A 57671-nucleotide genomic window follows, 5' to 3' on the forward strand; every position below is an offset into this window, starting at 1 on the left:
CGACATCGCCGACCGAATGGCCGTGGAGATCGTTGATCGCTCTGAAATCAGCGAGATCGACATGGAAGACGCCGACTGACCGCGCCATCTCATCGGCGCGCTGCAGGACGAGCGCAAGCCGCTTTCGGAGCGTTGCCCGATTGCCAAGGCCCGTCAGCGGATCGAAGAAGGCGAGCTCGTTGAGCTTGGTACGCGCATCCGTACTCTCGATGGCCATTGCGCAGATCTGGACACACTTGGCGACGATCAGGCGCTCGACGTCCGTCGCTCCGCGCGATTTGCGGAAATAGAATGCGAATGCACCAAGAACGTTTCCGTCTGCTGCCAAGATCGGGCTCGACCAGCAGGCGCGCAGCCCATATGGCAAAGCGAGGTTTCTATAATTCTCCCAAAGCGGATCGCTTTCGATGTCCTGAACTTCAACCGGCTGCTTTCGGAATATCGCCGTACCGCACGAACCGACATTGGGTCCGATGAGGATACCGTTCACCTGTCCGCAGTCTCCGGGAACGCTTGGCCCCGCGATGAAGCTCAGGCGCCCGTCATCATCGACGCCGATGATCGAACAAATGACTTCTGAGGCCAGCGCTTCGACTTCATGGCAAAGCAGCGTCATCATGCGGAAGAGCGACTCGCCGGAAGCGATCCCCACAAGCATCTCCCGCTGGAGAACTTGTAGCCGCTCCTTGACGTAGTCAGCATTTGCGATCGGGGGCCCGCTCAGCATCATCGCCCGACAATCGCTTCTTTGCGCCGCACGGCATTTACCTATAATGGAACCTGCCCATTGTAGAGCTTCGTATGTAAAGAAAAAGTTGCGGAGAGTTTAATCTCAAATGCACCAATGTTTGGATCGGCAATATTGGCAATCGAAGCCGCATATTGGCTAACGGGAGTTTTCTGAATGCTTGGATTGGGACAAGTCCGAGCCAGCTGAACTTGCCGGTCTTCTCCTGGCCACATTTCCAAACGTTACCGCCGGCCGGGCTCATCGTTCACTGCACGCCAAATGAACCGGGCTCAGCGGGCATGCCGGCCCTAGCGGTAGGACGCCGCAGTCCCAATACTGTCAAACTCAGGTCCCCGCGGCGGCCGATGATCGGCCCGCGCGAGAGGCCGTTCGCGAGACGTTGCCGGAGGCGCTCAAAGGCCGGGTTCGCGCCCAGTTGAATTATCCCGTTTCGTAGCAGATATAGGCTGCGCCACACTGTTACTTCCAGCCCACTATTGGTGACATCGAAACAACATGCCCTTCATGCTTGATCGTCGACACGTCTTGGCCGGTGCCCTGACCAGCACCATGGTGGGATGGAGCAGCAAACCTGCAATGAGTGCTGCACCGGTCGGGGCCGCCGAACTCGGACCGCCACAGCCGTTCTCCTTCGACGACCTGAAGCAAAAGGCGAAGGCGCTTTCTAAGGAAGCCTACGTCGCTCCCCCGCCGCCGGACGACGGCGATCACCTGAAGGGCATGACCTTCGATACGTTCGCTCAAGCCGTCTATAAGCCCGAGATGGAACTCTGGCGCGGCGTTCCGGGAGCACAAACCGTCCGGCTCTTCCCTCAGGGCCGCTTCTATGCCGAACCCGTCGGCATCTACGTGATCGAAAACAATGCCGCACGCGAAGTTGTATACAGCCCCGACTACTTCAACATGCCGGGCGACCACCCGCTGCGGAAATTGAAATCGGCAGGCTTCGCCGGTTTTCGGTTGATGTCCCGTGGCGGCACGAGCGACTGGCTCGCCTATCTCGGCGCCTCCTACTTCCGCGCCTCCGATCCCTACGACCAGTACGGCGGGTCCGCGCGCGGCCTCGCGATCAATACCGGTGAGCCGGAGGAATTTCCGCGCTTCACGAACTTCTGGCTCGAACCGAACAGCAGCGGCATGACGATCTATGCGCTGCTCGAAGGCAAGAGCGTGACCGGCGCCTATCGCATGGACAGCCGCCGCATTGAAGGTGGCCAAGGTGGCGCTTTGCAGGACATCGAGTGCGAGCTGTATTTCCGCGCGCCGGTTCATCTGCTCGGCATCGCGCCTTTGACCGGCATGTTCTGGTACGGCGAAAATTCCGGATCCTTCCGCGGCGACTGGCGCCCCGAGGTTCACGATTGCGATGGCCTCTCGATGTGGACCGGCCGTGGCGAACGCATCTGGCGTCCCCTGTCCAATCCGCCGCGCATCGTCACCAACAGCTTCCTCGATGAAAATCCGAAGGGCTACGGGCTGATCCAGCGCGACCGCAATTTCGAGAACTACCAGGACGACAGCCTGTTTTACGACCGGCGGCCGAGCATGTGGGTCGAGCCGCTGTCGGATTGGGGCAACGGGTCCATCAAGCTGGTCCAGCTCCCGACGCCGAACGAAACCGAAGACAACATCGTCGCCTTTTGGAACCCCGCGCAACCTGTCGAAGCCGGCTCCGTGGTCAACGCGCGCTACCGGCTGTATTGGGGTCTGGACTCGCCGCCCGCAGGCGATGTCGCGCGCATCGTCGCAACGCGCATCGGCCTTGGCGGTCTCGGCGGCCGCGACCTCGACCTTCGCCACACCAAACCCGGCGCGCGAAAATTCATGATCGACGTCGAAGGCAAGACCTTGGAGAACGAGGTTCGAGGAGGCCCGCAGGTGGTCGTGACATCATCGCACGGCACCATCAGCGGCGTCGAAGCATTCCCTGTCATCGGCACCAAGCGCTGGCGCATGATGTTCGACTTGGGAGACCTGAACGGGCAGGCCGCTGACATCCGCGCCTATCTCGCGAAGGACGGCCAAGCGCTCAGCGAAACCTGGATCTACCAGATTTTCCCCTGAACTCCGGCTTCTCGAGCAGCGGAATGGGGGCTGCCTTTTGGAGCGGACTACGGAACGATAGCCCCGTCGCGAGGTTCACCTTGAGTTTCGGCTTCAAGATGCGCTGAGCCTCGCGATCGGACGCCCGATCGAAGAGGGCGCAGGCTCTTGCAGCGCGTCTGCAAGGTTCTCCTCTTCTTCCAGATCGGAGGCATTGGCACATGGTCACCACGGACCAATTGCGAGCGCTCTTCCCCGATGATGCGGAGCTGGAAGTTTATGCCCCGCCATCTCCAATCGATCAGCGCGATATTCTTTTGGGCGGCGAGCTGAAACGCTGGACCGGCCCGACCGTTCCCGTGCGCTCCGCGATTTGCGTTCGCAAACCCGACGGCGCGCTCGAGCAAATCAGCCTCGGAAGTCATCCGACCACCGGAATTCCCGAAGCCATGGAGGCGCTCGCTGCCGCCGTTGAAGCCTATGACGACGGCCGCGGAGAATGGCCGACAATGGCCGTTGCCCAGCGCATCGCCTGCATGCAGGAATTCACCCGTCTGATGATCGAGAGTCGGAGCACGATCATCAATCTCATCATGTGGGAGATCGGCAAGAGCCTCGCCGACTCGGAAAAGGAATTCGACCGCACCGTCGAATACATGCGAGCAACCATCGCCGCGTTGAAGGAACTCGACAACTCCAACTCGCGATTCCTCGTCGTCGAAGGCACGATCGGCCAGATCCGCCGCACGCCGCTCGGCGTCGTGCTCTGCATGGGCCCGTATAATTATCCGCTGAACGAAACCTTCGCGACGCTGATCCCTGCGATGATCATGGGCAACACCGTCGTGTTCAAGCCGCCGACGTTCGGCGTTCTCCTGTTCAAGCCGCTTCTCGAAGCCTTCCAGAAGGCATTTCCGCCAGGTGTGATCAACACCGTTTACGGCAGCGGCGAGAAGATCGTGCCCGTATTGCTCGAGTCCGGAAAGATCAACGTCCTGACGTTGATCGGCTCGAGCAGGGTCGCGGACCATCTGAAGAAGATGCATCCGAAGGTGAACCGCCTTCGCGCCATTCTGGGCCTCGACGCCAAGAACGCCGCCATCGTCTTGCCGGACGCCGACATGAATCTCGCCGTCAAGGAATGCGTGGCAGGCGCACTTTCATTCAACGGGCAGCGTTGCACAGCGCTCAAGATGCTCATCGTCCATCGCGACATCATCGATGATTTCGTCTCGCGCCTTGTCGCCGAAGTGCAAAAGCTGAAGATCGGCATGCCTTGGGAAAAGGGCGTTACGATCACCCCGCTTCCCGATCTTGGAAAAGTCGAGCACATGACGCGTCTCGTCGAGGACGCGAAGTCGAAAGGCGCGCGCATCCTCAACAAGGGCGGCGGAACGGCATGCGGAACGCTCTTCGCGCCCGCAGTGATCTATCCCGTCAAAGAAAACATGAGGCTCTACCGCGAAGAGCAGTTCGGCCCCATCGTCCCCCTCATGTCCTTCAACGACGTGGAAACCGCGCTCGAATACGTCATCACCTCCGAGCACGGCCAGCAGGTATCGATCTTCAGCGAAAATCCCGAGACCATCGGCAAACTCGTCGATCCCTTGGTCAATCAAGTCTGCCGCGTAAACGTGAACTGCCAGTGCCAGCGCGGACCGGACGTCTTCCCGTTCACCGGACGCAAGGACTCCGCTGAAGGAACGTTGTCGGTGACAGACGCTCTGAGATCGTTCTCGATCCGGTCCATGATTGCGGCCAAGCAGACGGAAGATTCCAAACGCATCTTGGACCAGATCGTCCGCGATCACGACAGCAACTTCATCAACACCGGCTTCATCTTTTGAACGTCCGCGCCGGTTGGCGCAGAGACCCGGCCATACGGACGAATCGGGTCGGCGACCCTCCTGATTGTTTTCGAACTGTGCATTCCGGCAGCAGGCTGCGGAATATCGCGCGACCGGCCCTGATTAGCCCACAAATCTGCTTGACCAACGGCAGCAGAAATAGGACGGCGAGACGGGCATACCCTGCACCGGAGACGAAATGCACGTCCTTCTGCGAGGTGACTGGAGACAGAGACTTCGCCTTGTTTCGGGGCTGATCCTATTTACCTTCGCGACCACCCATTTTCTCAATCACGCGCTTGGACTTTTTGATCTTCAGGCGATGTACGAAGTCCAGCAATGGCGCTGGACCGTAACGCGCTCATGGCCCGGCACGATCATCCTCGCATCCGCGCTCGTCGCGCACATCGTGCTGGCGCTCGACAAGCTTTCCGACCGCGCGACGCTTCGTTTGCCGGCGTGGGAATCGATCCAGCTCGCGCTCGGTCTTTTGATTCCGTTTTTGCTTCTTCCGCACATCGTCAACACGCGCGGCGCGCGCGACATCTTCGGCGTGAACGACACTTACCTCTACGAACTCGCGCGGCTCTGGCCGGACAGCGCGATCCTGCAGAGCACGCTTTTGCTGATCGTCTGGATACACGGCTGCATGGGGATTCATTTCTGGCTACGCCTTTACGCGCCGTACCGAAAATTCCAGCCCCTGCTGCTGTTGATCGCGGTCGCGATTCCGATAGCAGCGCTCGGCGGCTTCATGGTGGGCGGCCGCTCCGTCGCACAGATGATCGCCGATCCGAAAACATTCGACGAAGTGAAGCAGCTCTCGCACTGGCCGAGCCCCGACAATGCCGACCGCTTGGCGGCGATGCGCCTGATCGTGCGGCTCGTCTTTGCCGCGATGCTTGCCGCGGCTTTGGCGCTCCTGGCGTGGCCCGCTATTCAGCGGCGCTACTGGCCGCATTTCAGCATCAATTACGTCGGCAGCGGTACGGTGAATTGCACCTTCGGCCCGACATTGCTGGAAATCAGCCGGATGAACGGCATTCCTCATGCGTCCGTCTGCGGCGGCCGTGCGCGCTGCTCGACATGCCGCGTCCGCGTCGACGAAGGCATCGACGCCTTGCCACCAGCGACATTTCCGGAAGCGGTCACGCTTGCAAGCATCGGCGCGCCGCCGAACGTCCGCCTCGCCTGCCAGATCAGGCCGCGCGGCCCGCTGACGGTCACACGATTACTGAGACCTTCGACGACGGGCCCCGAGGCGGCCGACGAGGCGGAGCTCGGCTCGGAAGGAGTCGAAAAGCCTCTCGCGGCCTTCGTCCTCGACCTGCGCGACTTCACGCGCCTGTCGCAGAAGAAATTGCCTCACGACGTCGTCTTCATGCTCAACGAGGTGTTTACGGCCGCGGGCAGCGCCATCGCAATCCACGATGGCTGGATCGACAAATTCATTGGCGACGGCCTGTTGGCCGTATTCGGCGAGAAGCACGGAATTGAAGTCGGCTGCCGCCAGGCCTTGAGAGCCGCCCGCGACATCGACCTCGCGCTCGACCACATCAACGCCAAGATGGAAGCCGAATTCGGACGGCCCCTCCGCGTCGGCATCGGCATTGAAGCGGGTCAGCTGTTGATGGGCCGCATCGGCTACGGCCCGAACGTCGACATGACCGTGATCGGCAGCGCCGTCAACGTCGCGAGCCGCTTCGAAGCCATTGCCAAGGACAAGGGCGCCCAGATCGTCATCTCCCGCGAGGTCGCCAGACTGGCCGGATGGACGCCCGCGCCCGAACTCATTTCGAAGGTCGATGTCCGCGGCGTCAGCGAACCTTTGGAGATCGTCGCGATTCTTCGTGGACGTGATCTTCCGGCAAGCCTTTTGGCCTCAATGCACGACGCCGACGAGCGCGTTGTCGGCAGAGCGTCCTTTTGAGGCACGCGTCCAGCGCATTCGTGAACCCATAAAACCCTGAAACATCACGCGATATTCCGTTTCCGCATAACGGTTATTCCTTGCTTGTGCGTTGCAGTCGCCATTCATTTCGCACATGCACAATGCGAGCCGGGAAATGGCAAACGTTGGTGAAGGCGCGATGGGCAAACCCGAATTTATTGGCAAAAAGTCGAAGGCGGCGGGCGGCTGGGGCGCCCTGAAGAGCTGTGGAAAGAAGCTGCTTGCGAGCGGCGCACCGCTCTCCGGCGCCGCGACAATGCTGAAGGCCAATCAGCCGGATGGCTTTGATTGCCCGGGCTGCGCCTGGGGCGACCCCGAGCACGGCTCGTCCTTCGAATTCTGCGAAAACGGCGTGAAAGCCGTCGCCTGGGAATCGACCGACAAGCGCGTCAAGCCCGACTTCTTCACCAAGCACACAGTCAGCGAACTTCGCACCTGGACGGACTACGACCTCGAGCGCGAAGGCCGCCTGACCCATCCCATGCGCTACGACGCCGCGAGCGACCGTTACGTCCAAACGACCTGGGACGAAGCCTTCGCCGAAATCGGCAGCGTCCTGAACAGTCTCGCCAGCCCCGACCGCGCCGAATTCTACACCTCCGGCCGCGCGTCGAACGAAGCCGCCTATATCTATCAGCTCTTCGTCCGCCTCTACGGCACCAACAATTTCCCCGACTGCTCGAACATGTGCCACGAGGCGAGCGGCGTCGCGCTCGAGCAAGCGGTCGGCATCGGCAAAGGCACGGTCCTGCTTGAGGACTTCGAGAAGGCCGACGCCATCTTCGTCATCGGGCAGAATCCCGGCACCAATCATCCGCGCATGCTCGGCGATCTCCGCCGCGCGGCGCTCCGCGGCGCCAACATCGCGGTCTTCAATCCGGTCCGTGAAAAAGGCCTCGAGCGTTTCGCCGATCCCCAGGACAAACTGGAGATGATCACCGGCGGCTCGACGCCGATCGCCAGCGAATATTTTCAAGTCCGCCTCGGCGGCGACATGGCCGCCGTGCGCGGCATGGCGAAGGCCGTGTTTGCGGCCGATGATGCGGCACTTGCCGCCGGACGCCCATCGGTTCTCGACCGGAATTTCCTGGCTCAGCACACGTCGGGCTTCGAATTCTACAGAGCAAGCGTCGACGCGACGAGCTGGCAACAGATCGAAGATCAGTCGGGCCTGACGCGAACGCAGCTGGAAGATCTGGCGCAAATCTACATCGGCGCCAACCGGACGATCTGCACCTGGGCTATGGGCGTCACGCAGCATCGTCATTCGGTGGCAACCATCCGCGAAATCGCGAACTTCATGTTCCTGCGCGGCAACATTGGCCGCCCCGGCACCGGCCTATGCCCCGTGCGCGGCCACTCGAACGTCCAGGGCGATCGCACCGTCGGCATTAACGAGAAGCCATCGCGGGCATTCCTTGAGTCGCTCGAAAAGGAATTCGGCGTTTCGATGCCGCGCCGGCATGGTCACAATGTCATCGCCGCCATCGGCGCGATGCTCGATGGATCGGCCGAGGCCTTTATCGCTCTTGGCGGCAACTTCGCCCGCGCGACCCCGGACAGCCCCTTGATTGCCAAGGCGCTGATGAACCAGAAGCTGACTGTCAATATCGCGACGAAGCTCAACCACTCGCATCTGCTTCCGGGCAAGGTCAGCTATGTCCTTCCCTGCCTCGGCCGTACCGAGATCGATCGCAATGCCGATGGCGCCGCTCAAATCGTAACTGTCGAAGATTCGATGAGCATGGTGCACGGATCGGGCGGCATCAATAAGCCGGCATCGCGCGAGCTTCGCTCCGAGATCGGCATCATTGCCGGAATCGCGGAAGCGACGGTCGGATCGGCGGTCGTCGACTGGAAGGGCCTCGCTCACCATTACGACCGCATCCGCGATTTGATCGCGCGCACAATCCCAGGCTTCCAAAATTATAACGAACGTGTTCGCCGCCCGCGCGGCTTCCGCCTGCCCAATGGCGCTGCCGAGCGCATCTGGCACACGCCAACGCAGAAGGCGACCTTCGGACGCGTGGAACTACCTGATCAGACCGAGCACCAGAAAGCGATAGCGGACAAAGGCACGTTCGTACTTCAGACCTTCCGCTCGCACGATCAATATAACACCACCGTTTATGGTCTCGACGATCGCTATCGCGGTGTTTACGGCGAGCGCCGCGTGGTGTTCGTCAACCCGGCGGACCTCGCTGAGATCGGCGCCGAAGCCGGCGAGCGCGTCGATATCATCGGCCGGTACGATGACAGCATCGAGCGCATCGCGGAAAGCTTCCGCGTCGTCCCTTACGAACTGCCGCGCGGCTCGGTCGCAGGCTACTATCCGGAACTCAACGTCCTCGTTCCGCTTTCGAGCGCGGGCGAACTGAGCGATACACCGACCTCGAAATCCGTGCTTGTCTCTTTCCGGCTGTCCGAGCAAGCAAAGGCGGCATGAGCGCGGACCCGGAAGACGAGATCTCGGAAGAAAAATTCCTTGAGGCTGTCGCGGCCTTGAGCACCAAAGAGCCCGCGCTTTCGCAGCTTGGGGCCGCCATACTTGCGGCCCTCCACTTCGGCATCGCCAAGGATAGCCGGACATTCTCCCGCAAGTTCGACATCGCGCACGCGCTCGCCCTTCGCGAGATCACGGCACTCTCGGACGATCTCGGTTTTTTGCAAGTCGTCGGGAGAAATTCTCGAACACAGCGCACCGAATATGTATTTTCCGAAAATGCGCTGGAGCTTTTGTCGCGCGATGGGATAGCGCACGACAAGTTGCAATGACGCTAAACGACGGCTTAACGCTCGAGTTTTCGACCGTAATTACGGGGCTTTTATGCACTTCGGCTGATCGGCATATGCTTCGAGCACTGCTTCTGTCCGATGTCTGACGTTCTTCGAACTGACATTGGTGTGTGGTATACAACGAGCGTGGGGGAGAAAGCTCGGAGGTGCACCGATGGACTCTTCTCACACTTTTCAGCCAGAAACGCTCGACCGCATGACGCTCGTTCTTGAGCGCGCCGCGAAAGAGCTTCGCCTCGATGGCTCGCGGCTCGCCGAAAAAGAACGCCTGGCAACCTGCATTCTCTCGGTCGGCAACGCCTATAGCGACGTCAACCGTCTTCTCGAACGGTCCGTACGCCTCTATATGCGCGGGCGGTCCATGGAAGCGGAACCGCGCCAACGTCAGCCTCTGGTTATCGTGGCGCAATGCTTGGGATGACGTCGTTATCGGCATCAATTTGCGACAGAACGCCATTGCGTTCCGACAGACTCCGGTCGCTGTCGAAACTGAGCGCAATGCCAATCACCCCGACAAGAACCACCAGCGCAAGAAGCCAAGGAAACGGAAAGCGCGGGCGGGAGGAATGATCCGGTCGTTCGTCGATCTTTTCGGGTGTCATGGCCATCGCAGCCTCCTTCGTTCGTTCGCCGGGAAAACCGATGCCCGGCCGAGGAGGTTCCAAGGCAGATCCACAACCGCAAGGCTTGCTGGCGGCAACGTGTCGGAGCGCGAGGCGGCGATTGCGAGCGCTAGTGCGTTCCCCACGGCATGATCGGCACCGTCGAGATGGCGTTATAGGGTGAGCCTTCGATTAACCTGTCGCTGATCGCAACATAGACGAGCGTATTGCGCTTCTTGTCGACGGTGCGGAAGACATGCGTGTGCTTGAAGAACAGCGACGTGCTCGCCGAATAGACCTCGTCCTGATCGGCAAGCTTGGAAACATCCGCGTTGATCGGCCCGACCTGACGGCACGCGATCGAAAACTTCGACGGATCTTCTGCGAGACCGAAGGTGCCTTTGAGCCCGCCGGTTCGCGCCTGACTGATGTGACAGGCAACGCCGGGCACCTTGGGATCATCGAAGGCGCTGATGCAGACCTTGTCGTTGGCGCCGATGATCCTGAATGTCGTGCTGATGCAGCCGATGTCATCGGCTCGCACATTCCCCGCCGAAAACATGAAGCAGATAAATACAGCCGCTGCAAAAAACTTCATAGCCTTCTCCCTCGCGCCCCATCACCGAAGCACAAAGCAGGTGGCGATCGCCAAACCGCAATGCAAGATGAGCGGAGACGAACGTCATACGGCGCGAACGGATCAGTATCGGGACTTATGCGACGTCCGCTTCGGTATCGCGCAGCTTCGAAATTCGGAACGGTGTGAGACTAGCGTTGCCGCAGATATCGCGCCGGCACGTCTCCGGCGTTTACCAGGGCTTCGATGCAATCTCTCGAAAGCACGCGGCGGTTGCTCTCGAAACATCTGCGGAGTTCAGAGCTTCCCTGCCGGTACTTTCCGCAGAGGCTCGAGTAGTCGGCCGAACACGCGTTCTTCACCTTCTGCGAGTAGGCATCGGCCGAGGTGCCCGCAAAGGTCAGCACCGCTGCCGAAACTGCGATCGTTTGTGCTATCTTTTTTGATTTCATCGCACTTGCCGGACCCAAGGGCCCACCCCTTACTGTGAAAAGCGCGTCTGCCAATGCCATGACAGCGAGCTCGACGCTACGGAATTCAAGCAAATTTGGTGTGTTGGGCCCGAATTAGCCGCCCGAGGCTCAACGCGGGCCCTAATGCAAACAATTCATCCGTTCTTGCAACTACTTTATTGATAACCACGTTCTAGTCGCTAATAGCGGCCGGGTTGCGGCCGTCGCGGCAGCCTTTATTGTCGGAATGTGCCGTGTTTGAGGTCAGACCTGGGTTTAGTCGCTTGCAAAACCTATTTGTCCCCGTCAGCAGCCATACAATTTCTAGATGTCTGCGTTCCGCTCGAAGCGGCATTTTCCTGGTAGCCGGCGTTGCCGCGTTCGTGCTGTCGAGCGCTTACGCCTATGCGGTCGACGATAACGTAAGGCAAGCGTGCAGAGGCGATTACTATCAGCACTGCAGCCAGTTTTCCGTTGGCACTGAAGAGCTCCGCAAGTGCATGCGCACTGTTGGCGAAGGTCTGTCGACGCCGTGTCTGGTCGCGCTCGTGCAAGCCGGAGAAATCACAAAGGCCGACGTCGAGCGTCACAACACTGCGAAGGCTGGCAAGAACGTCACCAAGACGGCGGTGGCTGGCGGCGACGACACCAAAGCAACCATAGATCCGAAGGATGTCAGCAGAAAAAGCATAAAGAGCAGGAAGGCCGCCAAAGCTTCCGCCGCCGCGGATGCGGGAAAGACTGGCAAATCTTCAAAAAAGAAAGCTGCAAGTTCCAAGTCGAAGCCGGGAAGCAAAACAAAAGCCAAGACAACCGCGGCTGCCACCGCGGCCCCTGACAATGCCGGCAAAAGTCTCTCCGCCGGCAAGGACAAAAAAATCAAGAAGGCCACCAAAAATAAGAAGACCGCGAAGAAGCTGAGTTCCTCCAAGCCAAGCGCGACGAAGCCGGCCACCGCCAAACCGGTCGCCAGCAAGAAAGTGAAAAAGATCCCTGTCAATCAGGCGCCGTAAAAACCTTCGATAAAGAGCCTTGCTCGGGATTGCGCGCAGCACGACATCGAATTGGCCCACGCTCGCTCATACGGAGATCGCATGTCGGACCAACATTTTCACGCGGTTATCTGGATAGACCACCACGAAGCCCGCATCTTCTTTTTCAATGTTTCGGATGCAAACGAGATCGTCGTCCGTCCCAAAGATCCCGTTCGCCATATCCACCACAAAGCCAACACCATCGGCAGCGGGCACGCGCCAGAAGATCCGGACTTCTTGCAGCACGTGACCGACGCGTTGGCCAACGCAGGCGCCATCCTCATCATCGGTCCGGCAAACGAAAAGCTTGCCTTGATAAACCATATCGACCGTCGCGCTCCCGCCTTGAAGCCGAAGATCAGAGGGGTGGAAACAGTTGGTCATCCGACCGATGGAGAGATCCTCGCCCTCGCCCGCCGGTTCTTCAAGGATGACCTGATGGAGCCGCCGAGGGCCAGGTAATAAAAAGCATCGGCCGCCGTAACCTTGCATCTGGCAGACGCGAGCCCTGCGAACGGCGACAGGCCGCAGCGATGCTCTGCAAACATCCAACCCGCGACAGATCGAATCCAGCGCGATAGATTTCCCCAACCAGACTTTCTCGACGGATCAATCCGCAAGCGAAAGAGTATTCATGTCAAAAAGAGATCCGATGACCTGGATGTTGGCTGAAGCCGTCGAAACGTTGACGCGCGCCGAGCGTATGCATAGGCAGTTTTTTTCCCTACAGCGCCCGGAGGCCAAGAACGAGCCTGCTTGGGAACCTCCGGTCGATGTGCTGGAGACGGAAAGTGAAATTCTCGTTTTTGTGGCGCTTCCGGGCGTCGATCCGGAAATGGTCGAAGCCGCGATCGAGAACGGCGTCCTCATCGTTTCGGGCCGCCGTGTTGTGCCGCCGCAGCTTCGCAATGCCGTCATCCATCACCTCGAGCTGCCGCAGGGGCGCTTCGAGCGCCGAATTCAATTGCCGGCAGGACGATACGCCGTTCGCCAATTCGTAGCGAACGGTTGCCTGGTGTTCTCGCTGACCAAAGCTGGGTGAGGTAAAAGCAATGGCACTTGGTGACGCGAACTCCACGGATACGGAAAAGACAGCGCCCGAGACAGGCAACGCCACACGGAACGCCGATATTCCGCCGGATGCGCTGATTATTCTTCCCGTCCGCAAAGTCGTGCTCTTCCCGGGGCTCATCCTGCCGCTGACGATAGGCCGCGATAAATCAATCGCCGCGGCTCAGCAGGCCGTGCGCGAGCAGCGCCAGATCGGCGTCTTTCTGCAGCGCGACCCAGACAACAACGATCCCGGCCCCGGCGATATCTATCGCATAGGCACGCTGGCCAACATCATTCGCTACCTCGCGGCGCCCGACGGTACGCATCACGTCGTCGTGCAAGGCGTGCAGCGCATCCGCATCGATGATTTCCTCCCTGGCACGCCATTCCTGACGGCACGTGTCATCCACCTGCCTGAACCCGACACGCGCACCACCGAGATCGAAGCGCGTTTCCGAAATCTTCGAAATCAGGCGCTTGAGGCGGTGCAGCTGCTTCCGCAAGCTCCTCAGGAACTGATAGCAACGATCGAGAACGCGGCGTCTCCCGCAGCGCTCGCCGATCTCGCAGCCGGCTACATGGACATCACGCCTGAAGACAAACAGGCGATCCTCGAGACGGTAGATCTGACGACCCGCATCGACCGCGTTTCGAAATTGCTCGCCGAGCGCATCGAGGTCATGCGGATCGCGCAGGAGATCGGCCGTCAAACCAAAGCTGCGTTCGATGACCGTCAACGCGAAGCCGTGCTTCGCGAGCAATTGGCGGCGATCCAGCGTCAGCTCGGCGAAGGTGACGGCAAATCTCAGGAAGTCGCGGAGCTGAGCGAGGCCATTACCAAGGCGCAAATGCCGACCGAGGTCGAGCAGCACGCGCGGAAGGAACTCGCGCGCTATCAACGCTTGCCGGACGCCGCGGCAGAAACGGGCATGATCCGTACCTATCTCGACTGGTTGACGGAGCTCCCTTGGGCGTTGCCGGAAGAAAAGCCGATCGACATCGTCGCCGCCCGGCGCATTCTCGACGAAGACCATTTCGGCCTCGAAAAGATCAAGACGCGCATCATCGAATACCTCGCCGTGCGCAAGCTCGCGCCCCACGGCAAGGCACCCATTCTCTGCTTCGTAGGTCCCCCGGGCGTCGGCAAGACATCTCTCGGCCAATCGATCGCCCGCGCGATGCAACGGCCGTTCGTGCGCGTTAGCCTTGGTGGCGTTCACGACGAATCCGAAATTCGCGGCCATCGCCGCACTTACGTCGGCGCGCTTCCGGGCATCATCATTCAGGGGATCAAAAGGGCGGGCGCGCGCAATTGCGTCATGATGCTCGATGAAATCGACAAAATGGGCCGCGGCATTCACGGCGATCCCTCGGCCGCGATGCTCGAGGTTCTCGACCCCGAGCAGAACGGCACGTTTCGCGATAACTACCTCGGTGTCCCCTTCGATCTGAGCCGCGTGGTCTTCATCGCAACTTCGAACATGCTCGAAACCATACCGGGGCCGCTGCTCGACCGTATGGAGATCATCAGCCTTGCCGGATACACGGAAAGCGAAAAGTTGCAGATCGCGCGCCGTTATCTCGTCAAGCGGCAGCTCGAAGCGAACGGCCTGAAACCCGACGAGGTCACGATCGACGACGCGGCGTTGGGCACCATCATCCACGGTTACACGCGCGAGGCTGGCGTGCGCGCACTCGAGCGCGAAATCGGCAAGGTATTTCGCCACGCGGCCGTCAAGATCGCCGAAGACAGTACGGCGCGCGTCAGCATCGGCCCGAAAGATCTCACGGAAAGCCTCGGAGCGCCGCGCTTCGAGAATGAAGTCGCCATGCGCACCAGCGTACCGGGCGTCGCGACGGGTCTCGCGTGGACACCAGTCGGCGGCGACATCCTTTTCATCGAGGCGACGAAGTCCCCGGGCAAGGGCGGATTGATCCTGACCGGGCAGCTCGGCGACGTGATGCGCGAAAGCGCTCAAGCCGCCATGACGCTCGTCAAAAGCCGCGCGCAATCCCTAGGGATCGATCCGGCCGTATTCGAGAAAAGCGAGATCCACGTGCACGTTCCGGCTGGCGCCACACCGAAGGACGGCCCAAGCGCCGGCGTCGCGATGTTCATGGCGCTCGTCTCGCTCCTCACGAACCGCACCGTCCGAAGCGACACCGCCATGACAGGAGAGATCTCGCTCCGGGGCCTCGTTCTCCCGGTCGGCGGCATCAAGGAGAAAGTCGTCGCCGCGGCGGCCGCTGGTATAACGCGCGTCATGCTACCGGCGCGAAACCGGCGCGACTTTGACGACATTCCTCAAGACGCCCGCAATCGTCTCGAATTCATATGGCTGGAGCGCGTGGACGATGCGGTCGCTGGCGCGCTGGACCGCAAACCCGCCGATGCCGCGACGGATACGATCAACGCCTGATCCGTTCACGGAAATTCCCGACATTGCGTCGGCATTTATGGGAAGACGCGAGCTCTATTTCTGGAGCTTTATCGTCGCGCTACTGCTGTTCACGTTTGGCGCGGACGGAACAGCCTGATTGCGCGCTCGCAGATCGCACAACGAGCAACGACATTCTCGCCACGGGCGCAATCGTGGATACGGCAAACAATGTGTTAACGAAAATATTGCTAGATTGATTTAAGCACTGACCAATTCAGCTCTTCTTAAAGGATGCGGCGTAGAGAGAGCATAAGCGATTGCGGCGGTCATAACGGCGAAACAACAAGGTTTCAGTCGCCCGCCTGAGGGGACCGCGGCAATGAATGCATTCGTAAGTGGGGTTCAGTCCGCCTTTCAGGGAAATCTCTTAAAGCGAACGACGAATGCATCCCCGCAAACAAGCGAACCCTACACTTGGAATAAGGTGATCGTGCTCGACCTTCTCGAACGCTCGATCATCTTCACAATTTTCAGCTTGTTCGCCCTCCGCACGTACCACAAGCTGTCGGCCACTCAAGACCTGCGGTTTTATCTGCTGCTTCTATCCGAAATCGTGCCGATGGCATTCCTTCTTCTGCGGCGCCCATCGCCGACGCTCTCGGATCGCCCGTCGGATTGGCTGATCGGCGTGTCAGGCTCGATCGCTCCCTTGCTCATTACGCCGAGTCCAGCGCACCCTTGGGTCCCCTTTGTCGTATGCTATATCATCATCATAAGCGGCATCTGCGTGCAGCTATCAGCGAAGATCTTTCTTGGCCTGAGCTTCGGCATCATCGCCGCCAATCGCGGTGTCAAGCACGAGGGTCCTTACCGATTCATCAGGCATCCCATGTATGCAGGCTATACGATGGCACACATCGGGCTGTTGCTGGCCATGCCGGTCGCCATGAATGCCTTCTGGTACGGGATTGCATTTTTGCTGCAGATCGCGCGCATGAACCGCGAAGAACGCGTGCTGAAGCAATCTCAGGAATATCGCGATCTCATGAAGCGCGTCCCTTACCGGCTCGTCCCCGGCATCTACTGACGGCTCATGGCGTAGCTCTAGAAGGCAAAGTCTCGCCGGCCGACTTTCGCTTCCCCATGTAGGCGAGATAGCTGACGAGCGCATCGAGCTCCGCATTCGAAATTGCCGACTCGCTGAAACCTTCCATTTGCTGCTGTGGCCAGCTGCGCACAGCCTTAGGATTGCGGATAATGGCCCGCAGCCCGCGCTCGGTAATGTAGTCGAGAGCGCTCATCGGCCGGCCGAGATCAGGACCCATCTCGCCCTCTCCTGCGCCATCTATGCGGTGGCACGTCATGCAGTTCTTGATGAACACGGCTTGCCCCTTCCGCTCGGGCGCATCGTCCCCGAGAGATCGATCCACCGCCAGTTGCGGCCAGCGCCTGATTGGGTCGTCGACGCCCGAAAGCGACGCCACGGAAAACGGCCACAACTCGTTGCCGATGGCGGAGCGCTCAGCGCCTTCCCAGACCAGATAGAACGGACCTGCGCTGGCATCCCTGTCGGGAAGTTTTGGCCACGGCTTGGCCGGGTCTTCCACCGCGATCCATGCCACGGCGCCGCCCTCGGCCCCCTTTTTCACTAGATTACTTGCGATTTGCGACACGTACCCGTCGCTCGCGCGCGCTTCGATCGTATTGAAACCGTCTTTCAAAGCAGTACCGAGAAGCCCCAGCAGCGGCACGGCGCGATACTTCATTTCGCGGTGATAGGCGGAATCATTGGGAACGACCAGGTCGGTCGCGTCCGGCCGCGCTAGAAGCTCCTCCGCGGTAAGGCGGTGCGGCTTGCCGCCGAACGACAACGTCAGAACGCGCTCGGCGCCAAGACAATTTCCCGCGCTGAACGCCCAGAGAAGCAAAAGCGCCAGTACTCGTGCCATTCCATTTCCCCTGATGATAGTCGCCTGCCACAAGACGATCGCCCTCTCGAAAGACGCTGCGCAGCTCCACAACCCGCGGCGCGCCACGGCTCTGCTATTGCGCCTGCGGAATTCCCGACTTTTTCAGCAACGCGATCCTCTCCTCGACGAGGCTTTCGAGCTCCGGCAGAAGAACGACACTTTCCTGCTCGTTCGGGTCCGTGCGTGCAATGACGGCCGAAGCCGGTTTGTCGCTCACGTTGATTGGCAGATGCGGCACCCCCGCAGGAATGTAGACGAGATCGCCTGCCCGCGTTGGAATGCAGTTCTCGAGCCGATGCCCGAAAAGCGTCAGAACCTCGCCGTCCAGCATATAAATTGCGGTCTCATGATTTTCATGGAGGTGCGCCTTGGCGCGCGCACCGGCCGGGACGGTCAAGAGATGCATGCAGATGCCTTTCGAGCCGACAGTCTCCGAGGCGATCCCACAGAAATAAGTCAGACCCTGCTTCCCGTCATAGGTATCCGCCGCGCGAATGACCCGGCAGGTGAGGTCTGGCGAAGTAGTCATTTGAAATCACTCCTTCCCTATGGTCGTTGTTCGTGACAAAACCCGCTGCAGGGGTTTTGCGGATCAAATCGATCCCGCTGCAGCCATTCAAAAAGCTTGTTCGAGCTTAGCCAAGCGCCCTGTTTTATCTAAACAAGCTAGGCAACCAAAAATGACAAACAAGAAGCAAGATACCCTTCAGCCTGTTGACGACGCAGCGCGGCGCCTTGGCAAGACGCTCATGCGCATCGCCCGTTACGCTTCGCTGGCCACTATCGACCCGCTCGACGGTTCGCCGTCGGTCAGCCGGGTTAGCCTCGCGACAGCAATGGACGGTTCGCCGGTCTTCCTCATCTCAAGGCTCTCGAACCATTTCGCGAACCTCGAGGCCGACGCGAGGTGTTCGCTGCTTGTGGGCGAACCCGGAAAGGGCGACCCGCTTGCCTATTCGCGGATGACCCTGATCGGAACGGCGGAAAATCTTGGCGATAGTCCCACCCGCGCCCATGTGAAAAGCCGCTTTCTGAGACGCAATCCGAAAGCGGCATTATACGCCGACTTCCCGGATTTCGCCTTCTGGAAGTTTACGACAGCGCGCGCCTCGCTGAACGGGGGCTTCGGCAGAGCCTACGCAATAACGGCGGCCGACCTCGCCGTGCCAACCGGGGCGCTCGAATCCCTGTCTGAGTCTGAGGAAGGCGCCGTCGGGCATATGAACTCGGACCATGCCGACGCGGTCGGGCGCTACGCCGTGAAAGCGGGGGCGAACTCCGCCGAAGGCTGGCGTCTCGCCACCATCGACCCCGAGGGGCTGGATATGACGTCCGGTGATGAAGTCACCCGGCTGTGGTTCGATGCGCCGCTGAAGTCGGCACAAGACCTTCGGCCCGTCCTCGTCGCGCTCGCGAAGAAAGCCGACGCGTAACCGGACGCGTCGGAAGCTCGCCGGCCATCGGCAATGGCCTGCTCCAGGGCATAGGACGTACCAAGCTCGAGGTCGATGTAGGCGTTTTCCGCGTTTTCGATAAAGCGGCCTCGACCACAACTTTGAGGCGCGAATAATCTGCCTTTCGGCATATAGAACATATGATCAGTGAACCATGTGTACGCGACCAATTTCGCGTCACAAACAGCGCGTAGTCGGACCTTCTTTATTGTTAGTCATTTCAGGCGCGGACGTTCAGGAACATATCCACAAGGGATGCATCGGCCAATTTTCGGGCCGTTGACTGGGCCTCGGACGCCAAGTCAGAACGCCTTACTTTAGCTGTTCGAATCGTTCCATCTTTTCGTTGTGAAACTTAGTTTGAGATCAAATGAGTTCAGTCCAGAGATTAGAATCCAGTCGTCTGCGATTGTCGCTTCGCGAGAAGCTTCCCGGATACACTTGGATAAGATTGCTCGCACACCGGATTAAGAGCTCAAGACGCCTTCACACGCGATCGCTCTCAAACAAAAAAATTGCGAGCACCTGGAAGAAAGATCCAATCCTATCGCCTCCAACCGATGATTTCTTTGACATCATCGCGGGCCCGATCGGCGACGAAAACGGTCTCGGTCGTTCTGCGCGATACGATCTCGATTACCTGAATGCGAACGGCCCGCCGGCGACAATCGTCGATACGACAGAATCCAGTCCCGACGAGCTATTGCGGAAAATCCGAAGCGGGAGCTTGGCCCCGCCAAGGAGCCTGCTGCTTCTCGGCCAGCCCGATACCTATGCGCGAACACTTTCATACTTTCCTCCGGAATTCATCGCGCATAGCTGGAGGGTCGGCAATCTGGTCTGGGAAATGCCCTACTGCCCCAAGGAATGGAAATTCTTGGAAGCCGTGTTGCATAGCTTCAGAACACCCTCGCGATATTCGGCCACCGCCATCTGCAGCGGCTTGGGTCTGCAGTGCGAAGTCACGCCCCACAAAGTCAAGCTGACCGACCCCTCCGAGCTCTCTCGAGCACAGATGGGTCTTCGCAAGGATGCATTCGTCGGCCTCGCGATCATGGATTTGCGTTCATGCCCTGCGCGCAAAAATCCAATGGCCCACATCAACGCTTGGAAGTCGGCATTTGGCGACGATCCAAGCTTTCAGCTGCTGATCAAAGCGCAATTCACAAAAACAACTTTGCTCACGCGCGGCTCCATGCTGCGGCGGCTCGGAAGGAACATTCAGCTCATCGAAGGCCGCCTGACGGACGCAGACATCTCTGCTCTATTCCGAATGAGCGATGTCTATCTCTCGCTCCACCGCGCGGAAGGCTTCGGCCTCACGATCAAAGAGGCGCTGGAAGCCGGTGTGCCGACGATTGCAACGAACTGGTCGGCGCCCGCCGAATACATGAACGATTACGATCACGCCTTTCCGCTCCCCTACCGGATGACGCCATACCGCGACATGCTTCGCCACTACCGGTCTGAGGGGCTCTACTGGGCGGAAGCGGACTTCGTTGCGGCTGCCGTCATATTGAAGACACTAGCCCAAGCGAACAACCGCGCAAATTGAAGAACGACGGATACAGACTATTTTGGAGTTCGTCTTCTTACCGTTGATATTTTGGGGACTATTTCATGAAAACAGCTTTTATAACCGGCATCACCGGTCAGGACGGTGCATACCTCGCAAAATTTTTGCTGGAGAAGGGCTACGCTGTCCACGGCGGCGTGCGGAGAACCGCCAGCATGAACCGTGGCCGCCTTGCCGAACTCGGCATTGAAAACGAGATACAATACCACGACTTCGACCTGCTTGAGCTTTCCAACATCGTGTCCGTCATCGACGAAATAAAGCCCGATGAAATTTACAATCTGGCGGCGCAAAGCTTTGTCGCGGCCTCATTCCGGCAGCCTCTCCTCACCTCCGAGCTCGATGCGCTCGGTGTCCTGCGCATCCTCGAAGCCTTGCGAATGACCGGCTCGCAAGCCAGGTTTTATCAGGCATCGACATCCGAGATGTTTGGAAAAATCCAGGATCAAATCCAATCGGAAATGACGCCGCTCTACCCTCGCAGCCCCTATGGCGTTGCGAAGCTGTTCGCACATTGGATTACGGTCAACTACCGCGAGGCCCACAACATCTTTGCCGCGAGCGGCATTCTCTTCAATCACGAATCCCCCTTGCGTGGACAGGAATTCGTTACACGTAAGATCACGCTCACGCTGGCCAAGATCAAGCATCGTAACGCAAACATACTCGAACTTGGAAACCTGAATGCCGCGCGCGACTGGGGTTTTGCCGGCGATTTCGTGCAAGGCATGTGGAAGATGCTTCAACACAAGGTCGCCGATACCTACGTTCTCGCGACAGGCCGAACCAATTCCGTTCGCGATTTCGTAACCCACGCTGCGGACGCATTGGGCTTCAGGCTCGCATGGGAAGGCGACGGCGTAAACGAGACGGCACGCGATCGCAGCACGAACAGGATCGTGGTCCGCGTCAATCCTGCATTCTTCCGAGCTTCTGAAGTCGACACCTTGATCGGCTGTCCAGCGAAGGCCGAGAGAGATTTGGATTGGAAGCCGAAGGCGACCTTTGAAGAGCTGGTCGAGGGCATGGCCTCCGCCGACAATGATCGCGTCTCCCGCGGGTGCGTTCTGTTCTGAGCCGCAGGCTGAATTGCTCGCGCGGTCCTGTCCGATGCTCGCGGCTGAGCGCACGGCATCAAGCCGCCGCTGCCTCCGCCTCGAGTTCGTTCGCCAGAACCTCGCGTATCGACTCCGCGTCTTGATCGGGCTTCAGATCCAGAACAATGTCATCGACGCATCCATGACGAACCATGTTGTTCAGAACGAAAAGACGAGCATCCAGTGCCGATAATACGCCGTCTTCATCGATCTCGAAGACATCGAACAATTTCCAAATTGTCTCAGCAAAGGACAGGGGACTTCGCCTTGCGGCGAACGCGATCGCAACGGAATTGAACTCCATGAAGATCACAGGACGATCGCGGGCCAGAGTCGCGGCGGCGCCGGCGAGAACGTGGGCTTCATAGCCTCCCACGTTCAAGTTGACGAAATCTATCGGCGAACTGATCGCTGCCGACCAGTTATCGATCGTCTCCATCGCAACGCGCGCATCGTCGGCGGATAATGGCTGCCAACTGTGATCTCTCACAATCGCCGAGTTCGTGGCACAGGTCGCACCCAAAGCACGCTCCACGACCGTCGTATTCGACAGAGCGTTGGACATCATGTTCCCGCGCAAATGCAGCGCGCGCTTGGGGGAAGGCTCGAAAGCATAGATGTGCCCTTTCGGACAGGCGAGCGCCAAGGCCGCCGTCGTAAGCCCGATACGCGCGCCGACGTCCAAACATGTGCTCGTTGGATGCAGATGCCGCGCTGCAAATCTCAGCAGATTTCGCTCGCCGACACCTTGTGAAAATTCCGAAAGGTTCTGGAAATAATAGTCGCCTTCCTCGCCTTCAAATTCCAACGGGCGTCCGGCCAGGACGATGCGTTGTTTCATAAAAAATCCGCTACAGAAAAATTTGAGAAATACTCTGTCGTTTGAAAATGAAATTCGCGCCATCACAGTATGCACATCGCAAGCAAACCACTGAATTAACATCGACAGGCAAAACTGAAGCACCGCGACATTTTCCTCGACTAATGCCTCATCTGGACATTTCGACGAGAGCTTACGTCAATATGTCGATGATTAAGCTTGGGGAGATCTGGCCATTCGATATTGCGCGACGCGGCCGCCGAGTTATTATTCCGACTCAGTGGGCGTATTTTGACTGGCCGATATTCCATTTATTTTCACATACTGAATTCTGACTTTCTCATCTATTTCGGGAAAACGGACATGCGTTATATTGCAACGCCTATCCTATTTTTGCTTTCTTTCAGCCCGGCCTTTGCGGACGCAGCCCATGACTGCGAGTCAGGGCCAACACCAGACTCGCACATTACGGGCTGCTCGATCCTGATCGAATCGCCATCCAACAACTCCAGAAACCTCGCCATCTACTATGGAAACCGCGCTCTTGCTTACTTCGCCAAACGCGATTTCGAGCACGCAATAGCGGACTTTTCGAGCGCCGCTAAGCTCATCCCCGATCCCTATTATTATGTCGGCCGCGGCATTGTATACGCGGCACTCGGCGATTGCGACCGCGCCATAGACGATTACGACGAAGCTATAAAATTGGAGCCTTATTATCCGAGGGTGTACAATAACCGGGGAAATTGTCTGCGCAAAAAAGGTGACCTGGATGCCGCCATATCAGATTATTCTCGGGAAATAAAAATCAATCCGCACGAGCCGGTCGTCTATTTCAATCGCGGCGTAGCATTGAAGATGCAGGGCAGGTTCAGCGGCGCCATAGATGATTTCAGCACGGCCGTCGCCATCAATCCAAAATACGCATTGGCATACTTCGTTCGCGCCGACACATATATCGACGAAGGCGACCTGGACTCGGCCGACCGCGATTTCAAAACCGCGTCTATGCTCGATCCGAGTTTGGATCGCAAGAGCACGCACTTGGAGGTGCCACCCATCAATTGATGGGTGGCAAACCTTCACGGCGCTACGCTGGAGCCAAGGAACGCATTACCTATCACGCACATCGAGGCGCTCCGGATTGATGACCGGCTTGCTTAGATTGATGCGCTGGCAGATCGCATCGTAAAGCGCCTCGATGCGAGCTTCGTAATAGATAACGACGGCTTGCCGGTCCTCGCTCGCGCGCAACGCGTTGAGCTCTCCCTCCAGCCGCTCGATTCTCTTGAGCAGATATCGCGTGCCAAAAAATGGAATCCAGTATTTGAGATTCCGTCGTTGAAACTTCAACGCCATCTCATGCTCCCCCTAAAATATAAGAGATCGCTTCGGCTACCGAGTACTTCCCCGGCAACGCATATCTCTGTTCCGTCCAGCTCCGGCTGACTGTGTCCGGCAATCGCCACCTTTGATACTCTGCCATGATCGCTGCGGATATTTCGCCAATCTCCCTCGAGGGGTCGAGGCTGATGAAGTAATCCGCCTCCTCCTCTCGAAACGCCTGATAGGAAGACATCGCGACTCTCACACCCGTGTCGCGAGCGAGGTTGACTGTTCCGCTGGTTTCTCCGCACGAGGGAAAGCGAAGGTTGCATAGAAGAGAAACCGACTCCATCTCACGCCCGAAGGCCTCGTCAGATAGTCCGCTGAGATGAATGCAATTGCGCTCCACGCCGTAGACTTTCGCCCAATACAGAGGATCCAAGGTCTTATCGGCCAGCGAGCCTGCAAACTTCAGCTCGACATCGGACCGCGCCTCCTCGGGCAACGCCCAAAGAAACTTGGCGAAACCCTTGATGACCTGAAGCGGCCGCTTGGATAGAGCGATCCACCCGAAACAACCGACCGTAAACTTGCCCGGCCTGCCGCGCACGCGCTCGATCACGCTCTGATAGCGCGGGAATTGCATCACGATGATCTCCGGCAACGCGGCGCCATGTGAACTTTCAAGACTGAGCTTTAGCCCCGCGTAATAGCTATGGACGATGATCGCGTCGGAAAGACTGAGAATTTTCGACTGCGCGACGAGATTGCAACTCACAATTTGCGGCAAGCGCCGATCAGAAAATCTCGCCAGGATCCACTCCTGCAGCTTCGGCATTTCGTACTTTATATGCTCGGCCAATCCAGCCGTATCGACGCTTCTTCCACTCCTCGAATGCATGTTGGAGACGGCCTGAAAACATTGTGGATCATGAATAACGCTGATGAGCTTCTTTCGTCTGTCGGCCGTTGCAGCGATCGCGTAGGCGAAGCGATGAAATCGATTGTTCGCGAAAAACGCGATCACGACATCGTCGGGATCGGGATCGTAGTCCTCTACCGCGACAACGGGCATTCCCATGTAGTGAGGATCGAAGCGTCCGAACTCCGCTGTCGTCACGATCAATACGTCTTGCGAGCGGAGAACCGACAGACCAGCGGCTATGAACAGCCCGAGATACGGCGCCGTTCCGGTATTCATTGGCGGCACCGGCGAAGCTAATACTATACGCCCCATAAAATTCCTCTGCCGGAAAACAGTGCCTCGGCGACGAACGCCCCGAGCAAAAGTAGCTTAGATCATTGGATGTCCTCAACGAAGTACATCGATATAGATATCCCGTGAGAACGTAGTTCTTGGTTCCGCCGCCGCCTTCGTCGGAAGAGGCACCGCAGCACAAGTTACAATTTTTCTGGAAGAGATAGCCGCGTCGGATATTCGGGGGATGACGCAAGCTGTCTTATTGAAGAAAATCGAACAATACAGTTCTCAAAATCACTGCAGCTCGAGAAGGCGGCCCCGAATTTCGGCGAGGCCGCCCGATCGTCACCCGCTCAAATCCGGTGACCGCAGTTCAACCAACCGAACATTCGATCACCGAGCCTCTGCGTCTTGTAGAAGGCGGCATCCGCAAGGGCTGTAGTGCGGTCGAAGACGCTGTGGATACCCGTCCCAACCCCATCCAAGCCGAGGCAATGCGCCTCCGATGCAGCGGGCGCAGCTATTGTGGCAACGCCGATCATGACTGCTAATATGAGATGCTTTGACATGCATAAAACTCCTTTAGACACGCAGTAATTCAGCGAGACTAAGCCGCAGTTTTCAAACGACGAGCGCTGTCGATCATTTTGGTTAGTTGTAAATTAAGTCTGAGAATGAGCATTAAAGACGCTGAAACCTGGAGGCACTGTGAACGTTGAGCGATCAAACCGCGGAGCGTGTTCATGATCCTCTATTACTCACCCGGAGCCTGCAGTCTCGCCAGTCACATTGCGTTGGAAGAAGCCGGCAGGAAGTTCAAGCTGGCAAAGGTTGATCTCAAGACGCATAAGCTCGAAGAGGGCCGATCGTATTTGGACATCAATCCGAAGGGCTATGTACCGGCACTTCAATTCGACGATGGCCAAGTCCTGACGGAAAACATCGCCATTCTCAGTTTTATCGCCGGCAATTACCCGGGGCTCATGGCTCCGGGTCAATTCGGTCAGTATAGACTTCTCGAGATGCTCGCATTTATCTCAAGCGAAATTCACAAGGCTTTCGCGCCGATATTCCGTGCCTCGGCGACAGACGCTGACAAAACCGCCGCCGTCGCAAAAATCCGCGAGAGGTTCAAAGAGATCGCCGCGCAAACGAAGGGCCCGTATCTTTTCGGCGAACACGCGACCGTCGCCGATTTTTTTCTCTTCGTGATGTTGCTCTGGGCCACGAAGAGCAAGATCGATTTTCCGAAACCGTTGAAGACCCTCTTCGAGCACGTGCGAGCCCGCCCCACGGTAGACGTTGTGATGAAGCAGGAGGGCTTGGCGTGATGGCCGTCTAACTGCCCCTTCGACGATGGCGTTCTCAAAATCTCACAAACCGTCCAAAGCGTGACCCACCTGCTACATTCACAGGTAGCATTTCGGGTTAGCATCACAACGTGCATTGCGTTCTTTTGAGAATGGAATCTCGGAATGCGCAATCGCAAATTTCTAATTTTGGGAATGGCGTCAGGAGCTTGGTTTTTCGCTCACGCTTCCTCGGCAACCGGTGCCGAATATGGATTTTCCTCCTACGGTCTCGGCAGCTCTGCCTTTAGCGCGGGTGTAACCCCTCCGCCCGGCACGTACATCACGTTCGTTAGCGGCTACTATCAGGCCAAGATCAGCGGCGAGATTCCCTTTGGGGGCGTCACGTTGAATGCCGGCGCCAAACTCGATTTCTTCCAGTCCGCAATAAATGGCCTCTACGTCCGCGAACAAAAGCTGCTCGGCGGACATCTTGGTCTTTCCGTCACCGTGGCCAGTCGGACACGTCGATCTAAAGGCGAGCGTCACCGGGCCGTTGGGAAACACCTTTGAAGACAGTGTTTCCGGTGGCGGACTCGGAGATATCACAACGCGCGCGCAGCTCGGCTGGCAGGAAGGCGAGTTCGCACACACGGCCTACGTGCAGGTCGTAGCCCCTTCAGGCCGCTATTCCGTAGGGTTCGAGCCGATTATCGGTCTGCACCGGCCGGGCATCGATACAGGCTGGGCGTTTACCTGGACAGACAAGAGCTCAAAGCTCCAGTTCAACGGCACGGCCGGCTTCACTTTCAACTTCAACAACGACGCTACGAATTATCAAAGCGGCACGGACTTTCATTTTGAATGGGCGGTCGGCCGCGAAATTTACAAGGGCCTTGTCTTCGGAGTCGTCGGCTATGACTACCGTCAGCTGACAGGGGACTCAGGTCCCGGAGCGGTCTTCGGATCGTTCGAGGGAAGCGTCGACGCGATTGGTCCGGGTTTGACTTATACGCCTCTGGTCGGCAAGACACCGCTCATCCTCAATGCGCGATATTATCAGGAATTCAACACCGAGCACCGGTGGGAAGGCAATATGACGATCGTCTCGGGAACCATTCGATACTAGAGGGCGAAAGGCTCGAATAGAAGTCTGCAGCGATACACGCTCGAAAGTCATTCTTTCATCGACTGTTTACTGATTAACCCGAGCTGTCGCATCGCAACGACATATTTGATTGACTGACATTCGCCGCAGGCGGACTGTGATATCGGACGGGTTTGGGCAACTACGTAGTCGGCTGCGAGGACGGCAATGCAGTTGCTTGGCCCGATCTCATATACGAGATCACCTTGGCATTCTTTTCTGATTAGTGCGCGCCAGGTGTTGACGGTATCGTCGCGCGGCGTTCGGCGTCGAAATCCGCGCAGAACCTCAGCTCAACCACATTACATTTCTGCAGGCGAAGCGGCTCACGATCGCGCGGGAGGCGTCCCGTGACACTTGTCCGTGAAAAGTCCGATTCCACCATTCGGGAAAAGCAATTCGAAAAGCAATCTCCGCATTCCGGAATGATCCTTATTCCGAGCGGCACGTTCAAAATGGGATCTGACCATCATTACGCGGAGGAATCCCCGGTTCATCGGGTATCCGTCGACGATTTCTGGATCGACGAAACGCCAGTAACCAATGCGCAATTTCGGAAGTTCGTCGATGCGACGGGATATCGGACGTTTGCCGAGATCGCGCCGAAAGCGGAAGACTATCCCGGCGCTCTTCCGCACATGCTGAAGGCAGGTTCGCTCGTATTCAATCCTCCGAGAAACCCCGTCGGCCTCGCCGATTGGAGCCAGTGGTGGGAATTTCGCTTCGGCGCGAACTGGCGTCATCCCTATGGCAAGGGCTCCTGGATCAAAAGCCTCGACGATCATCCGGTCGTCCACGTCGCCTACCAAGACGCTGAGGCCTACGCGCGATGGGCCGGTAAGGACCTGCCGACGGAAGCCGAGTGGGAATTCGCCGCGCGCGGAGGCCTCGAAGGGGCCGAGTTCGCTTGGGGCGATGAGCTAACGCCCGGCGGACAGCACATGGCCAACACATGGCAAGGCAATTTTCCGCAGGAGAACCTGAAGCTGGACGGCTTTGAACGAACGTCTCCCGTCAAAGCTTTTCCCGCCAACGGCTACGGTCTTTACGATATGATCGGCAACGTCTGGGAATGGACGTCCGACTGGTATGCCCCGAAACATCCGGCCGATGCCCCGAAGGCTTGCTGCATCCCGGAAAACCCTCGCGGGCCGCGTGAGGACCAGAGTTACGATCCTCGCCTGCCCAACATCAAAATTGCGCGCAAAGTCCTGAAGGGCGGCTCGCACCTATGCGCGCCGAACTACTGCCGCCGCTACCGCCCCGCCGCTCGCCACCCGGAACCCGTCGATACATCCACAAGCCACGTCGGGTTTCGCTGCGTTCTCCGCAAATAGAAAAACAATCGACACCGCGAAGGAGTGGAAAATGAAAACGGTGACACCGTCCCTTATCGCAGCCTTCACAGTTCTTCTCGCCGGAATGGCTTGCGTGACGACGCAAGCCGATGCGCGGAGGTTCGCAGGTCCACACGCCAGAGCCCACATCGCGGCCAACAACGTGAGATTCAATCACAGAGCCAGGGTAGCAAACCGCGTCTACAGGCGAGATTATCGCCGCGGCCGCTGGGTCAATGGAGTCTGGGTGGCCGGAGCCGTCGCAACCGGTGTCGCGGTCGGCGCGGCCGCCGCCTCGGACACCTGCGCCTACTACTGGAACAGATGGAAATCGACCGGAAGCGCCTATTGGCGCGACAGGTACTACGGCAACTGCGGCTGACATCCGCGAGCGTCAACCGGCTTTCGGCCGCGTGTCTCAGGCGCGCGGCTCCTACCGACGGGAAAACGACGAGGGTCATCGGGGAGAATATTCGAATGAAAGGATAATGTCTGATGGGTACCGTCGCAAATGATGCTCAATCGCAGTCCTCACTCGATCGGAGAAATTTGCTGACGAGCGGCGCGTCGCTGCTCGCTCTATCCGCCGCGCTGAGCACGCGCGCCGAAGCCCAGGAGCAGCCCGGCGCACCTTCGCCGACTTCATTGTCCGGCAGCAAACCAAACATTCTCGTACTCTGGGGCGACGACATCGGTATCGCCAATCTCAGCGCCTATTCCAACGGCCTGATGGGTTACGAGACCCCGAACATCGATCGGATCGCCAAAGAAGGCCTCAAGCTCCAGCATTACTACGGCGAACAATCCTGCACGGCGGGCCGCTCGGCATTTCTCACCGGTCAGCACATCATGCGGAGCGGCTTGAGCAAGGTCGGGTTCCCCGGCGCGCCCATGGGCATGAGCCAGCTCGATCCCTCTGTCGGAGGCCTCCTCAAGAATCTCGGCTATGCCACCGGACAATTCGGCAAGAACCATGTCGGCGATCGCAACCCATCGCTACCGACCGTCAACGGCTTCGACGAATTCTTCGGCAACCTCTACCATCTCAACGCCGAGGAAGAACCCGAACTGCCCGACTATCCGAAGGACCCGGCCTATCGCGCCAAGTTCGGGCCGCGCGGGGTTCTAAAATGCAAGGCGACGGATGTTGACGACCCGACCGTCGATCCGCGTTTTGGCAAAGTCGGCAAGCAGATAATTGAAGATACCGGCGCTCTGACCAAGAAGCGCATGGAAACGATCGACGACGAGACCTCGAGCGCCGCGATCGATTTCATCAAGCGCCAACACGCGGCGGGTAAGCCCTTCTTCGTCTGGTTCAACTCGACGCGCATGCATCTGCGAACACACGTTCGCCCCAGCCATCGCGGGCGTTATCAGCACGGCGACAGCGAGTACATCGACGGCATGATGGAGCACGACGACACCATCGGAAGCCTGCTCAAAGCACTCGACGATTTTGGTATAACCGGCAACACGCTCGTCGTCTACTCGAGCGACAACGGCCCACACATGAACACATGGCCGGACGGCGCCATGACGTGGTTCCGCTCGGAAAAGAACACGAACTGGGAAGGCGCATTCCGCGTGCCCTGTCTCGTTCGCTGGCCCGGACACATCAAGCCCGGAACCGTGACCAACGAGCTCATGAGTCACAACGATTGGATACCGACACTTTGTTCGATTGCCGGAGAACCTGATATCGTCGGGAAACTCAAAGCCGGCTACACCGCCAACGGCATAAATTACAAAGTGCACCTCGACGGCTACGACCAGTCGGCGTTCTTACAAAACGTCAGCGGTAGCGCCGCGAACAACAACGGCGTGAAAAGCGCGCGCAACAGCTTCTTTTATTCCAACGATGATGGGCTGCTCGTGTCATTCCGGCAAGGCGATTACAAGTATGTCTTCTCGGAGCAAAGGTCGCCGGGTACCATGGAAGTTTGGGCGGAACCTTTCACCACGCTTCGTCTGCAGAAAATCTTCAACCTCTTCCAGGATCCGTTCGAGCGCGCGGATATAACGTCGAATACCTTCTGGGACTGGCAGATGAACCACGTCGGATCGATGTACGGCGTTATGGACGACGTGTTTCAGTTCGCGTCGACGTTCAAGGACTTTCCACCTCGCTCGTTCCCGCCGAGTTTCAATCCGGCGAACATTCTTTCCGAGGAAATGGACGACATCAAACGGAAGGAGGCCTTCAAGAAAAACTTGGACCTCGACCGAATTCGCGGCAAATTGAATCAGATGATTGACGAGCACATGCTGGAGCGCGTGCCGCAATAGTCCCGATGCGAACGCCCCCAGTTCCCGTCATTTCCCGACGGGGACGGCCACACACCGAAACAGTGTTATGAATTTTTCCTGTGATATTGCTTCGAGCAGCGCAACAAGGGCTTCTATAATGTGGAGTACGTATTCACCGCGGCATCGAGATCGGTAAAAACTTTCCCCTTGCCGTCTTTCATAACCAGCGCCGCGGTACAGCGCTCACGCACGATCACCCCGTCATGAATTGCCAGGATCATGGCGCGATCGGCGCGCTTCTCAAATATCTCTCGATGACACTTCTCCTGGAAGCGATGATCGCCGACAAGAATGACCTCGTCGATCAGAAAACATTCGAAATCGATTGCCAGTGACAACGCGAATGCCAAGCGCATCCGCATTCCGCTTGAGTAATATTTGAAGGGCGTATGAAGCTGCCGTCCGATCTCAGAGAAATCACTGACGAACTCATACGTCTCTTTGAACGGAACATCATAAATTCGCGCGATAAAGCGAACATTGTCGAACCCTGTGAGTTCGCCTTGAAAGCCGCCAGACAACGCGAGCGGCCAGGACATCGTGAGCCCGCGCTCGATCGTACCGCTGGTCGCAACCTGAACGCCCGACAAAATTTGAATGAGCGTCGACTTTCCGGCGCCATTTCTCCCGAGAACGGCAAGGCGCTCTCCTCGACCCACGCGAAACGAAATGCCGTTCAGGACGCGCCGGACGCCGATTTCCGTATCAAATTCCTTTACGAGATCGCGAACAATGATCGCGTCGTCATTTGGCGCCAAAATTGTTGATTGCATCCCGGTCATGTATTTCCCGCGAAACCACTATCTTTCGGCGTGCGCCAGCACTTCGAGCACAAGCCTGCGGCCAATCGCATAGAAGAGACTGCAAAGTGCAAACACGCCTATGAGTTGCAGAAATCGCCGGGGATAGAACGGATAGTCGGGAGCCGTTGGAGCACTGATATTCTCGAGAAAAATCTGCTGCCGGGATGCCTCGATACGCGCCATTTCCAACGCGGACTGAGCCGATGCAAATGTGCGTTCGGAAAATTCCCGATTGAGCGTGAGCATTTCATATTCGGCGAGGAGCGGCGCAAGAGACTGGTCGGAACCGGCAAGCAACCGTCGCTCTTGCGCAATCTGATCGTTGATCGCCGCTATACGACGCTGAAGAGACGTTGCCTGCGGGCTGTCCGGGGAGGAACTCGTCAACTCTGCAAGTTCGGCCTTCGTTTTCGCAATACCGAGCGAAAGCTGGGTAATGGTATCGAGAGCCGACGCGGAAATCTTTCCGGGATCGATCAGCCGGTTCTTCTTGCGAAATTCGGTTATCTTGTTGACGGCATCTTGCGCGTTGAGCCGGCTATCTTCGACCGTTCGCTGAGCGGTCGCGACGGCATCCCCTTGAGCTCTTGCACTGATGTGATTGACGAGCGTCTCGGCCGAGCGCAGGAGAACTTCCGCTATTATTTTTGCGTCGTCGGGGCGAAACGCTTGCACGCGAAGAGTGCTAATACCCGTCGTCTGATCATAGTCGATCGTTAGGAATTGATTGAAGTGCTTCCACAGATGCTCTTGCGACTGCTTGAAAAGGAAACTCGGATAGCGCCACAGGAAATCCGCCTCAGGGCGATTTAATCGCTCAAGCAAGTCAGCTTGCGATACGAGCGCCTGAAGAGCATCTCGCGAACGCATGTACGCGTGAACAATGTAAGCGTCGTTCGTCATCCCGGCGCCGCCGACCTCCTGCATGAGTCCACTTAGGGACGACGTGCCGAGGCTGGGATTGCGGACAATGAACTTGGATTCCGATTCATATCGATCAGCCGCGATCGCGAATAAATAGACCGCAGCGAGTGCAGTTGGAGCGCCAACGAATATGAGGAACCAGCGCCAAGCCGCCACGAAATAAAGAAACGGATTTTTGCGTTCAATTACGGATGCACGAGGGCCGGCCCCAACCGGCACAAGTTCGACCGTCTCGAGTTCGAGCGCAGACCTTTTCAACTGCAAGGACTGCCCTCCATTAGTAGAATGCCCTCAAAAATCCAAGCTGCAGCCATCAGGCTACCGAACGCGATATCGCATATAAATTCAATAGAAGTAATTGATGAGGCAGCCGGGCTTTGACCTCTTATGGCCACTCGGTAATATATAAGGGCATTACGTTGCTGGGAAATCAAAGTACGCTGTGAGGGGGACGATGCGCAAAACGGAACGGTTCCTTCTGGCGACAGGTATATTATTTTCGGCGCTTGCCGGATGTTCAGCCAATTTGGCGACGCCAACAGCACCCAATGGCGGTCTCAGCCTCTCATCCAGTGGCTCGGAAGCCACACAGGCGAACGATAGCAATCCGTTGGCCGTCGCTGGCGTTGGAAACGGGACCACGACGAACGCACCCTCCTCGTCGGCACAGCGGCAGATGGTCACCGGATTCAAGCACGCGACAGTGATCCTTTATGGATCGCCAACCAGCAATGACGGGGAACGCGTGCCGGCTGACTCTCTATCGGTGCCCTTCAGGCCGAGCGCCCAGTCGGACAGCGGAGCGCGCATTCAAATCATGACTGTCGATGGACCGCGTTGGATTGCAAAATCTGATCTTACTTTCGGCTCGGGCACCTGAACTGAAAGCAATGAGCCATCCAATGCTGAATGCGGGTTTGTTGAATGGCTGGTGAGTCTCAACGTGGCCTGAAGACACAGATTCGATGTATCGGCGCCTTGATAATTCGCGACGTCATGAGCCATTACGGCCGCGCGAATATTGGCTTCCTTTGGATCGTCCTCGAGCCTCTGATCCTGGCCGCCGGCGTCATGACGATCTGGCATACTTTAAAGCCCTCCTTCGAGCATGGCGTGCCGATTTTGCGCATGGCCTTCACCTGCTATCTACCTTTGACGTTGTGGCGCCACCTAACGAACTCGTGCCTCGGTCTTCTCTCTCACAGCTATGGCCTGCTCTACCATCGGCGCATCACGCTCGTTGACATCGTCATCTCCAGGCTTGCGCTCGAGGCTATGGGCACCACTACCGCCCTCGTGTTCGCATACTTAGTTCTTGCGGCAGCCGACCTCATCGAGCTCCCGGCCGATCCAAGTTGGGCGGTGGCAGGATGGATATCCATGATTGTCCTGGCCGGCGGGATGGGGTTCATCCTCACGATTCTGAGCGAATATTCCGAAGCGACACAAAGATTTGTGCAACCGATGCAGTACCTGATGCTGCCGCTCTCCGGAGCATTCTTTATGGTCGACTGGCTTCCGACTTCCTCGCAATCGATCGCGCTGCTAAATCCGACTGTGCATTGCTATGAAATGTTTCGCGCTGGCGTGCTCGGCGATGCCGTCGTGACGCACTTTACGCCGTGGTACCCGGCACTCTGCGGCCTCGTGCTGTTCGCTATTGGCCTTTACGGACTGGATTCGTTGCGAAGTAAGCTCCACGCGAATTGAGCCCACACTGCTCAGTCATGTTGGGATTCCACGACATGCTCTTTGAATCCCGAAACCACCAGCCACAGCACTAGAACCATTACGATATTGAGCCCAGCGACCGTGGCTATATTTTTTAGCCGCGTAGGCGCCATTGAGCTATCAGGTGCAGTTGGCTCGACAATGCGCTCCAGGTAAAGCTGCTGCCTCCTGGCATTCTGTTGAGCCGTCTCGAGAGATCGCCGCACATATGTAAGACTCTCTTTGGCGAATTGTTGATCCAGGAGCAATCGCTCGTAACGCGCCAGTTGATCGGCTATCCCATCTTTTGGATCGGAGATCTTCTGCCGTTCCGCCGAAATTTGAGACTGCAGAGCCTCTGCCCGAAGCCGAAGGCCTGGCAACTGAGGGTTGATACCGGCGCCTTTTGCGATTTCCCGGATCTGAGCCTCCAGTTGCGCGCGCTCCGCTTCCAGCCTCGCGATAACCTCAACCACGACGATTGCCGAACCGGATGCATCGATCATCAATTCTTTGTTGCGAAACTGCGTAATCGCAATCTGTGCCGACACCATCCGCTCTTCCGCGCGGCGAACCTCTTGCTCTGCAAGACGCACGGCATCTTCCTGCATCCGAACATTCATCCGATTGACCACGTCTTCCGCAAGCGAGAGCAGCGCAAGGCTGACATCTTTCGCATCTTCGGGGGCAAACGCGTGGACGTTCAATGTCACTATTCCAGTAGTGGTGCCATATCGGGTCGTGATCATCCAATTCAGGTACTTGTAAAATTCTTCCTTGCTATCGTTGAAAAAGATCGACGGAAATCGCGCGATAAAGTCAGCGCTTTGTGGTCCGTAAATTTTCCGAACCGGCAAACGTTCTGCGAGGCTGTCGGCCGCGCTGCGCGACGATAAGAAAGCCTGCACCGAGTAGACGTCATCCTCTACCCTTCCGATGCCGCTCATTTGCAGGAGTGCGCCGAAACCTGATGACCCGGCGGGCTTTTCCGATGTCCGCAAGACAAATTGCGATTCAGAGACGTATTGGTCGGTGGCAACTAAGCCATAATAGACGATCGCCAAGATCGACGGCAGCAACCAAAGACAGAGGCGCGCATACTTCGACAAAGCCCCGCGCTCAGTTTCGGACTGTTTGCGAAATGAAGCGGCTCGAGCGCCATCCGCCCCCCTTTTAATCGTCTCGGCTCTGTCGGCTGCCGTCATTGATTTGGCTTGGTCCTTCTCATGTTCGAACTGTCATACGCAGTCAGTTCTATATACGTCCTATTTTCAGAACCCTGCGGCGACTTCCCGGTTGACCGCTTCCTGCGTATAGCCTTTTTATTTCCGTTTCTCACCGAAATCCCGTGAAGGTGCAAATTGCAACAACACACGGCATTCCGCCATGCCGTAATCACCGGAGCCAGCAGCGGGCTCGGTGCCGCGTTGGCCATAAGACTTGCGCATAACGGAGGCAATCTCACACTTTTTGGACGCGACAAGGCCCGCCTCGAGCAAGTGGCCGCTGACTGTACGCAGCGAGGCGCAAGGGTACACACGGTCATCTGCGACGTCAGCGATGCTGCCGGAATGAAGAAAGCTCTCCTCCAGGCAGACGATATGACGCCCGTCGACCTGATTGCCGCGAATGCCGGATTAGGCGGGCGCGATGTCCTCGCAGGACCGAATGGCGAATCTACTGAACTGGCCCGCAATATTTGCAACGTAAATATCCACGGGGTCTTCAATACAATTATCCCATTGATGGATTCCCTCATAAAGCGAAGGAATGGCCATATCGTCATCATCAGCTCGATTATGGCATTTCAGGGCCTCCCCGAAGCGCCCGTCTACTCGGCGTCTAAGGCCGCGGCCCGCATTTATGGGCAGGGAATCCGCAGGATGTTAAAGCCTCACAACGTTCACGTCATGGTCGCATGTCCCGGGTTCATAGACACGCCAATGAGCGCTAGCCTTGCCTATCCGAAACCGTTTTCGATGAGCGCCCAAGACGCAGCAGAACGCATTGTTCAAGCACTAGAGCGGCAAAAATCCGAAATCGTATTCCCCTGGCAGCTCAATTTTTTGCTGCGGTTAGTCAATAATATGCCCGCGAATTGTGCAGATCGAATTCTGGCAGTGATGAAATCATTGGCTATCAGGAGATCCCATTGATGGCCGAATCTATTTCCGTGAAGGAAGTCACAACGAAGAGAGATCTCCGTGCCTGGCTTAAAGTGCCCTATACTGTGTTTAAGAACGATCCGTTCTGGGTGGCAATGCCAGACATTCTGGAACGCGAACAGATCTCGCGCAAACACAATCCCTTTTTCACATCCGGCGAAGGCGCATTTTTTGTCGCGTATCGGGGAAGCGAGCCCGTCGGCCGTATCTCGGCACAAATCAATCACCGGTACCTGGCGCAACACCACGATGAGACCGGGCACTTCGGATTTTTTGATTGCATCGACGATAAGAAAGTTGCTGAGGCATTGGTTGGCGCGGCGAAGGACTGGCTTCGCGATCGCGGAATGAAGCGCATGACGGGCCCGTTTTGCCTCAGCATAAACGAGGAATGCGGTCTCCTCGTCAGTGGTTTTGAAACAACGCCCTCGATTTTGACGAGACATAGCCGTCCGTGGATCGGGCCGCTTTTGGAAACGTGCGGTCTAAACAAGTCGATGGACCTGTTCGCCTATCGCACGAGTCCAGCCGCTTCGGTCCCGCAGATCGATCGTCTCGCACGATTGGCCCGTGAAACCAGTCGCATCACGATTCGCCAATTCGATATGGCGCGTTATGCACATGACGTCAGAATAGTCTTCGACATCTTCAATGATGCGTGGCGTGACAACTGGGGCTTCGTGCCGTTCTCCGACGCCGAAATCAAGGCGATGATCACCCAAACCCGGCCAATAATGCGCGGGAAATTTGGCCGTATCATCGAAGTTGACGGCATCCCGTCGGCGATGATGGTTGCCTTGCCGGATCTCAATCGATCCATCGCTCCGTTCAAGGGGCGGCTTTTGCCCTTCAACTGGCTGAAGCTCATCCACGCGGTTTGGTCCGATCGCTGGAAATCCGCGAGAATACCGCTTCTGGGCATTCGTCAGAACTTGCGCCGAACGGCATTGGCCCCGGCTATTCTTTCGCTCCTCGTTTCGGAATTCATGCAACTTGGCCGGGATTACGATCTCGATTGGGTGGAGTTCTCTTGGATTCTCGAAACCAATGAGCCCATGGTCAAGCTCGCGGAGCTTGCAGCTGGACCGCCAAGCAAAGTGTTCAGAATCTATGAAGTGCCGGTCTGATTACCCGGTGACTTTATCGTACACGGACCGCAATCGACGTTGATACTTCTCCAAGGAGAAGTCGGACGCTCGCTTCAGACCGCGCGCCGCAAGTTCTTCGCGGTAGTCCCTATCCACATCGAGCCGCTGAATGGCCTGCGCCATCGCGTCCACGTCAAACGGATCCACCAAGCATCCGGCGTCACCCGCAATTTCCGGCAGCGACGTGACATTCGATGACATGGTCGGCGTGCCAACCGTCATCGCTTCAAGCACCGGAAGGCCGAAGCCTTCATAGAGGGAAGGGAAAAGTAGCGCCCGCGCGCCTCGCATCACCGAGACGAGATCGCCGTATGGAACATACGACAGGCGTCGTACGCGTCGCTTCGGCACGATGTGCTTTCCAGCAACCGTGTAGGATAGAAAGCGCTCGTCAGCGATTTTCTCGAGCTCCTTCTCGTACATCCATCCTAGGCCTCCGGCGATAATCAGCGGCCTCTGCACGCCCGAAGCTGCATAAGCATCAACGAGTCTTGCGATATTCTTCTTCGGCTCGATAGCTCCAACGAACAAAAAATAATCTTTGAAATCGAGCCCGTATTTGGCCGCGAGCATATCCGAGACGGCGGCGTCCGATTGTTCAGTCACGTCCTTGGGCAGAATGACAGGCTGATAGGTATTGGTGATCCTATCAGGCGAGATTCCCGTAAGCTGAATAATATCTTGGCGAGAAAATTCCGAAACAGTCACGATATGATCGGCGGTTCGAACGATCTCGCGCAACATCCCCAAATAATATTTCTTGTCGTCGGCTGTTGCGGACGGAAGCCGAAGCGGAATGATATCATGGATCGTATTAATGTTCGCGGCGCCTGAAATATGGATTGGCGCGGCTCGCGTAACATGAAACACATCGGGAGGCTGATCTACGCGGAGACGTAACCGCGTCCCGTGGCGCATGAAATGCAGCCTCTCGACGTCCAGCAGAAATGGTACTCCATAAATGCGACGGAAGCCGTCAAAGGACGCATTCGGTCGCGCCACCACCCCGTCGATGCTTTTCAAGACACCGGCTTTGACGCCAAGCGGCGCGCCAAATAACCGGCGCAGCTCCATCTGGCCTTTGTGAATGAGATTCAGGTTTCGAGGTCCATCGAACACGGTGATCTCCGCCATCACCGCATCGCTCTCATCAATGGCGCGGTTCGTACTGACGAGAAGGTCTGTTTGATATCCAAGCGCGCGCGCTGCACTTCCCAACGTCCGCGAGTACGTCGCTATTCCAGTCCCTGCCGAAAGCGCTAGATTATAGCCTTCAAGAAGGAGACGACGGGTTTTGTTATCTTGCCCGTCCCCTGAAAGTGGCATACGAATCAGTTGCATGAGGGACGAAAAGCTTTTCCAATCTCTGAAATAAATAGGTGGCAGGCGCGGACGGCAGGTACACCTGTCTTATAGATGCTCAACCGCCCGCGGTCACTTCAATGATTGCCGATAGCCCGATTTTTGTCAGGCGACTTCCTCGAATACGAAAGAATGAAGCGAGAGTTTCCGAATGCACTGGGTAGCCGCCAAATTTCTCAGACGACTATCATTACGACCAAATTGGCTTCTCAAATATTCGGCCACTAAGTCTGTCGCTTCGGCTGACCGCGCGCGAGATAACCTGCGCTGGCAGGAAGCAACCGCACATTATAGACGGGCCCTGGATTGTGACCCGGTCCTATCGCCCATCTGGATTCAATATGGACATGCCCTCAAGGAGTCTGGTCATGTCGCAAACGCCGAAGCCGCCTACCGTCAAGCCTTGGCGTTAGGATTGGATGATTGTGACGCCCACCTGCAGCTGGGTCATGCTTTGAAGCTGCAAGGAAGGCATGAGGAAGCTGCCCGGGAATATTACTGCGCGCTCTTACGCGATCCCTCTAACCCCACCCCCGCTCGAGAACTGCGAATGCTCGGTTGGCGACGCGAAAAGCTGCGCTCGGCATTGAAAGTTCCGGCATTTGAAGACACCGGCTCGGCGGGCAGAATACGCTCCGAATGGCCGACAATTATTTTCGACATTACGGACATCGCCTACTACGTTGTCAACTCGCGCTGGCCAACCGGCATACAGCGCATTCAACTCGCCGTCCTATCCGCCCTCATAGCTCAGCCGCCCGAGAAGCTGAATATTCTGTTTTCTGCATTTTCGCGCGCCTCCAATTACTGGACTCCTATAGCGAACGAAGTTGTCAAAGACCTCGTGGCGATGACCGCCGCCGATGGCCGAGACGACGACCCCGAGTGGAAACATCTCGTTGGGCGAATTGAAGCGCAGATTTTTATCGGACCCGACCTAGAGGTCCCGCAGGGAGCCCGGCTGGTCAATCTCGGATCGTCATGGGCGATGCCCAACTACTTCCTGGCTGTTCGACGCGCCAAGCTGGAATGCAATCTGATTTACGTTCCCTTCATCCACGATTGCATTCCGATCATCGCGCCGCAGTATTTCGTCAGCGAGCTTGGCTACGATTTTCGAGAATGGCTGCGTGGCGTCTTCGATCACGCAGACGGAATTCTGACGAGTTCAAATTCGACCGCCAAGGATCTCGACTCGATTGCCATAAAATTCGGCTACAAACCGCCAAACGCGTCGCGGATTCGCTTGGACGGCAAGTTTGAGCCGATCCGCCCTGAAAAAAAGCAGACGAAAGAAGTGATTTTAAACCGATACGGAGTTGAAGAGTCCAATTTCATCCTATTCGTATCGACGATCGAACCTCGAAAAAATCACAAGCTTGTCTTTCAGACTTGGCTTGATCTCATTCACGAACGCGGCATCGAGAATGTGCCGACGCTGGTTTGCGTCGGCGGTCGCGGCTGGAAGAACGAGTCGGCATTGGACCTTCTGAATTCCAATCCGGATCTGCAGAAGAAGATCAAATTGTTCTCGAACGTCTCAGACACAGAGCTCGACGTGCTTTACAGCACGTGCTTGTTCACACTCTATCCGAGCCGCTATGAAGGCTGGGGACTTCCGGTGACCGAATCTCTTGTCAAAGGGAAGGTGCCGCTCGTCTCGAGAATATCATCGTTGCCCGAGGCCGGCCTCGACTTCGCGGAATACTTTGACCTGTCAGCTGAGAACGACTTCCGCGAAAAACTCGAAGTGCTTCTGAACGACCGAAATCACCTATCGCGGAAAGAGAAGCACATCATTCGCGAATTCCGGCCGCGCCCCTGGATCGACATCGCACACGAAATCATCGGCAAGTCATTAGGTGTCGAGCGACAAAACCACACCTCCTCGATCTATCACGACGCTACGTTCTATTCGTTTTCTTGGAAAAATCGCCGTGGGTTGCTCCCACACGCTCCATCGGCCGAGCGCTTCCGCGCTGGAACCGGCTGGGCTGAACCCGACGAAAAAGGATGCTGGATCACGGACGAAGGCATGACCGAGTTGGTGTTTACGCAAGCCAGCATTCGATATCCGGAAAGATTGCATCTTTACCTCCTAGCATACGGCGGCGCTCCGGCCTCGCCGGCTGAGAAAAATACTGAGAGCCTCTGTGACGATGACGGCCGCCTGCATCGACTGAATATCCAAATAGGAAAGCGCCTTCTCTCTTATCAGGTTGAGGCCGAGCGCGAACGTTGGATTCTCGTCCCGATTGAGGTGGAAGACATCGCTGATAAGGAGGTTCGCCTCCAACTGGACGTGTTGCCAACAGGCGGAAGGCGAAACGCGTTTGCCGTAGGGATCAAGTCCACCTACCTGTGCGAGGCAGGCGACACAGCCGCGCGGCTCAACTTCGTAGAAGGCATAGCGCTCGGTGCGCCCGACGAGCTAGCCAATCCCCACCCGATCGCAAGCGAGAAGACGTCTCGCCCAGTAGCTGCCGAATTGGCTTTGGCAGCTCCGCACGACGGCCGTGACTGATGATCACCGAGAAGGATGCGCTGGTTATTGGACCGCCCGGTGGACTGACGTTCTGGGCGTTCGAGGTCCTGCGGGCTCTTGCAAAGAAAAACCTCGAGGGCCCCGTTGATGTAGTGACTGTTGGCGTCGCCCAACCCGTCCCCGCACCGGTTGAGCACACCGCCGGCCGGCTATTGCTCACCAACTATCCGGGTGTCGAATTTATAGAGGCAATAGAGCGAATAAATGTGCCGGTTCTCTACCTGTCCGAAGAGCCAAGCCGCGTCGTCAACTACCTGAAAGAAAAAACCAACCGGACGAATATCGAAGCCGTAAGAGTTTGCTCGGCGTCGTATTCGGCAAATTTGGCGTTACGAAAAGGCCGGAAGGTCGCCGTCCTTGATCGTGATATGGATGTAAATCTGCCGGACCTACTTCGCGCAATCTGCGCACATCTCAATCTGAATATTGAAGCATCGGAAATTCTCTCCTACGCCGCGCATCTAACGCCGAAGGAGATGGCTGAAGGCACGTTGGGCGCGGCAGTCAGGAAATTCGAGGGGGTAGCAGACCGCCCCGCAAGCATCGACGAACTCGCCGAAATTCTGATACCGTCAGTCCTGGATCCACTCGCTGCTCTAACAACTCGCCATGAGGTCACCGCCGTAGTCTGGCCAAGGAATGCATTCTATTCCGCGGAACGTCCGACAGAAATGGCGCCATCGAGTATTGATCTCATGGGGCCTGCGCGCATGCTTGTTCACGGCCCCTACCTGCACCTGCCGCCCGGACAGTATCGCGCCGAAATTCTGGTGGACCTTTTCGAAACCGAGCGAGACTCTTCGTTTCGCCTCGAACTTCATGCCGGCGAGGTGTGTCTAAAGCGCGTGCGCTTCGCGTCGCCGGCGGCTGGCAGGTTCGCGGCCGCATTCGAATTCCTGCATCCTCACGCCGGCCCAGAACTTCAGGCTCAAATCATCACAGAGCGGGGCGCGCTTGACGGAAAGCTATCTCTTTTGCAGATCTCTTTCTTGCCACAACTTTGAGCCCCTCACCCACCCTCAAAGAGGCTTCACCGCATAAAACGAATGGGAGCCGTACATGCCCGTGCTGGTGTCCATCAGCACTTCCCTCAGTTTCAGTCCCGCGGCATCGATGCACTTCAGAACTTCGGGCATGGGCAGCAAGTGCATATCTAAGACTTCGGTTGCACTCTTGAGATAACTTGCGATGGAAAACTTATAATTGGGCGTGTGCGTTGGAACCTGAAAATAGGCGGCGCCTCCGGGCCGGATTTTGGAAAGCAACGTCGTAAGAAAATATCTAATGACCGGCGGAGGATTGTGCTGAAGAACGATGATTGAATAGAACATATCGTATTCAGGCAAAGCTTCGATTTCGACCGGGGTTCTTATGACCCGAACGTCCACATTGTGCTTTCCGCTCTCCAACAGATATTTCCTACAAAGCGCGGAATTACCTTCAGAGACATCAACACCGATGACCTTGTTGAATTGATCGGCGAGATGGCGCGTAACGCGCCCAACGCCGCTGCCGAGCTCCAGGCAAACTCCGGTCGGAACTGTCATTTGGCAGCGCGCAGCGGCACGCTGCAGCATTTGCAAAGACTGCTCGCCCGTTCTTTCAAACTCCGCTTTGTTTTCTCGAAATTTCGACAGTCGATATCGATCGTTCGTCAAGACGGACCAATACGGCTCGACATCACCCAACTTTTGCCATTGGCGGCAAATTCTGTCGAACAGTGCACGCAGCTCATCTTCCGTTGCATCGACCGCAACGTTCTGTGCAGCGGCCGCCTGCCCTATTCTAAGCGTGGCAATGAAATTCTTATGCGAAGCTTGGAATTCCTCGGACGATAAGAAATGCTGAAGAATATCGACGGGATCGTGAAGAGCTGCGGCTTTCGCCGTCAAGACTTCTTCGCTTTCAGGTTCTCTCCCCAAAAGAGCGACGTAGGCCGCCCTCACGAGTTCTTTTGTGTCCACGATGCGTTTCCAACGTCTCATTGTATTTCAGGTTTACAGCGAAAAGCCGCCCCTCCGACCGTGCGAAAATCCATAAAACACGGCGTCCAGCGGTTATTGGGAAAGCAATCGGGCGCCCAATGAAGAAAGCACCGCAAGTTTCTTTGCACCCCCATCGAGAATTCTGCACTGGCTGACAAAAACGCCAAGAGCTCTCTGATCCGTCGAGCCTAGCGCTTCGGAAGGCTGAAACGACCGGTCAATTTCGATATCAATTGTCCAAGCCGACGCCTCTTCCACGAGCGACCGAGGAATAACGCCTCCTATCACCGCCACCCGCCCATTGTGCCGAGTTTGACGTGCGATCTCGACATCATTGATGCGAAGCGAAAGCTCGCGCCGTTTTTCTCCGACCAACGCGCCCGCTCCTATCCCAGCCATCACTTCGATGACCAAGTCCCGCTCGGAAAGCGCCTCCGGGCGCAGAAGGAACGACCCTCGCACACCATTCGTCCAACGACCCTTTACCTCGGCGTCATGCCAAGTCTCGGATGAAAGAAATGGACCGGCGTTCCGTTGAAATCGAACACTAACTTTTCTTCCGAATGCTAGGGTGTCACCGATTTCATAGTTGGCCGCCGCGATATCGCTGTTGCACACCCGGCCAGGAACGACGGACAGGCTTCGAACCAGAACGCCCAGGACCCTATCATCCTTTGACTCGCCCGCACGCGCTGGCACGAATGTCCGATCCGTGGACAATTGTATCCTTAGGGATTTTGAACCCTCCGCAAGCTGCTCCGACGGAATGCGCGCGCGAATAGCCTCGAAATTCGCGTGGGTGCGCGTTTGCCGGACGATCTCGCTGCCATTGATCTCGACGGCAAGCGACGGCCCACCTGTGGCGTCGATAAGTTCGCCCGGAACGGCCGCGACGATTTCGATCTCCGCCTCTGGCGAAACGTCGTCCTGCAGCCGTAGGTCGAAGCAGCCGCTTTCGCCAAGCGTCCAGCGACCTTGCGGCTCAGGCAGGTGCCAAGTCGACGGCAGAATGAATGAAGCCTCTGTCGGGACAGCGTCGCTGAGTTCAATGGTCCGACCGAAAGGATATAGCCGGGCTTTCGGCTCAGCTGCCACACCATCAATACTGCGAAGCCTGATCCCGAATATCCCGAGTGTAAATTCCTCTTCATCGCTGCCGACCCCAAGCAAGTTGGGCGACCGCATGTCCATTCGCAAAACGTCCAAGATCAATGGCCGAGCCGAAACCATGAGCTTTTCGGGAATCCGGATCGTCGTCCAATGAAGGTTGCTGTCCGCCGCCTCGAGGCGACCAACGACCTCGCCGCCTTCCGCGACGATGACAGCCGACACGGGCATATCGGAACTCGCAACGGCACGGAAACGGACATCGAGATCAATGTCTCCGGATCTGCCGCGATGAATTTCCAACTTCAGTTTGGAATCGGCTCCGGGGTTCCGGGCACCCCAAGCGGAATCGGTCTTGACGTGAGGACCCAGCACACGTCGCGCGACCTCGGGCAAGCGAAGATCAAGCTCATCGCCCACGTCCACCGAATTCAAAACGTCATCCGGGCCGGCTGCATATCGCATGACCGCAAACGGGTGACTCGCGTCAAGGAGCGCAAACTTCGATAATCCAATACCTACGGGACGGTCGTCTGCACTTTTTGCGACGACCGAACTGATCGGAACCAAGCGCGAGACGTGAAATGAAATGGTGATTTTAAGCTTGTTCCGGACAAGATCCTTGGGAATAGGGACCGAGCAAAGCCTGACGGTAGCGGTGTCGAACTGCAGCGTCGCAACGTGCTTGCCATCGACCTCAACCGCACACGTTACGGGCATCTGATAGCTCGCCAGAGCGCGCGCATGCAGAAGTAGCAATGCATCCGCAGTCAGCGGACTTCTGAGCGACACGACGAGAACCGGCGGAGTCTTTGCGGACCAAACGCCCCACGCTTCCCTGTTAAACCACCCGACCAAGTTGACATCAGGCCTCGCTGGGCTACCAACATCGACGAGAGTGCCGGGGAGGTATCCGTCTTTAACAACAAGTTCGGATAAAGGTGTCGTCAGCTGCTTCGCGAATCCGTCTGCCGCCAAGGACCATGGATAATTTACATACCCCTCCTTGATCTGAGCTTCGCGCAAGTCACGAGCACTCTTGCTCCCGCAATAGAATAGAACCTTTGCGTACCACGCCGCAAAATCCAACGGATCGATCAGATCCGCGAGCTGGCCGCCAACTTCCGGAATGGAAGACGAATTCGACGCAATGCATATCTTTCCACGAGCAAGGCTTTCCGCGACAGGAAGTCCCCATCCCTCGTAGAAAGAGGGATAGGCCGTGAACAAGCAATGCTCGTACAGCCAATTGAGTAGATCGTCCTCGATATTGTCGATGACGTGCACGATTGACGCCGTACGCGGATCTTCCTTGAAGGCACGCGCAACGTCTGTGCCGTTCCAGGCCACACCTCCAACGATCACGAGCTTCGGACATTTCTTTCCGAGCTTTTCAGCGAGACGCGCCCAGACGTTATAAAGCAGGCCGTAATTTTTGCGCGCATGGATGGCGCCGACTGCCAAAACAAATTGCTGCTCTTTCAGGGCCTCGATCAAAGATGATTGGCCATGACCTGCGCTGGTCGATGACAAGACACCAAAGTCATCACCTTCGCGCAAAATTCTGATCGTCGGCAAGAACAGCCCGTTGGCGAAGGCAAAGTCTTCGACGTCCCTTTTCGTGTTTTCCGACACCGCCAGAATATCGCGGGCATTGGCCAAAACGACTTTGAGATTAGCGATGAATTTTGGTGCGTATCCCTCATTGAACCAATGCGGAAATTTGACAGGGACGATGTCGTGGAACGCCACCGTCAGCGCGAGCCCGGCACTGGCGCAAAAGTCGCCCAGGGCATCCGCGTACCGTGAATTCTGCATCCATGCGCTACCGCCCACGAATAGTCGCGTCCCAGCAGTAAATTTCGGGATCTGGAATCCGCGTTTGCCGGCCAGCGCCAGATTTGAACCGACGTCGCAAGACAAAATCGCGTTGTGATCAATGATCACGAACTTTTGCGTCGGATCATGCCAAGCAACAAATGAAACCGTATCCCGTCGCGTTTTGATCAGATGGCTGGCCAACGCCATTTCAAAGCGGGCAATCCCGGTCCAACGTCCCTTATGATTGGCGCTCGTCGTGACGTCGAAAACAATGTGGCCGCTGCTTAGCTCAGCAGCATCATTTTCGTTCGGTGACCTGCGATCGTCAGGTTCCGCCGCCACGCGTTCCTGGAAGGAAGAATGTCCCTTTGCAGCGAAGTCTCGGACGGCTTTCTGGTACACCTGGTGCGTCTGCTCCGCGTATCGCTCCCAGCTGAAGTTCCGAGCAACATAATCCTTCTGCTCTTCACGACGGCTCGCATCGAGCGGAGCTTCATAGGCTTCGAGAATGGTGTCGCGAATTGAGCCAAGATCTGCCGGATCACAATATCGCGCGAGGTCACCGAAATATTCGGGTTCCGAGCTTCGGTTGGAAAGCACCATCGATGCTCCAGCCGCGGCCGCCTCGAGCGCCGCAAGAGGCGCCCCCTCACACCAACTTGGCAATACCGAAACCCTTGCACCGGCAAGTGCAGAAGCGATCAGCGGACTACTGGGATCGATCCGGCCGGTGAAGTGAATGTTGTCCCCAGCCCGCCGATGAATCTTTTCGCCATACTTTTTATCGGAGATCGCGCCGATCAGGACGACTGGAATATTCAGGCCGCTCAAAGCCTGAATGAGCATCAGCTGGTTTTTTCGCGACTCTATCCTGCCAACACAAACGACATAATCTTTGAACCCGAACGCGTCCGCAAATATGCTTGGATCTGCCTGCCCGAAGCGATCGGCATCAACCGGATTGCGAACGATCGTCGATATTTCGACGTCAGCGCCTATTCGTCGGAGAGCACGTTGCTCGTGCTCGCTAAGACAAATGACTTGATCGGCCAACCTGACCATTTCCCTGACATACGCATGATGGCCGGGAGCGGCCTCAGTACTCGTTCGGCCGAGTTCACGAGCATGCTCAAATGCCGCGCGTGCCAAGCCAAGCTCAGCCTCGAGGCGATCAGACTCCCATTCCTGCGCAAAAAGCTGCGGGATGGTTCCCGACCAGAATTCATTCTCTGACTGATCGAGGAAGATCGGAGAGAATACGAACGGCTTGCCCAGCGAATGGCTCCTACGAGCCATTGTCAAAGCGCTTTCGAGCGACCAGACGTTAAATCCATGGACGATGTCGGCTTCGAAAATCGCAGGATCGGGAAAATTGCGAACCTCGGCGAAAACACCACGCCGCCGAAGATAGTCAGCTGTCGCCGGGACCCGCACGGTCGGCCCGCCGAGTGAATGGCGCTCAGACCCGTGCGTAAGAAGAACCACCTTCCCCAAGTCCTCGCGAACGTCGCCGTCCCGCGAAGCGCCGTTCTCTGAAATGTGCAATCGAGGGCGGTGCTCTTTCAGCAGACTTTGAAAGAGCTTGTCATGCCCCTCCGCCCACGCGTCCCACGTACGGTCGAGCACAGCGTGCCGCAAGGCAGCTCGCTCCGAGACGACTTGCTCCAGCACACGACGCAGATCGCCCGCATCGCCATTCTTAAACGCTATATGGGGAAATTCTCCGACCCAGCCGACCGGCGAGGCGATCACGGGTACGCCGCAGGCAAGAGCTTCTACGACGCACATGGGACCACCTTCATAGAAAGCGGGCACCAGAACGTAGTCCATCCCGTTATAGAAATCGCAGAGCTTGTTTCCAGGAACCGGCTCCGCCGGCCCCGGCCACCCATCGCCGGTGAAATGCCATTCGATCCCGGGAATATCCATCACTTGCTGGACAAGCGATTCGCCCTTTCGTCCGGTGTGATAGGTGCGTCCGACGACCCCGATCTTCACCCGCGGGACAAATTGGTCCAAATCCACGCCAGGCGAAATCGAGATGACATTTTCAATGCCCTTATCTCGAATGACGTCCTCATACATTCGAGAATGGCAAACGCAATAATCAACGTCGCGCGCGACAGAAAAGAACTCCGCGGCGGTTTCCTCGTTTTTCTCCAAATGAGCGAAATAGGCCAACTCGATTGGCGAAACTCTTTGCTGCCGGCAGGAATACGTAATGTAATATTGAATGCTCGCACTTGGGTCCGCGGCATCGCGGTGACGAACGTATGGCAGACGTTGCGTCAGTTCCGAAGCCAGCTTTTCTAGAATCCACCCCCGATCCGACGTAACAATATTTACGCTACCAAGCGCCATACTAATCCCCCTGGCGCGGCGATTGGGCACCGGCCGATGATGCAGCGAACCGCTACCCAAAGCCCCCTTGAACCAAGCCACACGGAAGCTAACTCCAATGGGACTACCCCAAAGAAACGCATTTTAAAAGCCAAGAAACAATATCAAGTGGCGGACGAAGCTATTAGAAAATGACTGCCACGAATTGCCAATTCCGAATTGGCCGCCGCCTGGCGATTTCTCTCTGCTGGACCCTGTCTGCATCACGCGGAAGTTGGTAACACGACATGACGACCTTATCCCGCCGCCGTTTCATCATCGGCGCAGCTACAACGGTCGGCGCGCCGGCCATATTGAACAGCGGAAATATTTGCGCTCCAGCCTTCGCTCAGAAAACAAGCGATGAGTTAATTCGCCCACCCTCTCCGCTGATCAAACGCGTCGTCCGATCGCCCACGAATACCTACTTCACGTATCCCCATTCCAACGGCTTCCTGCCCGACGGCCGCGCCGTTCTGGCTTCGACGCCGAAAACCGGCCCGGGGCTCGACTTCATCGCCTTCGACCCGCGCACCGGCGGCGTCGAACACCTGGCGTACGTGCGCGACACCCGCATGTACTATAGTATTGCGGAGAACGGCCTGATGCTGGTCAGCCAGAAAGAAGGGGCCGCCGTCGTCGACCTCGGTGTGAAGAATCCTCAACCTCGCACGATCCTGCACGAGCCGAATTGGACCACGTCCGCCGACAACGACATCTCACCCGATGGCAAATGGGCGTTGCTGACGAGGTCCCGCTATCTCGCGCCTCAGAACTACCGTTGCGACATGGTCGAAATTGCCACGGGGCGCATCAAGAACGTCGCCGCGCCGGGCTGGCCGATGGACCATGCGCACTTCTCTCCGTACGATCCCTCGTGGATCGCCTACTGCGCCAACCGCAACGGCCGCGACCCGCAGCGCATGTGGGTCTGGAACGAGGAGCGCGCACCCCGAGGCAGGAATATTTTCCGCCAGCAGCAGCTCAGCGGGAAGTTTTTTCATATCGGCCACGAACGCGCGATGTTTCACAAGCCCGCGATGCTGGTCGTCGCCTACGGCACGAGCAGCGCGATGCCGCGAGGTCTGTATGAAGTCGAGTTCAACGGCAACGTGCGCCTTATAAGCGAGTCAAATGGCGACCTTCACTGCAACATCAGCCGAGATGGCCGCTGGGCGGTTGTCTCGTTGCAAGGCAAATACGATCTGATGGATACTCGCCCCACGCCCGATTGGCTGAATTCAGAGGGAAAATATGGATTCACCGACGTCGCAATTGTGAGCATGAGAACGGGAGCCCGATTTTTCCTATATCGCGGTACGAACTCTGCCAAGGGGCAGCCCTATGAAGCTCAACCAACGATTAGCCCCGACGGCCTTTGGGTACTTTTGAAGGATGCACGCGAGCAATGCGTAATTTTTCTCGAGATCTCGCGTGAAAATCTTATCAAGTCGATTTGAGATGACCCAAGCCAAATCCGAATAGTGTGGCCTTTCGACAGCCTGGATTTTTAAGTTCAACAGTTTGGTCTTTCTTTCGCGACATCAAATCCTCTGTCAAAGCCGAAGCCAAGTTGCGACAGGCTCTGGCGCAAGAAAGACGCTGTACGTTGCGGAGCGAAGCTTCTGATAATAGCCCGCTAGTCTCCCGTTGACGTTCAACAATGCGCGTTCAATTTCTTCCTATTTACTGTATGAACAGTGCCGGTCGAAATCTAATGTTGCGGAGAGATCAAGCGGATGGTGACTAATGATGACATTCGCGGCGCCTACCGGCATCTTCTCGGGCGCGAGCCTGAAAGTGATGAGGTGGTCGAACGACATCTTAAAACTGTCACTGATCTCCATTCCCTTCGGGCACGATTTATCTCCGCGCCGGAATTCTATCAAACAAACGCCCGTGAGCTGCTACGATACTTTTCGATTTGGGAAGCCCGCCGCAAGCACGGCTCAGTTGACTATGATTGTTCGAGCGCCGAACTCGATCGGCTATTTGCCCATATCAAGGACGTATGGAGTAAGTTAGGGGAAGTGGAGCCGCACTTTTCCGTCGTGAGCACTCAGAACTTCAAACCGGAGAATCTCGGGTCAAATATTGAAGCCTTTCATAGATCAGGAAAAGGCGAAATTGACCTGCTGCAATCCGAACTCATGGGTCATGGGCTCAAGACAGCGGGCTACAGCCACTGCGTTGAGCTTGGGTGTGGCGTTGGGCGCGTTACCCGATTTCTTGCCGAAATGTCGGATCGCACCACGGGCTTCGATATCTCAGCGCCTCACTTGAAACTTGCAAGCGAATATCTGGCAGCCGAAGGCGTTCGGAACGCATCGCTAGAACTGATCAAAGACCCCGCAAGCGTTGAGTTTCCGCCGTGCGACCTTTTCTATTCACGGATCGTACTTCAGCACAATCCGCCGCCGGTCATGTTCTTTCTGCTGCGAAAATTTCTTCGCGCGCTCGTCCCGGGCGGAGTTGCCGTGTTTCAGCTTCCCACCTTTATTGACGGCTATACCTTCAAGGTGGATACCTATCTCGATGGAATGGACAAGCTCGACAATCAAGAGCTTCACGCGCTGCCTCAGAAAGCCGTATTCGCCGCCATTGCAGACGCCGACTGCGACGTCCTGAGCACGTATCGTGACAACTCGCTCTCAAAAATCACCCAGATATCGAGCCGCTTCGTTGTCATGAAGCGTTGAAATCCGGTATGAACGACGGTGACGAAGCGGAGCGCAAATGCCCTACAATCGAGCCATTCCCGGCCAGGTCTCCGAGCATCAACTCAAAGCCATCGAAGCCGTCGCCACGCTCGTGCCGAAGAACGGTAAGGTCGTGGAAGTGGGATCGCTCTTCGGCTGCTCGAGCTGGGCATGGGCCAAAAGTGTCGATCCCTCGGCCACCGTCTATTGCATCGACCCCTGGGAAAAGAATGAAGGCGTCCGCGCGATGGAAGCGCGTCTCGGCATCAAGTACGGCATAGAGCAATTCAAAATCCATACGGCCGACTGCCCGAACATCCGCCCGCTGCAGGGGTATTCACCCATCCAGTTCGAAGACTGGTCCGATCCCATCGACGTCTATTACGAAGACGCCGTGCACACAAATCCCATACTGGCCCAGAACCTCGCGTTCTGGTCGAAGAAGATCAAGCCGGCAGGAATCTTGTGCGGCGACGATTATCGCCCGCGCTTTCCCGATGTCATGAACGGCGCGCAGACGCTCGCCAAGCAGTTCGGCCGCGAGTTGATCCGGGTCGATTTCTTCTGGTGTCTACTGCCAAGCGAAGGGCTGCTGCCGGGAGCGGACGCCGTCGCCGCCCGCTTGCGCGCTCTCGGCGCCGAGCACGATGCTTCCAAGCGCAAGCGCGGGGCGGCCTTCTACATCGGCCCGCGCAAGCCGCTCGAGCCCGTGATGGTCGGCACAGGTCCCGTCGTCGATTGCCGCGTCTCGAACGAGAGCTTAGACGCTTGGCCCGGCGGTCCGAACGGATACGTCTCGGCAGGTATCAGAATCACGACGGAAGCTCAGCCGGAAAGGGTCATCTGCGAAACCCGTCTTGCATTGGCGGTCGAACGGCTCGCGCCGGACCTTCCGGTCGATTTCGAAATGGCGTTTCCGACAGCGACGCTTCCCGAGGGCAAATATCGCGCGGTATTCGATGTCGTAAACCCGGACGGAACATGGGCGACGGCGCCGGCGGTCGGAAAAACGTCCGGTGTTCCATTCTCTATCCAACCGCGCAGCGGATCGCGATAGAGTTGGAGGACACTGGCGCTAGCACGCGACGGGTTCGTTCGTCTTTCGACTTTCCTGGAGCGGAGGCTGATGTCCGCGCGACGGAAAAACTTTGATAGCATTCAGCACCCCGTCCAACTGATCTTTCTCGTGCTTTGCTGTAATGAAAAAGCGAAGGCGCGGCCCATCTCGCGGCACAGCGATCTGCACGATCGGCGACACATAGTACCCGGCATCAAGGGCAGCGCCGGCAGCCTTCATGGTTGTGGGAACATCGTCGAAAAATATCGGGACGACCGCTATGCCAAGGCTATTGCCCAGGTTCAATCCGGCAGCACGCGCAGATGCCGCGAAGTACTCGGAATTTTCGCGCAACCGAACCAATCGCGTCGACTCTTCTTGCAGTATCGAAAGAGCTGCAAGAGCCGCGGCCGCGCTCGAAGGCGAAAGCCCGACACTATAAACAAATCCAGGCAACGTATAGCGAAGCCATTCGACAACGCTGCGTTTACCGGCGATGAAGCCTCCGCAGGAAACGAATGCCTTTGAAAGCGTGCCGATGATCAGATCAATTTCCGAGGGATCAATGCCATAATGTTCAGTGATTCCGCGTCCAGATGATCCGAGAACTCCTATGGAGTGGGCTTCATCTATCATCAGCCAAACTTGATGACGGCGGCAGATCTCGATCAGCGAAGGGAGATCGGGAATATCTCCATCCATGCTGTAGAGCCCTTCAACGACGACAAGCGCTCTGTTGTATTTCGAACGTTCGCGCGCGAGCTGATCCCGCAGATGATCAAGATCGTTATGGCGAAACGAAAGAACGTCGGCGCGCGACAGCTCGGCTCCCACCATGATGCTATTGTGGCAAGCCTCGTCGACGAAAATGATATCGCCCTTTGTCAGGAGATGCGAAACCAAGGTGACGTTTGCGCCGTAACCGCTTACGAGCGCAAGAGTGTCTTCGACCCCCAAGAACCCCGCGAATTCGCGCTCCAATGTTCGATGCAGCCGGAGTTCCCCGCCGACCAGACGAGATGCTCCGGTGCCAGGGCCCATCGTGTCGATGGCAGTCTTCGCCGCTTCCCGGACCCGCGGATTTTCCGCCAATCCCAAATAGTCGTAGTGCGCGAAACTTACGACCTCGGTGCTGCCTGATCCTGCACTCGCGCTCACCCACTCTTCGCTCGGCCGGCAATACGGGAACTGATCTTTGACGACTGACGTCCCAGACAAAACAAACCTGCGCCTGGCGTACTGAGCAAGAGAAGCGCGTTCGTTATTGCTCATCGCATCCCTCGGCAGGGACTGAAAGACTGAGGCCGTGCGAATTGAACGTAGTCATGAATCTAACCGCTTGGAGCAAGGTCCACGGGTTCAAGCGAACCGGCATGTGATGAAGATTAGGACTGTCTGGCGGATGGGCCGCCTGACTCGAGGGTGATCATGCTGACCTCGGACGCGCTTCCCTTGCCCCGAACCGGATCAAGTCTGGAGATCTCCTGCGCGTCTTTCACAAACATCACGACAGCGCAACCGAGCGCAAACACCGACACCCCGATCGCAGCGAAATCGAACACCGTTAGATCGCCCAATTGGGTTGACACGGGTATCGGCTCGACAAAGAGCGTCGCCACCATTCCCGCTCCAACAAGGATACGAATCTCTGTCGGGCCCACGCCGAAATAGCTCAGCTGCATCGTGCGAGACACGTGCAATTTAACGAGGGAGTAGATCGTTATCGCCAGGTAGGCGACCAGCGTAACGAGAATGACCGGGAACTGCAGATAGGGAGACAATCCCAAGCCGAGAACGATCAGAATTTGCGAAGCGACATCGCTCACGTGATCGACAAAAAATCCGTATCGAGGCCGTTCGATCTTGCGAAAACGCGCGACGGTCCCGTCAAGAGAATCGCCGAGCCAATTCAAGAACAGCCCTGCGATGGCAAGATACAAAAAGCCGGTAGAGATGTTGGTCAAGGCCGCGCCGATGCATACGCAAACCGCTCCAAAAACTCCAAGCGCCGTGAGATGATTCGGAGAAATTGACTTCGGAACGCGCGGCGTAAGCCAATTCAACACCGCCCTTTCCGGGCGTGCGGAGAAGCCATCTAATATGCGATTATGGGTTTCACGTGCGTCGAAAACATTTTGCGGCATTATCCCCACGCCCCAACACCTACTAATAAAATTAACAATTCAATATGCACTGCAACGGGACAATGTCCACAGGCCCCTCTCAAATCGATGACAGGAAGTCTTCGATGTCGCGAACGCGACACAGCCATTGGCGCCGCACATCGTCTAATGATGTTCCAGGACGCTCAGTTGATGAGCATTCGGCATCGAATATCCGCAATATTTCTCTTTTCCATCCCAAACCATCATCCGGCGATAGATATGTCGGTCCATACAAGCCGCGAAAACACGGAAGCTTGGATGCGACGACTGGAACCCCCAGCGTCAAGGCCTCCGACACGGGTAATCCAAAGCCTTCTGCAAAGGAGGGCATCAGCAGTGCCCTGGCACCCCGAAGAATCTCGATAAGCTCAGGCGTTCTGAGCGCGTTGAGCCACGTCACATGACCAGCGATCTGCGACATTCGCTCAAGTAAATCGCGTACATTTTCGTTCTCCCAGCCGTTCGCCCCGATGATCACGAGCTGGGGAACATAGTCCCCGCGTTCAGCCACCAACTCGCGCCATACTTGCAGGAGCAAGAGGTGGTTTTTCCTCGGCTCGACCGTGCCCAGAACTACGAAATAGGGTCGCCCCAGCGCATTGAAATCGCGTTTGTCCGAATAAGCAAATTGCTCATCGACAGAAATCGGTATCGTAGCGATGGGCGGGACTTGGCCGCCGCGTCTCTTGATTTGATCGACGAGCGCGTCTTTCGTTTCTGCATGAGAGACAATAATTCCGCTCGCACGTTTCGCCACCACATCAACTCGAGCCGAATGAACGCGTTGCTCCATAGGCGGAAAAAACTCCGGATAGATGAGAGGCAAGATATCATGCACCAGAAAAACGGCTTTGATATCAGGTCGTTTTTCGAGAAACCGAAAGTAACGACCTAAAAACAAAGGAAACTGACTGATATTCAAATATACCGCGTTCGGCGGTGCCGAGTTGACGAGACTGCCCCCCGAAAGCACGCCACCGGCGAAGACGTTCGCAGACTTCAAAAAAGCAGCCACAGAAGCGACCGGCTTGCGCTTGGCGTCTGCGTCGAGACCCGTCCTTACTTTGCCTTCACCTTCCGCTGCGAGCCGCCTTCTGAACTCAGAATATGGTGGCCCCGCTCCCACGGACATTTCTTCGCGCCAGTGGGCAGTGAGGTCTTCCAAGAGATGTCGTGCAGACAAATTTTCTACCACGCGCGGACCGAGGGGGCCGGCGAGAACGCCTCGACCGCCGCGCGAATGGCTCAAAAAATGTTGGGCATAGCGCAAATCTACGCGATCGATGCCGTTTGGCGCAGAGCGGGAAAATCGCGTCGCCAATCGGGACAGATCAAAAACGACTTCCCTCGGCATACATGTCCGCGATACAGCCACTTCGATTATGCGTCGGACGGTAGCAACATCTGTCCGGCATTGTCATCAACGAAGAAGAGCAATTCGATAAGGGATAGCTGGCCCCGTTCGACGCCGCTTTCCACGATCAGTCTGATCTCGAGTGATTGCAGCGCGTCGGCATGATTGAGCGCAAAATATCCTCGGTAGCAGCCAGCTTTTCGACGCTCGATACGGGCGCGCGCTAACGCCATGTCGTCGAAGCGTTCGCCATAGAATTCAAGGACGAACGGCACATCCGCTATTTCTTCTGAGAAAGCGAGGAACGCCTCGACCCGATACCGGTTCGGCGGAAGATGGAAATAGGGCCCATAATAAAGCGTGCGCGCGGGTCCCGCGACGTCGATGACCTCGGGCGGGGGCAGCTCGGGATCACCGCTGAACTTGAATACAGGCGTCGGCCAGGAAATCGGGCGCACGATCGAACCCTTTGCCATTGCCAGCAACGGATCCATGACACTTCGTGCCAAATTCAGCTGATCGATCTGGCCGTCACCCAGGCTAAATCGTATCGGCGTGAGGTAATCGCGGACATGTTGTTTGAGGGCGGCCTCGAGACTATTACCGCCCGAAGCGCCGGCAACTTCTTTGACAACGTCATCGATCTCATCCTGCCCAAGGCCGATTTGCAGCGAACGAGCGATTGAACGAACGACGGCTTTGGCGTCTGTGGAATTGTCACGCGACAGCAGAGTTACCCGATCGCTCTTGCCGATGGCGAAATTGGCGACGGCCGACGTCGTTTGCGCGCGAATAGACTGAAGATGGGAAAGGCCGAGGATCGTTTGTTGAAATGCGAGAATGTCCGCCGGATCTTCAATGACGGCGACGACACTTAGATCTCCGCGCCCGATGGCATCGATGGCGGCAGGCCCGGGATAATTCGAGAGGTAAATCTGGTAGTCTTTGCCGGGGCTTAGAATACCGTCTTCGCGATCGATCTGTACGACGCTGGCATGCGGCGCCTGTGCCGCAAGCCGTCGTACGACGTCAAAAACCCAAGTTATGAAGACACCGTGCGCCCCGACGATGATGGCCCCAAACGGCGAAGCATCCCTCATTTGGGAATCCGGTATCTCCGCAGACGAACGAGCAGGTTAGCCCTCATCCGCGGATATTCTCCCGCTTTTATCGGGACGTATAGTAATATGTCGAAAGGGCGGGCGAAGCCAACGTCCCGACAACTCTGAAGACCTTCTCGATCTCCGTTAGCGGGGCGGTGCTTACATATAGAATGTCCTTATCTCGCATAGAGAAGCGCCTGGCGCGAAATAGCGATATTGGGTTGGTCACATCAAGCCGATAGACGACTGGAACGACATTGCCGTACTCTAACAGACGCGGTGAAATATTGGGATATTGGCGCGCGAGACGTACAGGCTCATATCGGAGGA

General features: G+C 57.0%; 51 protein-coding genes and 1 pseudogene (2 of these 52 cut by a window edge). 30 read left to right on the forward strand and 22 right to left on the reverse strand.

The features are described from left to right. A protein-coding gene (locus tag AB4Z24_RS00785; RefSeq protein ID WP_441705127.1) for a putative bifunctional diguanylate cyclase/phosphodiesterase crosses the window boundary here: on the reverse strand, positions 1-727 show its 5' end (the start). The gene continues 1142 nt to the left of window position 1, outside the view; the window shows 727 of its 1869 coding nt (coding positions 1-727); the start codon lies at positions 725-727; its stop codon lies beyond the left edge, outside the window. A 600-nt stretch (positions 728-1327) separates the two neighbouring features. On the opposite strand from AB4Z24_RS00785, the gene AB4Z24_RS00790 reads away from it, so the two are divergent. The 6 genes from AB4Z24_RS00790 (at position 1328) to AB4Z24_RS00815 (ending at position 9809) form a co-directional block, all read left to right on the forward strand. After that, positions 1328-2815: a glucan biosynthesis protein gene (locus tag AB4Z24_RS00790; RefSeq protein WP_441705128.1), complete on the forward strand. Its 1488-nt coding sequence runs from the start codon at positions 1328-1330 to the stop codon at positions 2813-2815. A gap of 200 nt (positions 2816-3015) precedes the next feature. Next, positions 3016-4641, forward strand: a complete 1626-nt coding sequence (locus tag AB4Z24_RS00795; protein WP_441705129.1) for an NADP-dependent glyceraldehyde-3-phosphate dehydrogenase — start codon at positions 3016-3018, stop codon at positions 4639-4641. A gap of 199 nt (positions 4642-4840) precedes the next feature. After that, the gene (locus AB4Z24_RS00800; RefSeq protein WP_441705131.1) at positions 4841-6571 is read left to right on the forward strand and encodes an adenylate/guanylate cyclase domain-containing protein; all 1731 of its coding nucleotides are present in this window, start codon (positions 4841-4843) and stop codon (positions 6569-6571) included. Between the two features lie 160 nt (positions 6572-6731). Continuing rightward, positions 6732-9038 carry an FdhF/YdeP family oxidoreductase gene (locus tag AB4Z24_RS00805; protein WP_441706035.1) on the forward strand — a complete coding sequence of 769 codons (2307 nt, stop codon included), beginning with the start codon at positions 6732-6734 and terminating at the stop codon, positions 9036-9038. Next, positions 9035-9367 carry a hypothetical protein gene (locus AB4Z24_RS00810; protein WP_441705133.1) on the forward strand — a complete coding sequence of 111 codons (333 nt, stop codon included), beginning with the start codon at positions 9035-9037 and terminating at the stop codon, positions 9365-9367. Before AB4Z24_RS00805 ends, AB4Z24_RS00810 begins: the two co-directional genes overlap by 4 nt. A 175-nt stretch (positions 9368-9542) precedes the next feature. Beyond that, positions 9543-9809 (forward strand): hypothetical protein, encoded by a 267-nt coding sequence (locus AB4Z24_RS00815; protein ID WP_441705135.1) that lies wholly within the window; start codon positions 9543-9545, stop codon positions 9807-9809. On the opposite strand, the gene AB4Z24_RS00820 is transcribed toward AB4Z24_RS00815, so the two are convergent. From AB4Z24_RS00820 to AB4Z24_RS00835, 4 genes are all read right to left on the reverse strand, one after another. Then, positions 9784-9996 carry a hypothetical protein gene (locus tag AB4Z24_RS00820; protein ID WP_441705136.1) on the reverse strand — a complete coding sequence of 71 codons (213 nt, stop codon included), beginning with the start codon at positions 9994-9996 and terminating at the stop codon, positions 9784-9786. The two genes, AB4Z24_RS00815 and AB4Z24_RS00820, sit on opposite strands and share 26 nt — an antisense overlap. Positions 9997-10120: 124 nt before the next feature. Continuing rightward, positions 10121-10588, reverse strand: a complete 468-nt coding sequence (locus tag AB4Z24_RS00825) for a CreA family protein (protein WP_441705138.1) — start codon at positions 10586-10588, stop codon at positions 10121-10123. A gap of 170 nt (positions 10589-10758) precedes the next feature. Further along, entirely contained in the window at positions 10759-11079 is a 321-nt protein-coding gene (locus AB4Z24_RS00830; RefSeq protein ID WP_441705140.1) for a hypothetical protein, read from the reverse strand. 526 nt (positions 11080-11605) lie between these two features. Next, positions 11606-12019: a hypothetical protein gene (locus tag AB4Z24_RS00835; protein ID WP_441705142.1), complete on the reverse strand. Its 414-nt coding sequence runs from the start codon at positions 12017-12019 to the stop codon at positions 11606-11608. A gap of 94 nt (positions 12020-12113) precedes the next feature. On the opposite strand from AB4Z24_RS00835, the gene AB4Z24_RS00840 reads away from it, so the two are divergent. From AB4Z24_RS00840 to AB4Z24_RS00855, 4 genes are all read left to right on the forward strand, one after another. Then, entirely contained in the window at positions 12114-12515 is a 402-nt protein-coding gene (locus AB4Z24_RS00840) for a translational machinery protein (RefSeq protein ID WP_441705143.1), read from the forward strand. Positions 12516-12687: 172 nt separating this feature from the next. Next, complete coding sequence (locus tag AB4Z24_RS00845) at positions 12688-13095, forward strand: Hsp20/alpha crystallin family protein (RefSeq protein ID WP_441705145.1); 408 nt, start codon at positions 12688-12690, stop codon at positions 13093-13095. 10 nt (positions 13096-13105) lie between these two features. Then, the gene (gene lon / locus AB4Z24_RS00850) at positions 13106-15526 is read left to right on the forward strand and encodes an endopeptidase La (RefSeq protein ID WP_441705146.1); all 2421 of its coding nucleotides are present in this window, start codon (positions 13106-13108) and stop codon (positions 15524-15526) included. A gap of 340 nt (positions 15527-15866) precedes the next feature. Then, positions 15867-16574: a methyltransferase family protein gene (locus tag AB4Z24_RS00855; protein WP_441705148.1), complete on the forward strand. Its 708-nt coding sequence runs from the start codon at positions 15867-15869 to the stop codon at positions 16572-16574. A gap of 4 nt (positions 16575-16578) precedes the next feature. Here the strand turns inward: AB4Z24_RS00855 and AB4Z24_RS00860 are convergent, their stop codons facing one another. Further along, positions 16579-17436, reverse strand: coding sequence for a c-type cytochrome (locus AB4Z24_RS00860; protein ID WP_441705150.1), 858 nt, complete (start codon positions 17434-17436; stop codon positions 16579-16581). A gap of 94 nt (positions 17437-17530) precedes the next feature. Beyond that, the gene (locus tag AB4Z24_RS00865) at positions 17531-17986 is read right to left on the reverse strand and encodes a cupin domain-containing protein (protein WP_441705152.1); all 456 of its coding nucleotides are present in this window, start codon (positions 17984-17986) and stop codon (positions 17531-17533) included. A gap of 151 nt (positions 17987-18137) precedes the next feature. Between AB4Z24_RS00865 and AB4Z24_RS00870 the strand changes: the two genes are divergently transcribed. The 3 genes from AB4Z24_RS00870 (at position 18138) to gmd (ending at position 21563) form a co-directional block, all read left to right on the forward strand. Further along, positions 18138-18890, forward strand: coding sequence for a HugZ family pyridoxamine 5'-phosphate oxidase (locus tag AB4Z24_RS00870; protein WP_441705154.1), 753 nt, complete (start codon positions 18138-18140; stop codon positions 18888-18890). Positions 18891-19638: 748 nt separating this feature from the next. Then, positions 19639-20466 carry a glycosyltransferase gene (locus AB4Z24_RS00875; RefSeq protein WP_441705155.1) on the forward strand — a complete coding sequence of 276 codons (828 nt, stop codon included), beginning with the start codon at positions 19639-19641 and terminating at the stop codon, positions 20464-20466. A 65-nt stretch (positions 20467-20531) separates the two neighbouring features. Beyond that, positions 20532-21563 carry a GDP-mannose 4,6-dehydratase gene (gmd, locus tag AB4Z24_RS00880; protein ID WP_441705157.1) on the forward strand — a complete coding sequence of 344 codons (1032 nt, stop codon included), beginning with the start codon at positions 20532-20534 and terminating at the stop codon, positions 21561-21563. A 58-nt stretch (positions 21564-21621) separates the two neighbouring features. On the opposite strand, the gene AB4Z24_RS00885 is transcribed toward gmd, so the two are convergent. Further along, entirely contained in the window at positions 21622-22425 is an 804-nt protein-coding gene (locus AB4Z24_RS00885) for an FkbM family methyltransferase (RefSeq protein ID WP_441705159.1), read from the reverse strand. Positions 22426-22647: 222 nt separating this feature from the next. Between AB4Z24_RS00885 and AB4Z24_RS00890 the strand changes: the two genes are divergently transcribed. Beyond that, positions 22648-23472 carry a tetratricopeptide repeat protein gene (locus AB4Z24_RS00890; RefSeq protein ID WP_441705161.1) on the forward strand — a complete coding sequence of 275 codons (825 nt, stop codon included), beginning with the start codon at positions 22648-22650 and terminating at the stop codon, positions 23470-23472. 45 nt (positions 23473-23517) lie between these two features. Here the strand turns inward: AB4Z24_RS00890 and AB4Z24_RS00895 are convergent, their stop codons facing one another. From AB4Z24_RS00895 to AB4Z24_RS00905, 3 genes are all read right to left on the reverse strand, one after another. Then, the gene (locus AB4Z24_RS00895; RefSeq protein ID WP_441705163.1) at positions 23518-23763 is read right to left on the reverse strand and encodes a hypothetical protein; all 246 of its coding nucleotides are present in this window, start codon (positions 23761-23763) and stop codon (positions 23518-23520) included. A gap of 1 nt (position 23764) precedes the next feature. Then, the gene (locus AB4Z24_RS00900; RefSeq protein ID WP_441705164.1) at positions 23765-24931 is read right to left on the reverse strand and encodes a hypothetical protein; all 1167 of its coding nucleotides are present in this window, start codon (positions 24929-24931) and stop codon (positions 23765-23767) included. Positions 24932-25284: 353 nt separating this feature from the next. Beyond that, entirely contained in the window at positions 25285-25500 is a 216-nt protein-coding gene (locus AB4Z24_RS00905) for a hypothetical protein (protein ID WP_441705166.1), read from the reverse strand. Positions 25501-25674: 174 nt separating this feature from the next. Between AB4Z24_RS00905 and AB4Z24_RS00910 the strand changes: the two genes are divergently transcribed. The 6 genes from AB4Z24_RS00910 (at position 25675) to AB4Z24_RS00935 (ending at position 30993) form a co-directional block, all read left to right on the forward strand. Continuing rightward, complete coding sequence (locus AB4Z24_RS00910) at positions 25675-26262, forward strand: glutathione binding-like protein (protein ID WP_441705168.1); 588 nt, start codon at positions 25675-25677, stop codon at positions 26260-26262. A gap of 144 nt (positions 26263-26406) precedes the next feature. Beyond that, complete coding sequence (locus AB4Z24_RS00915; protein WP_441705169.1) at positions 26407-26793, forward strand: hypothetical protein; 387 nt, start codon at positions 26407-26409, stop codon at positions 26791-26793. Continuing rightward, a complete protein-coding gene (locus AB4Z24_RS00920) occupies positions 26777-27349 on the forward strand; it encodes a SphA family protein (protein ID WP_441705171.1) in 573 nt (190 codons plus the stop codon). Before AB4Z24_RS00915 ends, AB4Z24_RS00920 begins: the two co-directional genes overlap by 17 nt. Before the next feature lie 443 nt (positions 27350-27792). After that, on the forward strand, positions 27793-28704 hold the full coding sequence (locus AB4Z24_RS00925) for a formylglycine-generating enzyme family protein (RefSeq protein WP_441706037.1): 912 nt from the start codon (positions 27793-27795) through the stop codon (positions 28702-28704). 31 nt (positions 28705-28735) lie between these two features. After that, positions 28736-29086 (forward strand): hypothetical protein, encoded by a 351-nt coding sequence (locus tag AB4Z24_RS00930; RefSeq protein WP_441705172.1) that lies wholly within the window; start codon positions 28736-28738, stop codon positions 29084-29086. A gap of 113 nt (positions 29087-29199) precedes the next feature. Then, positions 29200-30993, forward strand: coding sequence for an arylsulfatase (locus AB4Z24_RS00935; RefSeq protein WP_441705174.1), 1794 nt, complete (start codon positions 29200-29202; stop codon positions 30991-30993). Between the two features lie 113 nt (positions 30994-31106). Here AB4Z24_RS00935 and AB4Z24_RS00940 read toward each other — a convergent pair whose 3' ends face one another. Beyond that, complete coding sequence (locus AB4Z24_RS00940; RefSeq protein ID WP_441705176.1) at positions 31107-31796, reverse strand: ABC transporter ATP-binding protein; 690 nt, start codon at positions 31794-31796, stop codon at positions 31107-31109. A gap of 18 nt (positions 31797-31814) precedes the next feature. Further along, entirely contained in the window at positions 31815-33005 is a 1191-nt protein-coding gene (locus AB4Z24_RS00945) for a capsule biosynthesis protein (RefSeq protein WP_441705178.1), read from the reverse strand. 190 nt (positions 33006-33195) lie between these two features. Between AB4Z24_RS00945 and AB4Z24_RS00950 the strand changes: the two genes are divergently transcribed. Both AB4Z24_RS00950 and AB4Z24_RS00955 read left to right on the forward strand, forming a co-directional pair. Continuing rightward, positions 33196-33621: a hypothetical protein gene (locus AB4Z24_RS00950; RefSeq protein WP_441705180.1), complete on the forward strand. Its 426-nt coding sequence runs from the start codon at positions 33196-33198 to the stop codon at positions 33619-33621. Positions 33622-33719: 98 nt separating this feature from the next. Beyond that, positions 33720-34451: an ABC transporter permease gene (locus AB4Z24_RS00955; protein WP_441705182.1), complete on the forward strand. Its 732-nt coding sequence runs from the start codon at positions 33720-33722 to the stop codon at positions 34449-34451. A gap of 11 nt (positions 34452-34462) precedes the next feature. Here AB4Z24_RS00955 and AB4Z24_RS00960 read toward each other — a convergent pair whose 3' ends face one another. After that, the gene (locus AB4Z24_RS00960; protein WP_441705184.1) at positions 34463-35656 is read right to left on the reverse strand and encodes a capsule biosynthesis protein; all 1194 of its coding nucleotides are present in this window, start codon (positions 35654-35656) and stop codon (positions 34463-34465) included. 156 nt (positions 35657-35812) lie between these two features. Here AB4Z24_RS00960 and AB4Z24_RS00965 point away from each other — a divergent pair, with 156 nt between their 5' ends. Together AB4Z24_RS00965 and AB4Z24_RS00970 are read left to right on the forward strand one after the other, a co-directional pair. Then, positions 35813-36607 carry an SDR family NAD(P)-dependent oxidoreductase gene (locus AB4Z24_RS00965; protein ID WP_441705185.1) on the forward strand — a complete coding sequence of 265 codons (795 nt, stop codon included), beginning with the start codon at positions 35813-35815 and terminating at the stop codon, positions 36605-36607. After that, entirely contained in the window at positions 36607-37743 is a 1137-nt protein-coding gene (locus tag AB4Z24_RS00970; RefSeq protein ID WP_441705186.1) for a hypothetical protein, read from the forward strand. The genes AB4Z24_RS00965 and AB4Z24_RS00970 overlap by 1 nt, the downstream gene beginning before the upstream one ends. Here the strand turns inward: AB4Z24_RS00970 and AB4Z24_RS00975 are convergent, their stop codons facing one another. Next, a complete protein-coding gene (locus tag AB4Z24_RS00975; RefSeq protein WP_441705188.1) occupies positions 37744-39090 on the reverse strand; it encodes a glycosyltransferase family 4 protein in 1347 nt (448 codons plus the stop codon). A gap of 187 nt (positions 39091-39277) precedes the next feature. On the opposite strand from AB4Z24_RS00975, the pseudogene AB4Z24_RS00980 reads away from it, so the two are divergent. The 3 genes and pseudogenes from AB4Z24_RS00980 to AB4Z24_RS00990 all read left to right on the forward strand — a co-directional run. Further along, positions 39278-39526 (forward strand): annotated as a pseudogene (locus AB4Z24_RS00980) (hypothetical protein); the annotation flags it as partial. Between the two features lie 150 nt (positions 39527-39676). Then, complete coding sequence (locus AB4Z24_RS00985) at positions 39677-41650, forward strand: glycosyltransferase family 4 protein (protein ID WP_441706038.1); 1974 nt, start codon at positions 39677-39679, stop codon at positions 41648-41650. Further along, positions 41650-42675 carry a hypothetical protein gene (locus AB4Z24_RS00990; protein WP_441705190.1) on the forward strand — a complete coding sequence of 342 codons (1026 nt, stop codon included), beginning with the start codon at positions 41650-41652 and terminating at the stop codon, positions 42673-42675. The genes AB4Z24_RS00985 and AB4Z24_RS00990 overlap by 1 nt, the downstream gene beginning before the upstream one ends. 15 nt (positions 42676-42690) lie before the next feature. On the opposite strand, the gene AB4Z24_RS00995 is transcribed toward AB4Z24_RS00990, so the two are convergent. Together AB4Z24_RS00995 and AB4Z24_RS01000 are read right to left on the reverse strand one after the other, a co-directional pair. Further along, on the reverse strand, positions 42691-43563 hold the full coding sequence (locus AB4Z24_RS00995) for a class I SAM-dependent methyltransferase (RefSeq protein WP_441705191.1): 873 nt from the start codon (positions 43561-43563) through the stop codon (positions 42691-42693). A gap of 165 nt (positions 43564-43728) precedes the next feature. Beyond that, positions 43729-48945, reverse strand: a complete 5217-nt coding sequence (locus AB4Z24_RS01000; RefSeq protein ID WP_441705193.1) for a glycosyltransferase — start codon at positions 48943-48945, stop codon at positions 43729-43731. Positions 48946-49211: 266 nt separating this feature from the next. On the opposite strand from AB4Z24_RS01000, the gene AB4Z24_RS01005 reads away from it, so the two are divergent. The 3 genes from AB4Z24_RS01005 (at position 49212) to AB4Z24_RS01015 (ending at position 52719) form a co-directional block, all read left to right on the forward strand. Then, positions 49212-50423, forward strand: a complete 1212-nt coding sequence (locus tag AB4Z24_RS01005) for a hypothetical protein (protein WP_441705194.1) — start codon at positions 49212-49214, stop codon at positions 50421-50423. Between the two features lie 279 nt (positions 50424-50702). Beyond that, the gene (locus AB4Z24_RS01010; RefSeq protein WP_441705196.1) at positions 50703-51662 is read left to right on the forward strand and encodes a class I SAM-dependent methyltransferase; all 960 of its coding nucleotides are present in this window, start codon (positions 50703-50705) and stop codon (positions 51660-51662) included. Positions 51663-51699: 37 nt separating this feature from the next. Continuing rightward, complete coding sequence (locus AB4Z24_RS01015) at positions 51700-52719, forward strand: class I SAM-dependent methyltransferase (RefSeq protein WP_441705198.1); 1020 nt, start codon at positions 51700-51702, stop codon at positions 52717-52719. A gap of 18 nt (positions 52720-52737) precedes the next feature. Here the strand turns inward: AB4Z24_RS01015 and AB4Z24_RS01020 are convergent, their stop codons facing one another. The 5 genes from AB4Z24_RS01020 to AB4Z24_RS01040 form a co-directional block, all read right to left on the reverse strand. Next, positions 52738-53991 (reverse strand): aminotransferase class I/II-fold pyridoxal phosphate-dependent enzyme, encoded by a 1254-nt coding sequence (locus AB4Z24_RS01020; protein WP_441705200.1) that lies wholly within the window; start codon positions 53989-53991, stop codon positions 52738-52740. Positions 53992-54104: 113 nt separating this feature from the next. Then, positions 54105-54863, reverse strand: a complete 759-nt coding sequence (locus AB4Z24_RS01025) for a CDP-alcohol phosphatidyltransferase family protein (protein ID WP_441705201.1) — start codon at positions 54861-54863, stop codon at positions 54105-54107. Between the two features lie 79 nt (positions 54864-54942). Beyond that, positions 54943-56238 carry a glycosyltransferase family 4 protein gene (locus tag AB4Z24_RS01030; protein WP_441705203.1) on the reverse strand — a complete coding sequence of 432 codons (1296 nt, stop codon included), beginning with the start codon at positions 56236-56238 and terminating at the stop codon, positions 54943-54945. 26 nt (positions 56239-56264) lie between these two features. Continuing rightward, positions 56265-57338 (reverse strand): hypothetical protein, encoded by a 1074-nt coding sequence (locus tag AB4Z24_RS01035; protein ID WP_441705205.1) that lies wholly within the window; start codon positions 57336-57338, stop codon positions 56265-56267. A 67-nt stretch (positions 57339-57405) separates the two neighbouring features. Next, positions 57406-57671 carry the end of a polysaccharide biosynthesis/export family protein gene (locus tag AB4Z24_RS01040; protein WP_441705206.1) on the reverse strand. The gene runs 895 nt beyond the window's last position, so 266 of the gene's 1161 nt are visible here — the last part of the coding sequence; the start codon falls outside the window, past its right edge — the gene reads right to left on this strand; the stop codon is at positions 57406-57408.

It is taken from the genome of Hyphomicrobium sp. 2TAF46 (assembly GCF_052114865.1).
GTDB lineage: Bacteria > Pseudomonadota > Alphaproteobacteria > Rhizobiales > Hyphomicrobiaceae > Hyphomicrobium_B.

Coding starts and splice junctions, on each gene's coding strand:
- AB4Z24_RS00790 (WP_441705128.1), top strand. CDS start 1,328: ATGAGTGCTGCACCGGTCGGGGCCGCCGAACTCGGACCGCCACAGCCG.
- AB4Z24_RS00795 (WP_441705129.1), top strand. CDS start 3,016: ATGGTCACCACGGACCAATTGCGAGCGCTCTTCCCCGATGATGCGGAG.
- AB4Z24_RS00800 (WP_441705131.1), top strand. CDS start 4,841: ATGCACGTCCTTCTGCGAGGTGACTGGAGACAGAGACTTCGCCTTGTT.
- AB4Z24_RS00805 (WP_441706035.1), top strand. CDS start 6,732: ATGGGCAAACCCGAATTTATTGGCAAAAAGTCGAAGGCGGCGGGCGGC.
- AB4Z24_RS00810 (WP_441705133.1), top strand. CDS start 9,035: ATGAGCGCGGACCCGGAAGACGAGATCTCGGAAGAAAAATTCCTTGAG.
- AB4Z24_RS00815 (WP_441705135.1), top strand. CDS start 9,543: ATGGACTCTTCTCACACTTTTCAGCCAGAAACGCTCGACCGCATGACG.
- AB4Z24_RS00820 (WP_441705136.1), bottom strand. CDS start 9,996: ATGGCCATGACACCCGAAAAGATCGACGAACGACCGGATCATTCCTCC.
- AB4Z24_RS00825 (WP_441705138.1), bottom strand. CDS start 10,588: ATGAAGTTTTTTGCAGCGGCTGTATTTATCTGCTTCATGTTTTCGGCG.
- AB4Z24_RS00830 (WP_441705140.1), bottom strand. CDS start 11,079: ATGGCATTGGCAGACGCGCTTTTCACAGTAAGGGGTGGGCCCTTGGGT.
- AB4Z24_RS00840 (WP_441705143.1), top strand. CDS start 12,114: ATGTCGGACCAACATTTTCACGCGGTTATCTGGATAGACCACCACGAA.
- AB4Z24_RS00845 (WP_441705145.1), top strand. CDS start 12,688: ATGTCAAAAAGAGATCCGATGACCTGGATGTTGGCTGAAGCCGTCGAA.
- lon (WP_441705146.1), top strand. CDS start 13,106: ATGGCACTTGGTGACGCGAACTCCACGGATACGGAAAAGACAGCGCCC.
- AB4Z24_RS00855 (WP_441705148.1), top strand. CDS start 15,867: ATGAATGCATTCGTAAGTGGGGTTCAGTCCGCCTTTCAGGGAAATCTC.
- AB4Z24_RS00860 (WP_441705150.1), bottom strand. CDS start 17,436: ATGGCACGAGTACTGGCGCTTTTGCTTCTCTGGGCGTTCAGCGCGGGA.
- AB4Z24_RS00865 (WP_441705152.1), bottom strand. CDS start 17,986: ATGACTACTTCGCCAGACCTCACCTGCCGGGTCATTCGCGCGGCGGAT.
- AB4Z24_RS00870 (WP_441705154.1), top strand. CDS start 18,138: ATGACAAACAAGAAGCAAGATACCCTTCAGCCTGTTGACGACGCAGCG.
- gmd (WP_441705157.1), top strand. CDS start 20,532: ATGAAAACAGCTTTTATAACCGGCATCACCGGTCAGGACGGTGCATAC.
- AB4Z24_RS00885 (WP_441705159.1), bottom strand. CDS start 22,425: ATGAAACAACGCATCGTCCTGGCCGGACGCCCGTTGGAATTTGAAGGC.
- AB4Z24_RS00895 (WP_441705163.1), bottom strand. CDS start 23,763: ATGGCGTTGAAGTTTCAACGACGGAATCTCAAATACTGGATTCCATTT.
- AB4Z24_RS00900 (WP_441705164.1), bottom strand. CDS start 24,931: ATGAATACCGGAACGGCGCCGTATCTCGGGCTGTTCATAGCCGCTGGT.
- AB4Z24_RS00905 (WP_441705166.1), bottom strand. CDS start 25,500: ATGTCAAAGCATCTCATATTAGCAGTCATGATCGGCGTTGCCACAATA.
- AB4Z24_RS00910 (WP_441705168.1), top strand. CDS start 25,675: ATGATCCTCTATTACTCACCCGGAGCCTGCAGTCTCGCCAGTCACATT.
- AB4Z24_RS00915 (WP_441705169.1), top strand. CDS start 26,407: ATGCGCAATCGCAAATTTCTAATTTTGGGAATGGCGTCAGGAGCTTGG.
- AB4Z24_RS00925 (WP_441706037.1), top strand. CDS start 27,793: ATGATCCTTATTCCGAGCGGCACGTTCAAAATGGGATCTGACCATCAT.
- AB4Z24_RS00930 (WP_441705172.1), top strand. CDS start 28,736: ATGAAAACGGTGACACCGTCCCTTATCGCAGCCTTCACAGTTCTTCTC.
- AB4Z24_RS00935 (WP_441705174.1), top strand. CDS start 29,200: ATGGGTACCGTCGCAAATGATGCTCAATCGCAGTCCTCACTCGATCGG.
- AB4Z24_RS00940 (WP_441705176.1), bottom strand. CDS start 31,796: ATGACCGGGATGCAATCAACAATTTTGGCGCCAAATGACGACGCGATC.
- AB4Z24_RS00950 (WP_441705180.1), top strand. CDS start 33,196: ATGCGCAAAACGGAACGGTTCCTTCTGGCGACAGGTATATTATTTTCG.
- AB4Z24_RS00960 (WP_441705184.1), bottom strand. CDS start 35,656: ATGACGGCAGCCGACAGAGCCGAGACGATTAAAAGGGGGGCGGATGGC.
- AB4Z24_RS00970 (WP_441705186.1), top strand. CDS start 36,607: ATGGCCGAATCTATTTCCGTGAAGGAAGTCACAACGAAGAGAGATCTC.
- AB4Z24_RS00975 (WP_441705188.1), bottom strand. CDS start 39,090: ATGCCACTTTCAGGGGACGGGCAAGATAACAAAACCCGTCGTCTCCTT.
- AB4Z24_RS00985 (WP_441706038.1), top strand. CDS start 39,677: ATGCTCGGTTGGCGACGCGAAAAGCTGCGCTCGGCATTGAAAGTTCCG.
- AB4Z24_RS00990 (WP_441705190.1), top strand. CDS start 41,650: ATGATCACCGAGAAGGATGCGCTGGTTATTGGACCGCCCGGTGGACTG.
- AB4Z24_RS01000 (WP_441705193.1), bottom strand. CDS start 48,945: ATGGCGCTTGGTAGCGTAAATATTGTTACGTCGGATCGGGGGTGGATT.
- AB4Z24_RS01005 (WP_441705194.1), top strand. CDS start 49,212: ATGACGACCTTATCCCGCCGCCGTTTCATCATCGGCGCAGCTACAACG.
- AB4Z24_RS01010 (WP_441705196.1), top strand. CDS start 50,703: ATGGTGACTAATGATGACATTCGCGGCGCCTACCGGCATCTTCTCGGG.
- AB4Z24_RS01015 (WP_441705198.1), top strand. CDS start 51,700: ATGCCCTACAATCGAGCCATTCCCGGCCAGGTCTCCGAGCATCAACTC.
- AB4Z24_RS01020 (WP_441705200.1), bottom strand. CDS start 53,991: ATGAGCAATAACGAACGCGCTTCTCTTGCTCAGTACGCCAGGCGCAGG.
- AB4Z24_RS01025 (WP_441705201.1), bottom strand. CDS start 54,863: ATGCCGCAAAATGTTTTCGACGCACGTGAAACCCATAATCGCATATTA.
- AB4Z24_RS01030 (WP_441705203.1), bottom strand. CDS start 56,238: ATGCCGAGGGAAGTCGTTTTTGATCTGTCCCGATTGGCGACGCGATTT.
- AB4Z24_RS01035 (WP_441705205.1), bottom strand. CDS start 57,338: ATGAGGGATGCTTCGCCGTTTGGGGCCATCATCGTCGGGGCGCACGGT.